Origin of the sequence: Streptomyces sp. NPDC059649 (assembly GCF_042734445.1) — a bacterium.
Classification (GTDB): Bacteria; Actinomycetota; Actinomycetes; order Streptomycetales; family Streptomycetaceae; genus Streptomyces.
The window spans coordinates 627,343-683,369 of the sequence record NZ_JBHWDV010000002.1 but is presented as its reverse complement, the minus strand read 5'-3'; the positions used below and the strand labels follow the sequence as shown (position 1 = coordinate 683,369).

General features: G+C 69.1%; 51 protein-coding genes (1 of these 51 running past the window's edge). 20 read left to right on the top strand and 31 right to left on the bottom strand.

The window, feature by feature from the left end:
* Positions 1-43 precede the first annotated feature (43 nt).
* Positions 44-1,357: a diaminopimelate decarboxylase gene (gene lysA, locus ACFV1J_RS05860; protein ID WP_385855977.1), complete on the bottom strand. Its 1,314-nt coding sequence runs from the start codon at positions 1,355-1,357 to the stop codon at positions 44-46.
* A gap of 126 nt (positions 1,358-1,483) precedes the next feature.
* Between lysA and ACFV1J_RS05855 the strand changes: the two genes are divergently transcribed.
* Positions 1,484-2,701, top strand: coding sequence for a PucR family transcriptional regulator (locus ACFV1J_RS05855; protein ID WP_385855976.1), 1,218 nt, complete (start codon positions 1,484-1,486; stop codon positions 2,699-2,701).
* A gap of 84 nt (positions 2,702-2,785) precedes the next feature.
* Here the strand turns inward: ACFV1J_RS05855 and ACFV1J_RS05850 are convergent, their stop codons facing one another.
* Positions 2,786-3,205, bottom strand: coding sequence for a MarR family winged helix-turn-helix transcriptional regulator (locus ACFV1J_RS05850; protein WP_385855975.1), 420 nt, complete (start codon positions 3,203-3,205; stop codon positions 2,786-2,788).
* A 118-nt stretch (positions 3,206-3,323) separates the two neighbouring features.
* Here ACFV1J_RS05850 and ACFV1J_RS05845 point away from each other — a divergent pair, with 118 nt between their 5' ends.
* Positions 3,324-4,145 (top strand): SDR family NAD(P)-dependent oxidoreductase, encoded by an 822-nt coding sequence (locus ACFV1J_RS05845; protein WP_385855974.1) that lies wholly within the window; start codon positions 3,324-3,326, stop codon positions 4,143-4,145.
* Positions 4,146-4,202: 57 nt separating this feature from the next.
* Here the strand turns inward: ACFV1J_RS05845 and ACFV1J_RS05840 are convergent, their stop codons facing one another.
* Positions 4,203-4,994, bottom strand: coding sequence for an SDR family NAD(P)-dependent oxidoreductase (locus tag ACFV1J_RS05840; RefSeq protein ID WP_385855973.1), 792 nt, complete (start codon positions 4,992-4,994; stop codon positions 4,203-4,205).
* A 310-nt stretch (positions 4,995-5,304) separates the two neighbouring features.
* Here ACFV1J_RS05840 and ACFV1J_RS05835 point away from each other — a divergent pair, with 310 nt between their 5' ends.
* Entirely contained in the window at positions 5,305-5,871 is a 567-nt protein-coding gene (locus ACFV1J_RS05835) for a TetR/AcrR family transcriptional regulator (protein WP_385855972.1), read from the top strand.
* Between the two features lie 155 nt (positions 5,872-6,026).
* On the opposite strand, the gene ACFV1J_RS05830 is transcribed toward ACFV1J_RS05835, so the two are convergent.
* Positions 6,027-6,836 (bottom strand): SDR family NAD(P)-dependent oxidoreductase, encoded by an 810-nt coding sequence (locus ACFV1J_RS05830; RefSeq protein ID WP_385855971.1) that lies wholly within the window; start codon positions 6,834-6,836, stop codon positions 6,027-6,029.
* A 4-nt stretch (positions 6,837-6,840) separates the two neighbouring features.
* Positions 6,841-7,494, bottom strand: a complete 654-nt coding sequence (locus ACFV1J_RS05825; protein WP_385855970.1) for a carboxymuconolactone decarboxylase family protein — start codon at positions 7,492-7,494, stop codon at positions 6,841-6,843.
* 688 nt (positions 7,495-8,182) lie between these two features.
* Here ACFV1J_RS05825 and ACFV1J_RS05820 point away from each other — a divergent pair.
* From ACFV1J_RS05820 to ACFV1J_RS05800, 5 genes are all read left to right on the top strand, one after another.
* Positions 8,183-10,693: an ATP-binding protein gene (locus ACFV1J_RS05820; RefSeq protein ID WP_385855969.1), complete on the top strand. Its 2,511-nt coding sequence runs from the start codon at positions 8,183-8,185 to the stop codon at positions 10,691-10,693.
* Positions 10,694-10,897: 204 nt separating this feature from the next.
* Entirely contained in the window at positions 10,898-11,668 is a 771-nt protein-coding gene (locus ACFV1J_RS05815; RefSeq protein WP_385855968.1) for a dioxygenase, read from the top strand.
* 162 nt (positions 11,669-11,830) lie between these two features.
* On the top strand, positions 11,831-13,000 hold the full coding sequence (locus ACFV1J_RS05810) for a hypothetical protein (RefSeq protein WP_385855967.1): 1,170 nt from the start codon (positions 11,831-11,833) through the stop codon (positions 12,998-13,000).
* Positions 13,001-13,137: 137 nt separating this feature from the next.
* Positions 13,138-13,539 (top strand): helix-turn-helix domain-containing protein, encoded by a 402-nt coding sequence (locus ACFV1J_RS05805; RefSeq protein WP_385855965.1) that lies wholly within the window; start codon positions 13,138-13,140, stop codon positions 13,537-13,539.
* Between the two features lie 96 nt (positions 13,540-13,635).
* Positions 13,636-14,046, top strand: coding sequence for a VOC family protein (locus ACFV1J_RS05800; protein WP_385855964.1), 411 nt, complete (start codon positions 13,636-13,638; stop codon positions 14,044-14,046).
* Between the two features lie 184 nt (positions 14,047-14,230).
* On the opposite strand, the gene ACFV1J_RS05795 is transcribed toward ACFV1J_RS05800, so the two are convergent.
* The 7 genes from ACFV1J_RS05795 to katG all read right to left on the bottom strand — a co-directional run bounded on the left by ACFV1J_RS05795 (position 14,231) and on the right by katG (position 22,855).
* On the bottom strand, positions 14,231-15,283 hold the full coding sequence (locus ACFV1J_RS05795; RefSeq protein ID WP_385855963.1) for an LCP family protein: 1,053 nt from the start codon (positions 15,281-15,283) through the stop codon (positions 14,231-14,233).
* A gap of 283 nt (positions 15,284-15,566) precedes the next feature.
* A complete protein-coding gene (locus ACFV1J_RS05790; protein ID WP_385855962.1) occupies positions 15,567-15,797 on the bottom strand; it encodes a hypothetical protein in 231 nt (76 codons plus the stop codon).
* Positions 15,798-15,961: 164 nt separating this feature from the next.
* Entirely contained in the window at positions 15,962-16,495 is a 534-nt protein-coding gene (locus tag ACFV1J_RS05785) for a hypothetical protein (protein WP_385855961.1), read from the bottom strand.
* Positions 16,496-16,852: 357 nt separating this feature from the next.
* Positions 16,853-18,892, bottom strand: coding sequence for a flavin monoamine oxidase family protein (locus ACFV1J_RS05780; protein WP_385855960.1), 2,040 nt, complete (start codon positions 18,890-18,892; stop codon positions 16,853-16,855).
* A 293-nt stretch (positions 18,893-19,185) separates the two neighbouring features.
* Entirely contained in the window at positions 19,186-19,602 is a 417-nt protein-coding gene (locus ACFV1J_RS05775) for an ASCH domain-containing protein (RefSeq protein WP_385855959.1), read from the bottom strand.
* Between the two features lie 137 nt (positions 19,603-19,739).
* The gene (locus ACFV1J_RS05770) at positions 19,740-20,255 is read right to left on the bottom strand and encodes a DinB family protein (protein ID WP_385855958.1); all 516 of its coding nucleotides are present in this window, start codon (positions 20,253-20,255) and stop codon (positions 19,740-19,742) included.
* Between the two features lie 410 nt (positions 20,256-20,665).
* On the bottom strand, positions 20,666-22,855 hold the full coding sequence (gene katG / locus ACFV1J_RS05765; protein ID WP_385855957.1) for a catalase/peroxidase HPI: 2,190 nt from the start codon (positions 22,853-22,855) through the stop codon (positions 20,666-20,668).
* Positions 22,856-24,901: 2,046 nt separating this feature from the next.
* On the opposite strand from katG, the gene ACFV1J_RS05760 reads away from it, so the two are divergent.
* Complete coding sequence (locus ACFV1J_RS05760; protein ID WP_385856014.1) at positions 24,902-25,222, top strand: hypothetical protein; 321 nt, start codon at positions 24,902-24,904, stop codon at positions 25,220-25,222.
* A 175-nt stretch (positions 25,223-25,397) separates the two neighbouring features.
* On the opposite strand, the gene ACFV1J_RS05755 is transcribed toward ACFV1J_RS05760, so the two are convergent.
* The 5 genes from ACFV1J_RS05755 to ACFV1J_RS05735 form a co-directional block, all read right to left on the bottom strand.
* Entirely contained in the window at positions 25,398-26,123 is a 726-nt protein-coding gene (locus tag ACFV1J_RS05755; RefSeq protein ID WP_385855956.1) for a nucleotidyltransferase domain-containing protein, read from the bottom strand.
* Positions 26,124-26,211: 88 nt separating this feature from the next.
* Positions 26,212-27,069 (bottom strand): patatin-like phospholipase family protein, encoded by an 858-nt coding sequence (locus ACFV1J_RS05750; RefSeq protein ID WP_385855955.1) that lies wholly within the window; start codon positions 27,067-27,069, stop codon positions 26,212-26,214.
* A 244-nt stretch (positions 27,070-27,313) separates the two neighbouring features.
* Complete coding sequence (locus tag ACFV1J_RS05745; RefSeq protein ID WP_385855954.1) at positions 27,314-27,844, bottom strand: hypothetical protein; 531 nt, start codon at positions 27,842-27,844, stop codon at positions 27,314-27,316.
* A gap of 693 nt (positions 27,845-28,537) precedes the next feature.
* Entirely contained in the window at positions 28,538-28,936 is a 399-nt protein-coding gene (locus tag ACFV1J_RS05740) for a VOC family protein (protein ID WP_385855953.1), read from the bottom strand.
* A 53-nt stretch (positions 28,937-28,989) separates the two neighbouring features.
* Complete coding sequence (locus tag ACFV1J_RS05735) at positions 28,990-29,574, bottom strand: dihydrofolate reductase family protein (protein WP_385855952.1); 585 nt, start codon at positions 29,572-29,574, stop codon at positions 28,990-28,992.
* Positions 29,575-29,675: 101 nt separating this feature from the next.
* Here ACFV1J_RS05735 and ACFV1J_RS05730 point away from each other — a divergent pair, with 101 nt between their 5' ends.
* Positions 29,676-30,347 carry a TetR/AcrR family transcriptional regulator gene (locus ACFV1J_RS05730; RefSeq protein WP_385855951.1) on the top strand — a complete coding sequence of 224 codons (672 nt, stop codon included), beginning with the start codon at positions 29,676-29,678 and terminating at the stop codon, positions 30,345-30,347.
* A gap of 67 nt (positions 30,348-30,414) precedes the next feature.
* Here the strand turns inward: ACFV1J_RS05730 and ACFV1J_RS05725 are convergent, their stop codons facing one another.
* The 3 genes from ACFV1J_RS05725 to ACFV1J_RS05715 form a co-directional block, all read right to left on the bottom strand.
* Positions 30,415-30,900, bottom strand: a complete 486-nt coding sequence (locus tag ACFV1J_RS05725) for a hypothetical protein (RefSeq protein WP_385855950.1) — start codon at positions 30,898-30,900, stop codon at positions 30,415-30,417.
* Positions 30,901-31,055: 155 nt separating this feature from the next.
* A complete protein-coding gene (locus ACFV1J_RS05720; protein WP_385855949.1) occupies positions 31,056-31,568 on the bottom strand; it encodes a hypothetical protein in 513 nt (170 codons plus the stop codon).
* A gap of 780 nt (positions 31,569-32,348) precedes the next feature.
* Complete coding sequence (locus tag ACFV1J_RS05715; protein WP_385855948.1) at positions 32,349-32,756, bottom strand: nuclear transport factor 2 family protein; 408 nt, start codon at positions 32,754-32,756, stop codon at positions 32,349-32,351.
* A 472-nt stretch (positions 32,757-33,228) separates the two neighbouring features.
* Here ACFV1J_RS05715 and ACFV1J_RS05710 point away from each other — a divergent pair, with 472 nt between their 5' ends.
* Together ACFV1J_RS05710 and ACFV1J_RS05705 are read left to right on the top strand one after the other, a co-directional pair.
* Positions 33,229-34,572, top strand: coding sequence for a S28 family serine protease (locus ACFV1J_RS05710; RefSeq protein ID WP_385855947.1), 1,344 nt, complete (start codon positions 33,229-33,231; stop codon positions 34,570-34,572).
* Between the two features lie 239 nt (positions 34,573-34,811).
* Positions 34,812-36,038: a sensor histidine kinase gene (locus ACFV1J_RS05705; protein ID WP_385855946.1), complete on the top strand. Its 1,227-nt coding sequence runs from the start codon at positions 34,812-34,814 to the stop codon at positions 36,036-36,038.
* A gap of 73 nt (positions 36,039-36,111) precedes the next feature.
* On the opposite strand, the gene ACFV1J_RS05700 is transcribed toward ACFV1J_RS05705, so the two are convergent.
* From ACFV1J_RS05700 to ACFV1J_RS05670, 7 genes are all read right to left on the bottom strand, one after another.
* Positions 36,112-36,807 carry an NAD(P)-dependent oxidoreductase gene (locus ACFV1J_RS05700; protein ID WP_385855945.1) on the bottom strand — a complete coding sequence of 232 codons (696 nt, stop codon included), beginning with the start codon at positions 36,805-36,807 and terminating at the stop codon, positions 36,112-36,114.
* 453 nt (positions 36,808-37,260) lie between these two features.
* Complete coding sequence (locus ACFV1J_RS05695; protein ID WP_385855944.1) at positions 37,261-38,109, bottom strand: SDR family oxidoreductase; 849 nt, start codon at positions 38,107-38,109, stop codon at positions 37,261-37,263.
* A 65-nt stretch (positions 38,110-38,174) separates the two neighbouring features.
* Positions 38,175-39,767 carry an MDR family MFS transporter gene (locus ACFV1J_RS05690; protein WP_385855943.1) on the bottom strand — a complete coding sequence of 531 codons (1,593 nt, stop codon included), beginning with the start codon at positions 39,765-39,767 and terminating at the stop codon, positions 38,175-38,177.
* A 587-nt stretch (positions 39,768-40,354) separates the two neighbouring features.
* Positions 40,355-42,298 (bottom strand): YhgE/Pip family protein, encoded by a 1,944-nt coding sequence (locus tag ACFV1J_RS05685; RefSeq protein ID WP_385855942.1) that lies wholly within the window; start codon positions 42,296-42,298, stop codon positions 40,355-40,357.
* On the bottom strand, positions 42,295-42,930 hold the full coding sequence (locus tag ACFV1J_RS05680) for an ATP-binding cassette domain-containing protein (protein ID WP_385855941.1): 636 nt from the start codon (positions 42,928-42,930) through the stop codon (positions 42,295-42,297). Before ACFV1J_RS05680 ends, ACFV1J_RS05685 begins: the two co-directional genes overlap by 4 nt.
* 440 nt (positions 42,931-43,370) lie before the next feature.
* A complete protein-coding gene (locus tag ACFV1J_RS05675; RefSeq protein ID WP_385856013.1) occupies positions 43,371-44,234 on the bottom strand; it encodes an alpha/beta hydrolase in 864 nt (287 codons plus the stop codon).
* A 353-nt stretch (positions 44,235-44,587) separates the two neighbouring features.
* Positions 44,588-44,995 (bottom strand): hypothetical protein, encoded by a 408-nt coding sequence (locus tag ACFV1J_RS05670; RefSeq protein WP_385855940.1) that lies wholly within the window; start codon positions 44,993-44,995, stop codon positions 44,588-44,590.
* Positions 44,996-45,219: 224 nt separating this feature from the next.
* On the opposite strand from ACFV1J_RS05670, the gene ACFV1J_RS05665 reads away from it, so the two are divergent.
* Both ACFV1J_RS05665 and ACFV1J_RS05660 read left to right on the top strand, forming a co-directional pair.
* The gene (locus tag ACFV1J_RS05665) at positions 45,220-45,714 is read left to right on the top strand and encodes a MarR family winged helix-turn-helix transcriptional regulator (protein WP_385855939.1); all 495 of its coding nucleotides are present in this window, start codon (positions 45,220-45,222) and stop codon (positions 45,712-45,714) included.
* Positions 45,711-46,157, top strand: coding sequence for a MarR family transcriptional regulator (locus tag ACFV1J_RS05660; protein ID WP_385855938.1), 447 nt, complete (start codon positions 45,711-45,713; stop codon positions 46,155-46,157). Before ACFV1J_RS05665 ends, ACFV1J_RS05660 begins: the two co-directional genes overlap by 4 nt.
* Positions 46,158-46,264: 107 nt before the next feature.
* Here ACFV1J_RS05660 and ACFV1J_RS05655 read toward each other — a convergent pair whose 3' ends face one another.
* Positions 46,265-46,762: an anthrone oxygenase family protein gene (locus tag ACFV1J_RS05655; RefSeq protein ID WP_385855937.1), complete on the bottom strand. Its 498-nt coding sequence runs from the start codon at positions 46,760-46,762 to the stop codon at positions 46,265-46,267.
* 412 nt (positions 46,763-47,174) lie between these two features.
* Positions 47,175-48,404: a hypothetical protein gene (locus ACFV1J_RS05650; protein WP_385855936.1), complete on the bottom strand. Its 1,230-nt coding sequence runs from the start codon at positions 48,402-48,404 to the stop codon at positions 47,175-47,177.
* A gap of 475 nt (positions 48,405-48,879) precedes the next feature.
* Here ACFV1J_RS05650 and ACFV1J_RS05645 point away from each other — a divergent pair, with 475 nt between their 5' ends.
* The 4 genes from ACFV1J_RS05645 to ACFV1J_RS05630 all read left to right on the top strand — a co-directional run bounded on the left by ACFV1J_RS05645 (position 48,880) and on the right by ACFV1J_RS05630 (position 53,245).
* On the top strand, positions 48,880-49,329 hold the full coding sequence (locus ACFV1J_RS05645; protein ID WP_385855935.1) for a hypothetical protein: 450 nt from the start codon (positions 48,880-48,882) through the stop codon (positions 49,327-49,329).
* 107 nt (positions 49,330-49,436) lie between these two features.
* Positions 49,437-49,670 carry a hypothetical protein gene (locus ACFV1J_RS05640; protein WP_385855934.1) on the top strand — a complete coding sequence of 78 codons (234 nt, stop codon included), beginning with the start codon at positions 49,437-49,439 and terminating at the stop codon, positions 49,668-49,670.
* A gap of 348 nt (positions 49,671-50,018) precedes the next feature.
* Positions 50,019-50,732 (top strand): DUF6333 family protein, encoded by a 714-nt coding sequence (locus ACFV1J_RS05635; RefSeq protein WP_385855933.1) that lies wholly within the window; start codon positions 50,019-50,021, stop codon positions 50,730-50,732.
* Between the two features lie 167 nt (positions 50,733-50,899).
* Positions 50,900-53,245: a hypothetical protein gene (locus tag ACFV1J_RS05630; protein WP_385855932.1), complete on the top strand. Its 2,346-nt coding sequence runs from the start codon at positions 50,900-50,902 to the stop codon at positions 53,243-53,245.
* A 78-nt stretch (positions 53,246-53,323) separates the two neighbouring features.
* Here ACFV1J_RS05630 and ACFV1J_RS05625 read toward each other — a convergent pair whose 3' ends face one another.
* Together ACFV1J_RS05625 and ACFV1J_RS05620 are read right to left on the bottom strand one after the other, a co-directional pair.
* A complete protein-coding gene (locus tag ACFV1J_RS05625) occupies positions 53,324-54,235 on the bottom strand; it encodes an SDR family oxidoreductase (protein ID WP_385855931.1) in 912 nt (303 codons plus the stop codon).
* Between the two features lie 21 nt (positions 54,236-54,256).
* On the bottom strand, positions 54,257-55,033 hold the full coding sequence (locus ACFV1J_RS05620) for an SDR family oxidoreductase (protein ID WP_385855930.1): 777 nt from the start codon (positions 55,031-55,033) through the stop codon (positions 54,257-54,259).
* A 78-nt stretch (positions 55,034-55,111) separates the two neighbouring features.
* Here ACFV1J_RS05620 and ACFV1J_RS05615 point away from each other — a divergent pair, with 78 nt between their 5' ends.
* Together ACFV1J_RS05615 and ACFV1J_RS05610 are read left to right on the top strand one after the other, a co-directional pair.
* Positions 55,112-55,876, top strand: a complete 765-nt coding sequence (locus ACFV1J_RS05615; protein ID WP_385855929.1) for an enoyl-CoA hydratase family protein — start codon at positions 55,112-55,114, stop codon at positions 55,874-55,876.
* Positions 55,873-56,027 carry the beginning of a CoA transferase subunit A gene (locus tag ACFV1J_RS05610; protein ID WP_385855928.1) on the top strand. Its footprint extends 712 nt past the window's final position, so 155 of the gene's 867 nt are visible here — the first part of the coding sequence; the start codon lies at positions 55,873-55,875; the stop codon falls past the right edge of the window. The genes ACFV1J_RS05615 and ACFV1J_RS05610 overlap by 4 nt, the downstream gene beginning before the upstream one ends.

The following is a 56,027-nucleotide window of genomic DNA, read 5'->3' as shown; positions in this document are numbered from 1 at the left end:
CAGGAAGGGAAGACAGAGAGGGGAGGGGACGGTCGGTAGCGGCTCAGGGACGGTCGCGCCGCATCAGGTCGCCGTAGGTCTCGCGGCGCACCACGGCCCGCGCCTCGCCGTCGCGGCAGAAGACGACCGGCGGCCGCAGCGTGCCGTTGTAGTTGTTGCTGAGCGAGAAGCAGTACGCACCGGTGACCGGCACGGCGATCAGGTCGCCGGGCCGGGGGTCACGCAGCGGCACGCCGGCGCTGAGCAGGTCGCCGGACTCGCAGTGCCGGCCCACCAGCTGGTACGGTTCGCCGCCGCCCACCCGGGTGGCGACCGTGGCCTCGAAACGCTGTCCGTACAGGGCGACTTCGAGGTTGTCGCCCATACCACCGTCGACGGCGACGAAGGTCGGCTCGCCACGTTTGACGGTGACCACCCGGTAGAGCGTCACTCCGGCCTCGGCCACCATGGACCGGCCGGGCTCGATGATGATCTGCGCGTCGGCGGGCAGGGTCCTGCGGGCCGCGGCCACCAGCGTGTCCAGATACTCCCCGATGCCGGGCGGGCGGTCCTCGTAGGTGTAGCGGTTGCCGAGGCCACCGCCGAGGTCGTAGACGGCGAAGCTGCCGAGGTCCGCCACGGCCTCCACTGCGCGGGCGAACGGCTCGGTGTCGAGGATCTGCGATCCGATGTGGACGTGCACCCCGTCCAGGCGCAGCCGGCTGCTGGCACGCAGCCGGGCGATCGCCTCCCGGGCCTGCGGCAGGGCCAGGCCGAACTTCGAGCCCTCCTGCCCGGTGGACACCGCGGCGTGGGTGTCCGGGCGGATGCCGGGCGTCACTCGTACCAGCACGGGCTGCTCGTCGGTGACGATCCGCTCCAGCCGGTCGATGTCGTCGAAGTTGTCGATGACGATCAGGCCGGCCCCGGCCTCCACGGCCAGCCGCAGCTCGTCCTCGGTCTTGGCGTTGCCGTGGACCACCAGCGAGGCCGGGTCGACTCCTGCTGCCAGGGCCAGGGTCAGTTCGCCGCCGCCCGCGACGTCGATGCTCAGCCCCTCCTCGGCCAGCAGCCGGTACACCGCCGTACAAGGAAATGCCTTGGAGGCGAACGCCACCCGAGAGTGCGGCCACCGGGCGGCGAGTCCGTCGGCGTAGCAGCGGGCGCGGGCGCGCAGTGCGGCCTCGTCGACGACGAGTGCCGGTGTGCCGAAGCGGTCCGCGAGGTCGGTCACCGGGCAGCCACCGATCACCAGGTCTCCGTCCTGGCCGAGCACGGTGCCCGGCGGGAACAGCCCGAGCAGTGCCTCCTGGGACGTACCGGCATCGGTCTGCGGGTCCTTCCCAGCGGTAGCTGGGGGAGCGACCGGAATGGCCATGGATCTTCCTCCGTGGTTGCCGTGCGGCCGGACCCACCCTCCGGGCCGGCCGCCTCATGCTCCCGTCCGCCCACGGGGCCGCACCTTGGCGCGATCGCCTAGGGTCAGGGCATGATTCCGTCGGAAATGACAAGCACGGGAAGCGGCGACGGAGCCGGTGAGGAACTCTTCGCCCTCGCCGACGCCATCGCCGCGGTCATCGGCGGATCGGTGGCCATCGAAGACCTGGAAACCCGGGTGGTCGCCTACTCGACGCGGCCGGGACAGGCCATCGACGAGCTGCGCCGCCAGGGCATCCTCGGCCGACGGGTCCCCGCACAGCCCGGCCCTCAGGCCGAGCGGCAGCTCCGCCAGTACCGGCAGGTGCTGACCGCACCCGGCGTCATACGGATGCCGGGGCTGGCCGAGGGCGAACTGCCGCGCGCCGCGGTCGCCGTACGCGCCGGAGACCTCCCGCTCGGCACCATCTGGGCGATCGAGGACCGGAGCCCACTCGACGAGGCCGGTGAGCGGGCGCTGCTGGACGGCGCCCGGACCGCCGCCCTGCACATGCTGCGCCGCCGCAGCGCCACCGCCCTGGAGCTGCACGCCCGGGAGCAGGCACTCCGTGCCGGTCTGGACGGCACGGCCCCGGCGACGGACACGGCCTACCGGCTCGGCCTGCCGGCGAACACGCCCCTGACCCTCCTCGGCTTCGCCCCTGTCGGCGTCTCCCCGGACGCCGGCACGCTGCTGACCCGCCTGGGAGCCGAGCTCGGTCGGCACTGGGCCGCGGTACGGCCCTCCGCCGCCGTCTGTACCGGCCCGCGCGCCGTGTACACCCTGCTGCCGGAGGCCGACCTCGACGCGTCCCGCCGACTGGCGGCACAGGCCCTCGCCGCGGCCTCCCGCCCCGGCACGGAGCCGCTGCGCGCCGCCGTCAGCCGGCCCGCAAGGCTCGTGAGCGACCTGCCCGAGCTGCGCTCGGAAGTGGATGACGTGCTACGGGTGACCACGAGCGACCCCAAGGCACCGGACGTCGCCGCGCTGACCGACGTCCATGCCCGGGTCCTCCTCGCTCACCTGGCGGACGAGCTCGCCCAGCGGCCCCGGCTGCGGCACCCGGGCGTCGAGGCGATGCTCGAACATGACCGCACCAAGGACACCCACTACGCCGCCTCGGTCGCCGCCTGGCTCGACGCGGTCGGCAATGTGGGCGAAGCGGCCCGGCGGCTCACGGTGCACCAGAACACTCTCAAGTACCGACTGCGCCGCGCCCGCGAGCTGTTCGGCCTCGACCTGGACCAGCCGGACGACCGCCTCTCCTGCTGGCTGCAGCTACGCATCGACGCCACCCGCCACTGAGCCGGGAGCCGGTGCCGGGGTCCCGTTTCGGTGGGACGCGGGTGCGGCCCCGGAGCCCGCGATCGGCGCGACGGCCGGCGGGCGTTACGCGTCCAGTACCAGTTGCAGCAACTCACGCAAGGACTCCCGCTGCTCCGTGGTGAGCTGGGCCAGCGGGGCGGCGGCGAACGGCATCCGGGTGCGCAGGTCGGTGGCGACGGTGCGGCCGGCCGCGGTGGCCGCGACGCGCTTGACGCGGCGGTCCGCCGGGTCGAGGCTGCGCTCGGTCAGGCCGCGGGACTCCAACCGGTCGATGATCGCGGTCACGTTGGAGGGCTCCGCGTGCAACCGGTCGGCGATGCGGCGCGTCGGGACCGGCTCTTCGGCGGCGAGCAGCGCCTTGGCCTGGAGCGGGGTCAGCCCGTGGGCGGTCGCCGCGGCCTCGGCCTCCTGGGTGTAGCGGCGGGTGATGGCCGCGAGGAGGCCGACGATTTCCTTGGTCAGCTCATCCGGTGCGTGGGACATGCCGTTCAGTCTATCGACTTGCTTGACAAAGTGAAATAACCGCTCCCATAGTTATGGCGGACCTTAGTTATGTTCCATAAGTAGTGGCCTAGTAGCCACAGAGAGAATGGGCCTCAAGATGATCACCAAGACCGTCCTGATCACCGGCACCTCCTCCGGTATCGGACTGGCCACCGCCGTCGCCGCCGCGCGGAGCGGCTGGCACGTGATCGCCACCATGCGCGACACCACCAAGGCGGGCGCGCTCCAGGCGGCAGCCGAGGAGGCCGGAGTCGCCGTCGACGTCCGGGCGCTGGATGTGACCGACCCGGCCTCCGTCGAGGCGTGCCTGGCCGGCCTCGACCGGCTGGACGCGCTGGTCAACAACGCCGGCGCGGGCCACCTCGGCACCCTTGAGCAGGAGAGCGTCGAGGACGTGCGTACCGTCATGGAGGTCAACTTCTTCGGCGTGCTGCATGTCACGAAGGCGGCCCTGCCCCTGCTGCGGGCGAGCAAGGGCCGGGTGGTGACCGTGACCAGTGTGGGCGGCGTGATCGGCCAGCCCTTCAACGAGGCGTACTGCGCCGCCAAGTTCGCGGTCGAGGGCTTCATGGAGTCCCTCGCGCCGGTCGCGGCGACGGCCGGCGTCTCCGTCAGCGTGATCGAGCCGGGGGCAGTGGCCAGCGAGTTCGTCAGCAATGTGGGCGTCCGCGACGACGTGCTGGAACAGGCCGGACCGTACGCCCCCGCGCTGGCCGCCTATCTGGAACGCACCCGCGGCGCCTTCGCCCACGCGCAGTCTCCGCAGGACGTGGCAGCGCAGCTGGTCGAACTGCTGGCGGCCGAGCGGCCCGCCTTCCGGGTGCTCACCTCGGACGCCGCGCGCGGCTTCGTCGGGGCGAAGCTCAAGGACCTCGATGGTGCGGCCGTGCAGACGCTGACCAACGGGTGGGTGGCCTAGGACCCATGGAGGAACTTCGCGCACCGCGGTCGCCGCCGGCGGCGCGCGAGGGGGCGGCTACCGCCTGTGCCGCTGGGCCGCCACGACCTCGCTGATGGTGCGCTCGGCACTGGAGCCGCGCTGCGCCTTCTCCGCGAAGCCGGGGAACTGACCGGCGAGGGCGCTGAGCACCTTCAACTCCACCGGCGCGACATTGACTTCGCACAGATCGCGCTCGACGGCCCGAGCCACGCCCGCCACCACCTGGGCCGGGGAGACCATGCGCACGCCGGTCGGCGGGGTGGCGCCCGTGGCGGCGAACATGCCTGCGTCGCGTACGGCGCCGGGTTGGACCAGGGAGACCCCCACCCCCGTGCCGTGCAGGTCCTGGCGGAACGAGAGCGCGAAGCCGCGCAGCCCGAACTTGGCCGCGCTGTAGAGCGAGGAGTACTTGGTGGCCGCCTTCCCGGAGATCGAGCCGACGAGGACGATATGGCCCCGACGCGCCTCGACCATCCGGGGCGCGAGCGCGCGGGCCAGCATGATCGGGGCGCGCAGGTTCACGGTCAGCGCGCGGTCGATCTGCTCCGGCGTGTAGTCGAGCAGATCGCCGGTGGAGGGCATGGCGGCGTTGGCGATCAGTATGTCCGTGTCGGGGCATGCCCGGGCGAGGTGGTCGACCTGGTCCGGGTCGGCGAGATCGGCGGCGACCACTCGGGCACCGAGCTCGTCGGCGAGCGTCTCCAGGGCGTCGGCACGGCGCCCGGAGAGGACCAGCTTGGCGCCCTTGGCTGCCAGGTCGCGGGCGATGGCCTGACCGAGGCCGCCGGCGGCTCCGGTCAGGAGAACGGTGGATCCTTCGATGCGCATGGGACGAGCCTCCTGAAAACTGTTCGTTCGAACGAACAGTATGGAGGGCGGACGACCCTGTCAACAGCAGGCTCCGCCGGGCCCGCCGACTTCTCCGACAACGAAGCGGGCGGCATCCACACGGCGTACGACATCGTGCCCGGACCCCGACGACCGCCGCCCCACCGTCGCGCACAGGCCCCACGCCGGGGTCAGAGAAGGGAGCAGTCGCTGATCCGTCCGCCACCCGGCTTGGGAAGGATCTGCGCTGGTCGGAGCGGCCCCGGCCCTTCTCCCATACCAGGAGGCCACCGCTGGCACAATGACTGCCATGACCAAGCCCCCCGGAACCCGGCAGAGCATCATCGACGCCGTCCTGCGCATCATCGGTGAGGACGGCATCGCCGCGGTCACCAACCGGCGGATCGCCAAGGAGGCCAAGGTCTCGCTCGGTTCGGTCACCTACCACTTCGCGACCCAGCACGAGATGCTGCGGGAAAGTCTGCTGCACTTCGTCGCGGAGGAGACCCGGCGCCTCACCGAGCTCGCCGCCCAGTGCCAGACCGACGGAATGGACGCCGATCGGGCTGCCACCACCGTCAGCCAGGTCGCCGGGGGCGCGCCGTTCGACAGCCGGCACATCGCACCCTTCGAGCTCTACATCCAGGCCGGCCGCGACGAGCGGTTGCGCACCGCGGCCGCGGAATCCTTCGCCGCCTACGACCGGTTGGTCGCCCGGATCTTCACCGGTCTCGGCGTACCTGACGCCGAGCGGCTGGCGAGCAGCGCCGTCGCGCTGGTCTTCGGACTGCAACTGCGCAGCCTGGCCACCGGTCTGCCCGCCGAGGAACTCGTCGACGCCCTGATGCTGCTGGCACGCGGGGCGCAGCACTCCTGACCCTTGGTGCCCCCTCCGGGCACGGCCGCCGATCCCATCAAGACGCGCCCTCACCCGCGTCCAACTACCCAACTGCCCAACTGCCCATGGCACGGTGGAGCGGTGGCGGCCGGGCGATCTCGTGGCCCAACGGCGGCCGCCCCGCTCCCCTCGGCTCAGACCGCGCTCAGCCCGCCGTCCACCACCAGGGCCTGCCCCGTGATGTAGGAGGCTCGGCCGGAGAGCAGGAAGGTGACGGCCTCGGCCACTTCCCAGGCTGTGCCCTGGCGGCCGAGCGGGATCCGTGCGAACGAGGCGGTCCGCGACGGCCGCCCTGCCGAGGCGCTGCGGCCCATCGGAGTGTCGATCAGACCGGGGACGACCAGATTGGCACGGACGGCGCGTGCTGCGCCTTCTTTGGCGACATGACGGACGAGACCGAACAGCGCCGCCTTGGAACTGTCGTACGCAGGGGAGCTGGTGGCCGCACGGAGTCCGGCGACCGAGCCGATCAGGACCATCGCGCCGCCGTCGGCGAGTTCGGGCAGGCCGTACTTGGCGGCCAGGAAGGGAGCACCCAGGTTGAGCGCTATGACGCGCTCCCAGTCCTGGGGCGAGGTGTTCGCCAGACCGGAGCCCAGCCCGACGCCGACGTTGACGACGAGGGCGTCCAGTCCGCCGAGGCGGCGGCGTGCCTCGGCGACCATCGCGGAGGACTGCAGCGGGTCGGTGGCATCACCCACCAGCGAGATGGCGTCGGCGCCCTCCGCACCGGCCAGCCCGGCGGTGGCCTCGGCGGCGTCGGCGGACAGGTCGGCGCAGGCGACGGCCGCGCCTTCGCGTGCGGCGAGCACGGCGATGGCCCGGCCGTTGCCCACGGGAGCTGCCGGGTCGTCGCTGGGCCGGGTGCCCGCGCCGATGACCAGCACCCTGCGGCCGGCCAAGCGGCGAGCGGCGGTGGTGGGTGGTTGCTGCACGTCGCTCATGCCCTCACAGCCCTTCGGTGGAGCGTGCCGGGCCCGAGGTCTCCGTGGCGCCCTCGGCGGATGCGGGGAAACCCGCCGGGTCGAAACCGGGATCGAGTTCCGTACCGGCCGAGTTCAACAAGAACGCCACCATGTGGTACTGGCCCACGAGCATGGTGATCTCCACCAGGTCGGCCTCGTCATAGTGGGCGGAGAGGGCCTGCCAGGTGGCGTCGGAGAGCCGGGCTTCACGATGGAGTTCGTCGGCGGCGCGCAGCAGGTGAGTGTCGGGCTCCGCCCATCCGTCGGCGTCCGGCCCCTGGGGAATGCGTGCGATCTCGGCCTCGGTGACACCGACCGCCTTCGCCAGCGGGACGTGCCGCCCCCATTCGTACGAGGCGCGGGTGAGACACGCGGTACGCAGGATCAGCAGTTCACGAACGCGGCCCGGCAGACGGCCGCTGCGCAGCAGATAGCTGCCGAAGGGCATGAACCGCTCGTAGAGATCGGGGTGGCGTACGAGGGTGGTGAAGACGTTGGGGACCCGGCCGTCGGCATCCCGTGAGATCAGGGAGAGCAGTTGGCGGGTCCGGGAGTCCCAGTCGTCCTCGGCCAACGGGGCGAGACGGGGTCCGGCCTCGGCGGAACTGCCGCGTGATGAGTCGTCGTTCGTGGTCATGGCAACCTCAACCTCCATACATTCAAGACAGTTGATCAGCGTTCACTTCGGCATGCTGTTCAGTACCAGGTTCGGGGACGCTCAACTCCTCGCATCTGTCCGGTGTCTTCCCCTGGTACGTCAGCGCCCTGTGCGCCGTCAGCCTGGTATCGGCGTTCACGTTCCGGGAGGGCAGCCACAAGGACCTGCGCGAGATGACGAGCGCCGAAGGCTCGTCGCGGGCGGCGGCCCCGGCAGGGAATTAGGGCGAGTTCGCCGAGACCTCACCGACCGGGGTACGGACGACGGCCGCCGTACCCCGGTCGCGGTCGGCGTACTACTCCGGTCGTCGGTTGTACTCCGGTCGCGGTCGGCGTACTCCGGTCGCGGTCGGCGTCGGCTCAGGTCAGTGGCCCTTCCGTCGTGGTGACCGGAGATCGACGTCCGGGTGGCCGGGTGGGCGGTGGTCCGGCGGGGGACTGTTAGGCAGGATGCTTGGGTGGCGGAGTCGTGGGCGTGTGAGGCATGTGGTGTGCGGCTTCCGGGGCGCTCGCGGTCCGGGCGACCGGGTGGCGGCGGGGCCGGGGGCCGGCCGGCGCGGTACTGCTCCGGCGCGTGCCGCCAGCGCGCGTTCCGGGAGCGTGCGAAGCAGGCCGACGCGGCATCCCGTACGGCCCGGCCCGCGGAGCTGGCGGGCCGGGGCCTGCCGGTGTCGCTCGATGCGTTCATCGGGCGGGAACGGGAAGTGCTGCGGTTACGTACGCTGCTGCGGTCGTCGCGGCTGCTGACGCTGACCGGCCCCGGCGGCGTGGGCAAGACGCGGCTGGCCGTCGAGCTTGCCGGCGGTGTGCGCGGCGGGCGAACGGGCCGGGCCCAGTTGGTGGAGCTGGCCGGGCTGCACGACGGTGAGCTGCTGCCACAGACCGTCGCCGCCGCACTCGGCGTGCGGGAGCGCGCCGGCCGGGCCGGGATCGAGGCCCTGATCCATGCGCTGGACGGGCGCAGCACACTGATCGTTTTCGACAACTGCGAGCATCTGACCGAGCCCTGCGCGCAGTTGGCCGCGGCGCTCCTGGCGCGCTGCCCGGGCCTGCGGATTCTCGCCACCAGCCGGGAGCCACTGCGGATACCCGGCGAGGTGGTCTTCCGCGTCGGCGTGTTGTCACTGCCGCCGGCCACCGAGCACCCGGACCCGTACCGTCAGCGACAGGATCCGTACCGTCAGGGGCCGGACCCGTACCGTCAGGAACCGGATTCGCGTCGCCAGGGTGGGCAGGACAGTGCCCGGCTCCTCCGGTCGGAGGCGGTCAGGCTCTTCCTGGAGCGTGCTCGTGCCTGCGACGCGTCGTTGGACGAGCCCACGCCGGGCGACCTCCGCACCGTGGCCGAGATCTGCCGACGGCTGGACGGACTGCCGCTCGCCATCGAACTCGCCGCAGGCCGGATGGGGTCGCTCCCGCCGGCCGTCATCCTGCAGGGGTTGGACGACCAACTCTCCCTCCTGACCGACGGCAGCAGGACCGGGCCGGGCCGGCATCGCGAGCTCGGGGCCACCATCGACTGGAGCCATCGCCTGCTGGACCCGCTGGAGAGGACGGTGTTCCGGCGGCTGTCGGTGCTCGGGGGCGGGTTCGACGCGGAGAGCGCCGCCGCAGTCTGTGCGGACGATGCGGAGCGTTCGGATGGCGTCGCCGACGCCGGCCCTGCTGAGGGAGTCGACGATGGCGGCGGCGACAGGCCGTGCCGCGTACGGCGGGAACAGGTGCTGCCCGTGCTGTGTGCCCTGGAAACGAAGTCGCTGATCGTACGGGTGCGCGGGGGTGCTCCGGGTACCGCGAGGTTCCGGCAGCTCGCGGCGATCCGGGCGTACGCCATGGACCGGCTCGCCGAGGCCGGGGAGCTTGACGACGTGTGGGAGCGGGCTCTCGACCGGCTGTCCCGGCAGGCGGCCCAGGATGCCGCCCTGGTGTTCCCCGACAGTGCCGAGCTTGCGCTGGCCCACGAGCAGGAGAATCTCGCGGCCGCCGTGACCCGTGCCGCCACCGAGCGGAACGACCCCCGGCACACCGGACTCGCGCTCGCCCTGGCCCGACTGCACTACCAGCAGGAGCAGTTGACGGCGGCCCGCAGTCTGCTGACGGGAGTGCTGGCGCGGTCGGCCGCGGTCGGCGGCCAGGAACACGGTGCGGCGCTCGCACTGGCTGCGCGTGCCGCCTGTCAGCAGGCCGACCGGTCGGCGGCCGTTGCCTTCGCCGAGGAAGCGGTCGCCGTCGAACGCGCCGGCCGACCACCGCACTCCGGTCCGCCGCACCCCGGCCGGCTGGCCAACGCCCTGGACGCCCTGGCGGCAGCCCACCTGTGCCGGGGCGCCTACCACGATGCCGTCGCCGTGTTCACCGAGTGCCTGGACGTGGTCAGCACGTTGGACCGCCCGCTGGACGTGGCCGTGTGCCGGCACCACCTCGCCTGGGCGCTGCTCTACACCGGCAGCACGGTACGGGCGGCCGAGCTGATGGAGGAGTGCCTGCCCGTCGTGGAAGCCGGTTCTCCCCCGGGACAAGCGGCGGCCGCTCTGCACACCGCGGGTGCGATCCATATGGCGCGGGGGGACTGGCACGCCGCCGAGCGGAGGTTCGCGGAGGTGCTGGTGAAGGTGCCGGACGGGGAGAGCCTGCACACGCTGTACCCGGTGGAAGGTCTCGCCATCATCGCCGCCGAACGCGGCGATCCCGAACGGGCCTCGCAGCTGTACGCGGCGGCCACGGCGGCGCGCCAGCGCCTCGACACCGAACCGGAGGCGAGCTGGCGGGGGAAGGTGGAGGCAGCGGTGACACGGGCCAGGAGGCGGCTGCCCCCTGCGCGGGTCGACGCGGCGATGGCGGCCGGACGCCGCCTGCGTGCGGAACGGCTGCTGTCGTACGCCGCACACGGCACCGCATCAGCCGGAGGAACGGTGGACGACGGTGCACACGACGCCATCGGTCCGGGTCCGACCACCCCGGCGCCTGAACTCCCGCTCACCCCGCGGGAGTCGGCTGTCGCCCGACTGGTCGCGGAAGGCATGACCAACCGTCAGATCGCCGCCCATCTCGGCCTGTCCACGAGCACGGTCGCCAGTCATCTGGACCGTGTCCGGGACAAGTGGGGCGTCCGGTCCCGCACTCAGATCGCCGTCCGGGTCGCCGGAGGGACGGGAGGTCCGCGCGGGGTGCGGTGGTAGCCCGAACCGGGAGCTTCGGACGGGCGCGGTGATAGCCCGCCCCCCTGCGCATGTCCCACCGCTCTCCGCAGGGGGTTTCGTCACGTCCGCACACGGACGGTCATTCGACGGATGTGCGCAGACGACCTGCCCACAGAGGCTGGGCAGCAGCCGGAGAGCGCTCCCCCGCTCTCTTCTCCCCCAACCTCCCGCAAAGGAGATGCGATGCGGTACGCCGACGAAACCTCCCCCGACGGCACTCTTCCCGATCGGCAGCACACTTCTCGCCGGACCTTCCTCAGGTCGACGTCCGTCGGGGTGACGTCGGTGGCACTCGGCGCGAGCGTGGCCGCCTCGGCCGGCAGCCCTCCTGCGCAAGCGGCCGATACGCAGGCGGCCGAGACGGAAGCGACCCAGACGCAAGCGTCGGTCCCGGTGGGCCGACGTGGCACCCGTCCGCTCGCCGTCACCCCCGCCTGCTCGGGCCAGGAAACGCCGGCATCCATCGAGGGCCCGCTGTTCAAGCCCCACTCCCCCGCGCGCAACGATCTGATCACCCCGGCCATCCGCGGCGTACAGCTCGACCTCAGCGGCGTCGTGTACGACACCGCCTGCAAGCCACTGCCCGAAACGCTCATCGAGTTCTGGCAGTGCGACCAGAACGGCGATTACGACACCTCGGGCTTCTCCCTGCGCGGCCACCAGTACACCGACAGCCGGGGCGCCTACCGTCTCCGCACCATCATCCCCCGGGACTACTGGGGCCGTTGGGGACAACGGGCTCCGCACATCCACACCCAGGTCCAGGCTTCGGGCGGCCCCGTGCTGGTCACCCAGCTGTACTTCCCGGACGACACCCAGGCCTACGGCAGGGACTTCGCCGCCCTCAACGCCGCCGACCGTCTCCTCAACCGCGCCTGCACGATCCACCTCACCGGCCCGGAGAACGGCCGCTACACGGGCACCTTCGACTTCGTCATCACCACCACGGTCTAGGTCTGGGCACCCCCGACGGCACATCCGAACGGCACATCCGACGTGGTGTTCCAGTGGGCCCCGACGCGACCCGGCGTCTCCTCATCCGCCCCCGCCCCCGGTCCACCGCCTCCGTCCCTCCCCCTCCCACCACCCACAGTCGCCACCAGACAAGGAATCCCCATGCCCTCGCGCATCTCCCTCTCCCCGCGACGATCGGTCCGGCTGTCCCTCCTGGCGGCCCTCGCCACCACCCTGGTCACCGGGAGCCTGGTCCTGGCCGGCCAGAACGGGGGCCCGAGTACGCCCACCACCAACACCGCAGCCACCGCTCCCGCGCCCGCCACCTCCCGGCACGCGGGGCAGTGGCAGGCAACGCCCGTGCCCGTCGAGAAGGGCGATCTGACCGCCGTGGCCGCGCTGAGCGACACACAGGCCTGGGCCGTGGGCTACCGGCTCAACAGCGCCACCTCGCTCAAGGCGATCGCCCTGCGCTGGGACGGTAAGACCTGGACCCAGGAATCCACCCTCCCCGACAACAGCTTCCCGCAGGCACTCGCCGTCCGCTCGGCCGGCGACATCTGGACGGTGGGCAGCGCATCGGCCCACTGGGACGGCACCAAGTGGACGGCCTACCAACTGGACAACGACCCCGCCGGCCACGTCGTCCCCGACGCCGTCACCACGACCTCCGACGGAAAAGCCTGGACCGTGGGCCGGGCCATGGGCCGATCGGTCAAGGACGGCGTCCCGGCCGTCCAGTCCTGGGACGGCAAGGCCTGGCACCGGCAGGCCCTGCCGGATGTCGGCAAGGGGGAACTCAGCGGCATCACGGCGGTCGCGCCCAACGACATCTGGGCCGTGGGAGCCGCCTACGCCCCCGACGAGAACACCAAGCAGTCGGCGCTGTTGCTGCACTTCGACGGCAAGAACTGGCGCCGCATCACGGCCCCGGGCCCGCGCACCACGCACAACTGGCTCGGCGCCGTCACCGCCCTCTCCGCCAACGACATCTGGGCCGTGGGCGGCAGCACCACCGGCAGCACGGAGCGGCCGTTCGCCGTGCACTGGAACGGCAACACCTGGACCACGGCCACGACACCGGACGTGGCCGACGGCCGCCTCCGCGCCGTCGGCACAACGGCCACCGGCGAGCTGTGGGCCCTCGGCGGCAAGGGCGCCGCCCCCGTCGCCCTGCGCTGGAACGGCCAGCGCAACCAGTGGGAGGAAACCACCGCCCCCGACCTCGTCGTCCGCAGCTTCACCACCATCCCCCACAGCGCCGACCTCTGGGCCACCGGCATCGCCCGTAACGGAGACCTCGTTCCCACGATCACCCGCCTCAAGGGCTGACTCGCGCCGGTCGTGGCATGCGGGCAGGTCGTGCGGATTACGGGCGAGGGCCGGACGCCGAGGCCAGTTCCGGGACCTGCGCACACCAGCGGGACCGCCCCGTCTCGTACGGTCGGAGACCGTGGTGTGATGGCGCCATGAGCCGCGCCGCAGAAGAGACCAACCGCCGGATGCTCCGGGCACGGGATGCGATGGACCGTGCCTACGCGCAGCCGCTGGACGTCCCGGCCCTGGCCCGGATCGCCCATGTGTCCCAGGCGCATTTCACGCGGACCTTCCGGGCCACGTTCGGTGAGACGCCGCACCGCTACCTACAGCGCCGCCGCGTCGAGCGGGCGATGTTCCTGCTGCGGGACACCGACCGCGGTGTGACGGACATCTGCTTCGAAGTGGGCTTCAGCAGCCCGGGAACCTTCAGCCGCACCTTCCGCGACATCGTCGGCCGCTCGCCGCGGACATACCGTAAGGAAGCCAGGCAAGCGGCAGCGGCGGGCGTACCGACGTGCTTCACGATGGCGTGGACGCGGCCGAGCGCCTGACCGCCTGCCCGCACTGGGCCCGGACTGTCCTCCGGCCTCGTCGACTGAGCAGTTTTGGATAAGTTTCCGTCCGGCGTGCCCAGTAGCGTGAGGCACATGTTCAACGCCATCACGCACTCGCAGATATACGTCCTCGACCAGGACGAGGCCCTCGACTTCTACGTCGGCAAGCTCGGCCTGGAGGTCAACACCGACATCGATCTGGGCTTCATGCGCTGGCTCACCGTCAACGTCCCCGGCCACCCGGAGCGCGAGGTCCTGCTGGAGAGGCCGGGTGCGCCGGCGATGTCCGAGGAGACCGCGCAGCAGGTCCGCGACCTGGTGACCAAGGGCGCGATGGGCGGCTGGCTGATCTTCACCACGGACGACTGCCGCAAGACGTACGAGACGCTGCTGGCCCGGGGCGTCGAGTTCACCGAGGAGCCCACCGACCGGCCCTACGGAACCGACTGCGGCCTCCGCGACCCCTTCGGCAACCGCCTCCGCTTCACCCAGCCGAAGGCGTAAGGCCTCACCCGGCCGAAGGCGTACGGGCGGTCCGGGGGTTACGGGAGGAACTGCCGCCAGCAATCCGGCGCGGGCAGTGCCTGGACGGCGGGAAGGACGCGTTACTCGGCCAGGCGTCCGCCCCGGCTCCCTGAGGAGCCGGGGCGTAGGCACAGTCCCGTCGGGTTGTCAGCAGCGCATCACTTCACCGGTTGCTGGTGACCGTGACCGGTTCGTCGTTCTTCAGCTCGTTGACGAGTTGCTTGACCTTGGGCATGTCCCAGGTGAGGTTGCCGCCGACGCTGCCGGAGATCGGCATGTTCATCGACTTGCCCTCGCCGCTGTTGACGTCCTTCATGGCGAAGAACATCCTGGCCAGCAGATAGGGGTTCATGTCCTTGTCGACGACCAGGGTGTCCAGGCCCGCGCCCATGACGGGGTAGAGCGCGAACGGGTTCAGGAACGTGCTGGGCGAGGCCGCCTGGTTCGCGAGCGCGGCCAGGAACTTCTGTTGGTTCTTGGTGCGGTCCAGGTCACTGCCGGCGAAGGCGTGCCGGGTACGGACGTACGCGAGCGCCTGGGCACCGTTCAGGGTCTGCGGGCCGGCCTTGAAGTCGGCGCCCGACCACTTGTCCTTGAACCCCTTGTCGAGGTTCATCTCGACACCGCCCATTGCCTCGACGATGTTCGCGAAGCCGGTGAAGCCGATCTCCGCGTAGTGGTCGATGTGCAGCCCGGTGTTGTACTCGACCGTGCGGACCAGCAACTGCGGGCCGTCGAAGGCGTACGCGGCATTGAGCTTGTTGGCGCCCATCGCGGGCCGCATCGTGCCGGACTCGGATCCCTGGAACTTCGGGATGGTGACGTTCGAGTCGCGCGGCAGGGAGATCATCGTCGGGCCGTTGGAACCGACGTGCAGGATCATCATCGAGTCGGTCCGCTGGCCCGCCTCGGCACTGCCACCGGTGTGCAGGGACTTGCGCTGGGCCGCCGACATGCCCTTGCGGCTGTCCGAGCCGACGATCAGGTAGTTGGTGCCCTCGCCCTCTCCGGGACGCTCGATGACCTTGCTGAGGTCGACGTCCTTGTGCAGCTGGGAGTCGGCCCACAAGTACGTGCCGCCCACCACCACGAGCAGGATCACCAGGACGGATATCAGAATCCGCTTGGCCTTACCGCCCCGGCGGGGCCGCCGCCCGGCGTCGTACGGACCGCTGCCCCTCGGCTGGGACGGCACCGCCGGCCGTTGGGGGTCCATGCCACGAGCCGTGTCCGGGCGAGGCGTCGCGTGCCCACCCTGATACCGGTCCTGAAAATCGACGTTCCTGACGTCGGGCCTCTGATTCATGCCGGGCAGTGTGCCTTCCTCAGTGCCCCCGAAAGCAAATCGAGGAACGGGCCGACGCGGGAGTGTTTCAGAATTGATGCATGCTCGCCCAACGGGCTACCGACAATGTCCTGCCAATGCCGCCAACGGCATGTCCAACCAGGCACTCTCGATCGATCGCAGGAATTCGGACAAGGCGGCACCATTGCCGCGTTCAATGAGCGACGATGGACCGCACTGATCCCCACCGAAGCAGACATGGCACCTTCAGCGAATTACGCCGCATGCGTGCCGACAGAAGGATCGACCACGCAGGGAGGATCACATTCCTGGCGTCACAAATTACACACCAGATCGGCATGTTGAGCATGTCGTTGACGTGAAGCCCGAAAGGGACCGCCGAAACAGCGATGGATTTTTCTTCTGCCTGGTAGGTGATCTCCATGATGCGGAGCCGGATCGGTGGTGCCGTAGCGGCGGGCCGCCACGACACACCACGCCTCTCTCAGCGCCGCGGGAGACGATCCCGTTACCGCGCAGGTGCACGTACACGCCCAACATGCACAGGACCGCCGCACGACCGGGCTGCTGAGCCGAAGGACAGCAACCTCAAAGACGCCGCACCCAGGCGGCAGCGCCATGCCCGACGGCGAGATAGACCGCCGCGGGAAGGGCGTAGTTGAAGAAGACGCGCAGCCCTTCGGTGTCCATGGTGAAGATGTCCTGCGACCAGCCGGCGAGCCACTGGGCCATGCCGTGCACGAAGTCGACGAAGACGTTCGCCTGATTCGCGTCGAGCAGATACAGCAGGATCCACAGCCCAAGGAAAACCGCGGCGATATCGCCCAGACTGTGAAGGATCAAGGCGAGCCGGTCCGCCCCCAGACCCTTCCGGTTACCTCTCCCGTCACGCGCCCGATTCCTGGGCACGTCGTACGGAGCATCAGGAACACCGGCGTACGGTGCACGCGGTTCGGAGTGGTAGGGAGGCGGAGGATTGCCGGTGCGCGGGGCGTACGCCTCGGCCGGAGGCAAAGGGGCCGTGTCGCCGCCCTGTGAGGCGTTTGAACCGCCACGGTAAGGAGAGTTTACATTGGGGTCGTATGCGGCATTTTGCGGCATGCCGTCGTTGCGGTAGTTCATGGTCCGGCGCATTTCCCGCCCAGCGTTTCCGAAACCGCCTTCACCCCCATTTCACATTCATGCGTCAAACAGCCACCCCGGCTTAAGCAGGTGTCCGCCCACCGCCGCACGAGCCGACCACCCTCCACCTGCCTTACCGGAAGCTTCCCCAGTCCGGAACCGCGGCGCTGAGCGCGAGACTCCACCACGTCAGAGCCGATGCCGGTACCGCTGCCGGTGCCGCTGCCGCTGCCGCTGCCGCTTACGTGCCGCATCGCCCCAATTCCGCACCGTCACCGGCAGTTTGGGCAGTCGAGAAGGACGTGCCCGGCGCCCCGATGCAGAGCAGGACGCCGGACCGGGCGATCGTGCCCTCCGTCAGCCCGTGTGGACCTTCAATGCCGTCCGGACGGCAGACTCCAGTGCGCCTTCGATCCAGGCGGGCTTGATGGACGTGTGGTCCCCCGCGAAGTGCAGTGGTCCCTCGGATGTGGGCACGTCGGGAAACAGTTCCGTGTGCTGACCAGGGAAGAGCACGGAGGCTTCCCCATAGGCGTAGTGGTCGCGCATCCACGACTGCGTCTTGCACTTGTTGGTGAAGAAGACCTCGCACCGGCGGCCGAAGACAGCCTGCACTCCGGCCAGCGCACGCAGATACCGTTCGTCGTCGGCGAAGGCGTCCCACTTGAGGGCGTCGTCGGACCAGCTGTAGGAGGCCAGCATGATGCCTCCGTCGCTGCCCTGCACGGGGTGCGCGTGCTCGAAGTACATGAAGCGGTTGGCGTTGTCACTCACGTTGCCGCCGCCACGGATATGGGCGGCATCCGGCTCGCTGCTCATGGCGGGCCGGAAGACGCCGAAGCACTTCTTGAGTTCGTCGGGGATCGTCACCCCCAGGTCCTTCACGGACCGGTGCGCGCCGAGGTACTTGCCGTGCTTGACCGCGCCCGCCTTGTACTTGTCGTAGAGACCGTCCTCGATGGAGTTCAGCGCCGACTTCCACTGCGCCTCGGTGAACTCCCACCAGCGCTGGGAGAACTCCAGCAGCACCTTGGTCGCGGCGTCATAGTGCAGTTCGGTGATGGCGCGGCGTTTGCCGTAGGTGAGCGGAGGATCGAAGGCCACGTGGCGCAGTCCGGAGAACGGGACGGTGATGATCGCCTGGTCGCCCTCGAAGACCTCCGTGACACCGCCCTTGCCGGTCTGGCAGTCCTCGGAAACGGTGTGGACCCTGACCTTGCCTGCGTGGTGTTCGATGCGTACGGCGCGCCGGTCGAGGCTCACCTTCCCCTTCACCGGCTTGTACAGCGCGTCCGCTAGCAGCGCGGTCCCGCCCTTGATCTCCCAGAACTTGGTCTTGGGGTCGATCAGCGCGCTGGACAGGAAGCTGTGGGTGAAGGACAGGTGCAGCCGGGAGGTCAAGTTCTGGATGGTGCCGATGAGGTCGATGGTCCTGGTGTCGAGCTGGGCGACTTCGGTGAGGTACCGGTACATGGACCAGTGGCCGTACTTCTTGAGGATCTTGGCCCAGCCGTTGACGAGGGCTGCCCCTTCCTTTCCTCGGATGAGCCGGAACGCGGGCTCGAGGGCGTGCGCGAGGATGGCGGCTGCGGTCTTCGTTCGGTTGGGGCCCGTGACGCCGAAGGTGTCGTTGATTCTTTGCGGGTTCTTCTCGTAGTCGGCCCGGCGCATGTGGATGCCATTGACGTGGATCCAGGCGCGGTTGGCCGGCTTCGTCGGGTCGTCGACGTCCACATCCACCAGGTAGAACTCCTGAAGCGGAAGGCCGTACTTCTTGAGCAGTGCCATGAGGAGGGGGTGACTGTCGGGCAGCCGCATGGCACCGGCTTCGGCGTACTGCTGGGGATCGGCGAAGGGCTGCTCCCCGTTTTCGTGGCCGCCCTTGCGGAACGTCTTGATGCGCCCGCCGACGCGATTGCCGTTGGCCTCGATCACGACGACGTCGTGGCCTGCACGGTGGAGCAGGTTGGCCGCGAGCAGGCCGGCCGGGCCGGCCCCGACGATCAGGACCCGCTTCGTTGCCTTCGCCCGGCTGGCGGGCAGGCCGTTTTCGATGGCCTTCAGGTAGGTGGGGACGAGCGATTTGTCGTGATCGTCGTAGACGGCGATGGCGCGGGCGACGGTGGTGTACGCCTTGGGATCGATGCCAGGCGGCACTGCGGCCGGCGCCGCGGACGGTGCGGTGGCGGGGCTCAGCGCGGTCGCGGGCGCGGCGGACGCGAGGGAGGCGGCGGTGAGTCCGGCCGCGAGCGCCGACGCACCGGTCGCCGTCACCACGGCGCGCCGTGAGGGCTGCGCCTCGTGCGACCGAGGCGCAGCGTGCGTGGCCGGTAAAGCATCCGAGGCGAGCTGCTTCTCACCCGATGCGTCTGGCCCGTTCGTGCTCGGAAGGGTCATGTGCGGAGTGCTCCCGTCGTGTGAATTCATCGCTCATCACACTTGACATACGAACCGCCCGGAGCCAGTCCCTTCACACGGACGGGAACGGTAAACCACTCGCGCGACTACATGACGGCGCTCCCTGTCGACGCCCATGACGGAAGCGGCCGTTCGCGCCGCTGCCCCTGGCACAGCACCAGGGCGCGACGCACAGCACGCACGGAACAGCACTGGCATCCACGAAGGCGGCGTCCACCTCGCCCGGCCGCCGGTCCGCGACCCGCTGCGCCAGAACCAGCCCTAGTCACCGGTCACACGGGTTCGACCACTCGGAACCGTTCGGCAACGACGAGAGTCTCATCGTCAATGACAGGGGTGTGCCCCAGGAACTCGCTCACGCCCTCGCTCCGAAAGAAGTCTTGGTGGGCTTTCCGCCACTGTGCGACGTCGGAGTAGCCGCGCCCCTCGGCTCGCACGTAGTCGTCGTCGATCTCCTTCATGGGAACGACCCGCACGTCAACGAGCTCGATCGTGACGGCCGGACGACCCTGGGAATCGAGCACCGAGAACCGCTGACCGGCCTGCGGCACCGCCTCGCCGGCGTGCTCATAGATCTCCAGGAGACCGGTGAGCGCGGTCTTCGAACCGCTCAGGATCGCTTCCACCCCACGGTCACGTTCCGGTCCGGGAAAGGCGAGTTCAAGAGTGGGAAGGTCTTCATGCCCCATCGGACCAGGGTAACAACGCCCTCAAGAACCTGTGGGCCGTGGCGCCGAGGTTCGACAAACGCCCCTACGTTTCCCACGGCACTGTCTCCGTTTGTCTCGATCCGACTCTGACTCCGGTCCCGATCCGCCGGATCGGCCTAGTAGTACCCCTTCGTCCCGTCGAGCAGTTCCCGCACGATGTCCGCGTGCCCCGCATGCCGTCCGGTCTCCTCGACGAGGTGGATGAGCATCCAGCGGAGGTTGGCGTTGCCGGAGCGGTAGTCGGAGTGGCGGCCGACGTCGTCCAGGGAGGCAGCGGCCACGATCTCGTCGCTTCGGGCACACTGGGCCTCGTACTCCGCGAGGAGCTGCTTCAGCGGGACCCCGTCAGTACGCCAGCTGGCGTCCTCGTCCGTCTCGTCAAAAGACGGATTCTGTGTCTTGTCGCCGCCGAGGAACAGCACCTCCAGCCAGGTGTGCTCGGCCCATCGCATATGGCTGATGAGACCGGCCATCGTCATCGCCGGCGAGGTCGGGATGACCGAGCGGTGCGCGTCCGCCTCGCTCAGGCTCTGGCATTTCCATCGCAGGATCTGCCGCTGGAGGTCCAGCCAGCCGATGAGCGCGGTGCGTTCGTCGGCCTGCAAGGGGGGACGTTCGAGTGATGGGGCCATGCATGCGGACGCTAGCGTGCCCGGACTCCGGCTGTCGCCTGGTTTTCGCGGCAGCTGTACGCCACCTCCGTCTCGTGCGGAGAGGACTACCTCGCCTTCCGCGGGCCAGACACCAGGCACCTGGTTCCGACCCGGCCCCGGTCAGGCGCTGGCCCGCAACTCCCAGCTGCGCCGGCGCCTGTCCGGACCGGTTTCCGGTTCCTCTCCCGGACGAGGTGCGGCCGGGGCAGGGGCAAGCAAGCAAGCAAGCGTCAGACTGCGGTGGGGCGTTGAGCTTGGCGCGCAGTGTTGAGCTTGGCGCGCAGTCTGGTGACCCTGACCCGTGAGGAGCTGCTCGTCACCGGCCCTGCGGATGCAGATGTCCCGGTCGGCCGATGAGCGGCCGACCGGGACGTGGGACTCAGGTGAGGTCAGGTGAGGTCGAAACGATCGAGGTTCATGACCTTGTCCCAGGCTGCCACGAAGTCGCGCACGAACTTCTCCGCCGCGTCCTGGGACGCGTACACCTCCGAGACGGCGCGCAGTTGGGAGTGCGAACCGAAGATGAGGTCGACGGCGGTGGCGGTCCACTTGAGCTCGCCCGTGGCGCGGTCCCGCCCTTCGAATACGTTCTCAGCAGAGTCTGATGCCTTCCACTCCGTTCCCATGTCGAGGAGGTTGACGAAGAAGTCATTGGTCAAGCTCTCCGGGCGGTGGGTGAAGACGCCGTGCGGGGAGCGCTTGAAACCGGTGTTCAGGGCCCGCATGCCGCCGACCAGAACCGTCATCTCCGGAGCGGTCAGCGTCAACAGACTGGCGCGGTCCAGAAGGAGAGTCTCCGGCGACAGCTTCTCTCCCGCCCGGAGGTAGTTGCGGAACCCATCCGCCCGGGGTTCGAGCACGGCGAACGACTCCACGTCGGTCTGCTCCTGCGAGGCGTCCGTACGCCCCGGAGCGAACGGGACGGTGATGTCGTGCCCGGCGTTCTTCGCGGCTTGCTCGACGGCCGCGCACCCGCCCAGGATGATCAGGTCAGCCAGCGAAACCTTCACTCCCCCGGTCTGGGAATGGTTGAAGTCCTGCTGGATCTGCTCCAGGGTCCGCACCACCTCTTTCACCTCGGGCAGGTCGTTGACCTCCCAGTCCTTTTGTGGCGCGAGTCGAATCCGTGCCCCGTTGGCCCCACCACGCTTGTCGGTGCCGCGGAAGCTCGCCGCTGACGCCCACGCGGTGGTGACCAGTTGGGAGATGGACAGTCCCGAGTCGAGGATCCTGCGCTTGAGGGCAGCGATGTCATCGCCGGCGATCAGTTCGTGATCGACCTCGGGAACGGGGTCCTGCCACAGCTGCGGCTCGGGAACCCACGGGCCGAGGTAACGCGAGGCTGGTCCCATGTCGCGATGCAGCAGCTTGTACCAGGCCTTGGCGAACGCCACCGCGAGCTTGTCCGGGTTCTCGTGGAAGCTCTTCGCGATCGGCCCGTAGACCGGATCCAGCTTCAGCGCGAGGTCCGTCGTCAGCATCATGGGAGCGTGCCTCTTCGACGGATCATGCGCATCGGGCACGGCGTCCTTCGCCGACGGATCCGTGGGAGTCCACTGCTTCGCACCGGCGGGGCTCGTCGTCTGCTCCCAGTCGTACCTGAACAGGTTGTCCAGGTAACCGTTGTCCCATTTCGTCGGCTCCGTCGTCCATGCGCCCTCAAGACCGCTGGTCAGCGCGTCGGCACCCTTGCCGGTGCCGTACGTGTTCCGCCAGCCGAGGCCCTGCTGCTCAAGGGGGCTGGCCTCGGGTTCCGGGCCGATGTACGACGGATCGACCGCGCCATGGCATTTGCCGAACGTGTGGCCGCCGACGATGAGCGCAACCGTCTCCTCGTCATTCATCGCCATACGCCCGAACGTCTCGCGGATGTCCCTGGCGGCCGCCAACGGATCCGGGTTGCCGTTGGGTCCCTCCGGATTGACGTAGATCAGTCCCATCTGCACGGCACCGAAGGGTCCGGCGAGTTCCCGGTCGCCGCTGTAGCGCTCGTCTCCGAGCCAGGTGTCCTCGGGCCCCCAGAAGATCTCCTCGGGTTCCCAGATGTCCTCTCGCCCGAAGCCGAACCCGAACGTCTTGAACCCCATCGACTCCATGGCACAGTTACCGGCGAAGACCAGCAGGTCCGCCCAGGAGATCTTCCGGCCGTACTTCTGCTTCACCGGCCAGAGCAAACGGCGCGCCTTGTCGAGGCTCGCGTTGTCCGGCCAACTGTTGAGGGGTGCGAAGCGCTGAGCGCCGGCGCCGCCACCACCCCGGCCATCGGCGATGCGGTACGTTCCCGCGGCATGCCAACTCATCCGGATGAACAGCGGCCCGTAGTGGCCGTAGTCGGCAGGCCACCAGTCCTGTGACGTCGTCATCACCTCGAAGATGTCCTGCTTCAGCGCATCGAGGTCGAGGGTCGCGAACTCTTCCGCGTAGTTGAAGTCCTCGCCCATCGGATTGGACTGGGGCGAGTGCTGGTGGAGAACCTGAAGGTCCAGCTGATTCGGCCACCAGTCCCGGTTCGTCCTGGGCCGGGTCGGCGTGGGGGCCGGGGAAGGGATTACTGGGTTCTCACTTTCGCTGCCGGACACGTCCGTCCTTCTTCCTGTATCGAGTTTCCTTCTGTTGACTGCTTGTCGTCTCCGACGTGGGTTTGCTTCTGGTCCTCGGCGTCGGATTGCTCGTTGTCTTCGACGTCCGTTTGCTTGTGGTCCTTGGCCTCGGTTTGCTGTGATCCTTGACGTCGGTTTGCTCGTCGTCCTTGACGTCGGTTGGTCTTGCTGGCGTCGAGCGCTGCGGCGTGTGCTCGTAGCGCGCCACGGCTCCCACTGACCCGAAACGCTGGGCCAGGCTCGCGGCGGTCAACGCCGGCCGGTGCCCCTCCGGGTCCGGCGATTCTTGGCAGATCCAGTGGCGCCCTCGGCCCACAGGCAGGCTGCGACCCGCTACCGCCGCTCGCTCCACGGATCGGCAGGGTCCGCACAGCTGAGAGTGGGCGGTCCGCACAGCCCTGAGCAGGCCGTCCACCCCCCGGCCGGCGACCGAGCAGGCGTGCTCATGGCAATCCGCTCCCTGACCTCCACGGCAGGGAACTCAGTGAGGGCAGGGAGGGAGGGGAGGGAGAGCGACGGCTAGCTAGCGGCAGCTAGCTATCGTCGTCGGGCCGCTTGGCTTCCCTGCTCCGCGCCCGTTCCATGCCTGCCCGTGCTTCCTGCTGCGCTTCCCGCTCTGTACCCGTCCCCAGGCGCTCGCCCCGCCGGGGGTCGTCAGCCATCCGGTCCATAGCGCGGTCCATGCGTTGGCCTTGATCTGTCATGCCTGGTCTGGCCCGGCCCGACTGGGCGCTCATGACATGCTCCTTCCGGGAGGATGCCGGCATCCGGCCCATTCAGCCTCGCACGCGCGCAGACACTACGCCTCTCAGCAGCCGCTTCATGGCTCATGAGGACAGAAAAGAGTCGAGGAGAGCGATTCGACGAGCCCCGGTTCGGCTCGGGAACACGTGACGGGCGAGGTTCTGGCTGGCGGGTCATGCGTGAAGCCGGAGAGGTTGCCCCTTGGGCTGATCGGGCTGGTCGGGCTGGTCGGGCTGGTCGGGCTGGTCGGGCTGGTCGGGCTGGTCGGGGCGAGCCTGCCAGGCCGGGGGGGCGGGTCAGGCCCGGCGCGGGGGCGGTGAGCCGGCCAGGCTGGTCGGCCAGCGACGCGACCGAAGATGCCGGGCCCACGCGCACCAGACGGAGCTCCCGGAGGGCCATGGCATCAGCAGGGCGAAATGGATCATGAAGGAAGAACCGGTCCAGCGCCTGCCGCCGCCCGGGGCCGGCATTGATCATTACGCCGATGCAGCAGCGGCTGCGAGCGGCGTGACCAGTCCAGTGGCCAGGCAGCCAAGATCGCCGAGAAACGCGGACAGCTCACCGATCAGGGCGCAGAACCTTCCGGCACGGCAGCCGCGGCCACGAACCCTTCCCGGTCTCCGTCAGGCCGTGCCCACCGAACAGCTCGAACAGCCCGACCAGCCACCCTGTCCGCGAGCCATCGCGATCGGCAGGCGCCATCGTGATCGTGATCGACAGGCGCCATCACGATAGACGGGCGCGGGAGGCAGCCGGCCGTGGGCCTGACGGACGTCAGCCGTACGGAGCGGAGCCGACGACAGCAGCCACGACCAGGTCGAGTGCCCCGACACAGCGCGCGGCGGCTCAGGCCGGCCGAGCCCGAGGACCGCCGCGGCCACCCGGCCGGCTAGAGGGATGCGAGCACAAGCACGGCCGCAGTACGGGCACGTTCCCCGTGAACCGCGGGTCGCGCTCGGCGGTGGCGCAGCAATATGCGGCCTTCGAGTGGCAGCCTCCCGTCCGCCCTCGTTCCACTCCACTCGCGGACTGACGACCGACAGCGACCTCAACTTGCCGACGTGGCGAGGGACTTGATCCCGCGAGCGGACCTATCCACGACGGCGGCGGGTAGGGGTGGCTCGGTTGCGCGGCGCCAAGGCATGCACCCTGACGGGGCATCTGTGCTGGGCGGATATCCCGTGGGCTGGGCGCATATCCCGTTGTGGGCCCAGAGGGGACGCCCGTAAGGTCTCGTGCATGTCCATACGTCTTCGGATGCGTCAGGCCCTGCCGGAAGCGATGCGTGCCCGCGACAAGGCCGCGGTGAGCGCACTGCGCGCCACGCTTGCCGCGCTGGACAACGCCGAGGCGATGCCCTTGGACGAATCCGCTCTCCGTGGTGTGGCCCTGGAGCAGTCGCCGGTTGGCGTCGGCGTTACCGAGGCAGCGCGCTGTGAGCTGACTGAGGACGACGTGACGGCGATCGTGCGCGCCGAGGCCACCGAACGACTGGAGTTGGCAGACCAGTTGACTGCGCCCGCACATGCTGACCGGGTCGCACAGCTCCGTGCGGAAGCCGCCGTACTCCTTCGGTTCCTCAACGGCACCAGCACCACCTAGGACAACCCACCTCACCCCACTCCACCACTGCACCCCACCACTGAACCGCACCGCGCCGGATTGAGGTGGGAACCGGGCTGCAAACGAGGGGACATGTCTGTTGAACGGTGGGGGTGTGGACTCCTGAGGATCGTGCGGTGGCTGCGGCAGCGCTACGCCGTACGAAGAGTCACGCTCAAAGGCGCCAGCGTTGTGTGTATCCCTCCCTCAGCGGTCCGCCGAGAATGTCGAGTACCTGCTCTGCGGCCACCGCCAAGGGGCTGCAATCCGCGTGTTCGGCCACGGCCCGATGGCCCTCCAGCAGGGCCTTGCCTCGTACCGGGTCTGCACTCAGCAGCCTGCGGGGCAGCCACTTACCGATGCCCGTCCAGGCGCCGTGGTGGGCGATGAGCAGGTGCGCCGCCTCCCGAAGAGTGAAGTCGGCGAGGGAGAGCTGCTCGTACCGCTCGGTCGGAGAGGTATCCGTCAGGTCGTCCATGAAGCATGTAAGGACGTACCGTCCTCGTTCCCACTCCGCTGGAGTGAGCGGTGGTGGGCCGGCCGCCAGTACCGCGCGGGCTTGTTCGCGTGTACGGGCCAGATGGCCGTGGGGGTCAACCAGGGGCACGCCCTGGTCGTAGAGGAAGAGAACGGTGCCCCGGCGGAGCACTCTGTCTCGCTCGAAGTGTTCCGGAACGTCGGCGAGGGTGTGCAGGAAGAGTTCGGACAGGCGGCCGTCGTGGCGTACCACCTCGCGACGGCTGGTGTCCCCGTCCGGGAGGAGGACGGCCACATCCAGATCACTGGTGGGGGTAGCACGGCCCTGGGCGGCCGAGCCGCCCAGTATGGCGCCCAGAGCGTGCGGGAAACGGTCCTTGACCAGGCCCAGAGCTTGGGTGGCCAGAGGGACTTGATCATTCATAGCTCACCAATCCGGGGCCAACTCCCCGACCTCTGCTACGCGGTCGACCCGCGCGCCACCAAGTCACCGACTCCACTCCATACGGCGATCAGCCCGCGTCAGCGGCAGCCTCAGCACTCCACCCGGACCGCAGCCGCGCACCGACGTCATCCGCCTGGCGAAGGCCCGCCTGATAGGCCGGTTCCCAGGCAGCCCGGTCATTGAGGTCCGAGCCGAAAGCACGTACCGAGGCCGTATCGGGACCAACGGTCATCACGGTGTGCGCCCCCACAACCGCAAGCTCCTGGTCGAGCGATGCGCGGGGAAACAGGTGCGCCATCGGCTCCAGCACGACCAACGTACGGGCCCCGACCGCGAGATCGGCGTTGGTTCCCGACCGCAGCGCGCCGTCCATGTACTGCCGACCGTTGATGGAAACCGGCGGCTCCGCCCCGGGGAAGGCGCTGCTCGCCGCCACAGCGTGCACCAACGGCACCCCGCTGTCGCGGTCCCACACCACGGGCTCACCGGTGGCGGCGTCCACCGCGGTGATCAGCATCCGCCGGTCCGGCCAGGCGTGCGCACCGATCAGGGCGCCCCGCCCCGCGATCAACGCCTCCTCAGCTTCCTGGTCGGCACTGTCGAGCGCGAGCCGTCCGACCCGGCGCCTGGCCTCCCCGGGCTCCAGGCTACGGTCACCGAGCACGGCGAACACCGCCCCCATCCGCCCCGGGTCGACCGCGGGCCGGTGACCGCCTGGGCGAGCCGTAGCAACCGCGAGCCGCTCGAGGTCCTGCCCGGTGGCAAGCAGCGCGGCGACGATCGCGCCGGCCGACGTGCCAACGATCAGGTCGGCCTCACCCAGATCCACGCCCTCGCGGCGCAACCCGCAAGCCAGCCCAGCCATCCAGGCCGTGCCTACCGGACCTCCGCTGCCCAGGACCAGTCCCCGGTCGAATGAGTGCATTGCCGATTCCCCCTCGTTATACGAACAGCCGTGATGTTGATCAGCCGTATCTCATCACAATGAACGCAACAACGCGTCGCAACTCCGTTGTCCGCTGGGACCAGTGGCCACTTCCCATTCCCCATGTAAGGCCAGTCATGGAGATTCATTGTTAGTCATGGCGTCATCGTGCATCACGGCGGCGGGCGAATGATCGCTCAGCTTGCGACCTCTGACAGCGCTGAGGTGGAGGGGGCACCTGCCCTCAATCCTTGACCTCCAACGCTCCCCGCGCCAGGCCGATGAACGTGACGTAGGCTTCCCGGAAAACCTTGTAGGCATCGTCGTAGTCGCGCCGCCGCTCGGGACCGTCGTCATCGATGAGCGCCTTGAGAGGCGGCTGCAGGCGTCGCGCCATCTGGCGTACGTGCTCCGCCGCAGTGGCGACCTCGGCGGGACCATCGAGCCGGACCTCATTGGTTGCTTTGTTCATGTCCGCGATGGTCGGGCCGCTGCGCTCGTACATCTGCGTCAGCAGTCGGCTCTTGCTCTCGCGGTCAGGCGTCGCGTCGACATCGAGGATCTGCCAAGTGACCTCATTCAACGCGTGCACGCAATTCATCATCTCCCGATAGGTGGATCGACGCCGGTCGCGCTGTTCACGTAAGGCCTCCGCCGTTGTGGTTGCTCGGGCTTGGGCCAGCGCTGCGCGCGAGGTCGCCCGCGCGGTGATGTAACTGGATCCGAGGGCGGTCAGCGCGGTGAGGACGCCGACCCACAGTCCGCTATTCGTCATGGTCGAAGAGTCTGGCAACGGGACGGGCCATGCAGACAGCCCGTCGGGCAATCACTGGCCGTGATCCTTCGCCGGACGTGATCCGTGGACCAACTGCCGTGGTCCTCAAGGGCCGGGTGCTCGATCGACTCCCCTCCCTGAGCGACGAGATCGTACGCGAGGGCGCAAGAGAGCAAGGCGAATGCTGGCCGCCGCACTGGAGGTAGAAGTCAACGGGTGGAAATCAACGGTAGAAGTCACCGCCTGCGTACCCGAGTTGGCCGATCAGCGCGACAAGGCCGGGCGCCGTCTCGGGGGTGATGCGTAACGGCTACCACCAGCCCAGGAAGGCCACGACCGCGGGAGGGGTGGTTGAGGCAAGACGCTCCTGGTGGTCCGCGAGACCGGCGACGGCGGTGACGCCATCACCCGCCTCGCCGGCTGGAAACTCGGCGGCTGGCCGAGCTGGCAGCTGACGCACCCCACAGTCTTTCCTTCTTTCCTTGCGGTGACTGTGGCACGGCCATGACGCTCCTGTTGACCGTGGGCAGCGACGACGAGACAGGGGTCGCCGTCGGCCGGTGGGGAGACCTGCGCATCTTCACCTGCCCCACCGGCCACCGTCACGCCTTAACAGGCAGGTAGACCTGCACTGGACTTCGGCTATCTCTGCTGCCTGCACCACGACCCATCAGGCAGGCTCTACGGGCACCCTTACGCCGCGTTCTCGGTCTCCGGTGTGGCCCACTCGACGAGCTGGAAGACGATGCCGTTCGGGTCGGTCAGCTGGAACAGCTTTTCACCCCAGGGCTCCTCGCGCAGCGGCATGGTGATGGGCGCGCCGGCCTCGCGCAGGCGCCGCTCCTCCGTCTCGATGCCGGTGACGGTGAGGGCGAAGATCAGGCCGGTGGCGAGCCGGTCGCGCTGCTCGGGCGGAAGCGTCTCCATGCCCCGGCGGAGCAGCACGACGTCGGCGGCGGCGTCCCCGCGGGTCAGGGACGCGAAACCGTCGGCGGCCATGGCCACCTGGTAGCCGAGGTAGGTGCAGAGGAAGTCACGGGAGGCGTCCACGTCCGTGACGGTGAGGGACAGGGTGGAGGTGGTGACGTTCAAGCTGGGCTCCTGATGGGACGGGCGCTAAATGGATCGGTGGCGCAAGTGCCGTGCTAGGCGGGCGACTTGGTGTAGGTGAGGACGAGGTTGCCGCCCTCGAACACCCGGTGGTCGGCGAGCGTGAGGTGGTGCGGGGCGAACTCGGTGCGAAAGAGCGGCATGCCGCTGCCGGCCAGAACCGGGTACTGCTTGACGACCAACTCATCGATCTCCGACAGGAGTTGGCCGGCGATATCGGCTCCACCGCAGAGCCAGATGTCCAGACCCTCCTCCTGCTTCAGACCGCGGACCAGGGTGAGCGGGTCCTCGGCGACGACCTCGACCGCCGAGTCCGGGGTCTCGGCCATGCTGCGGGAGAGCACGATCTGGCGCAGGTGGGGGTACGGGCTGGTCAAGCCGTCCGGGAGGCCGACGTCGTAAGTGCCGCGCCCCATCAGGACGGTGTCGAAGCGGGCGTTGGGGGCATCACCGATACCGAGGGCGGTCCGGCCGGGGGCGGGGAGAGTCTCGGGCCACTCGCTGACCAGGTACGACAGGAAGTCCTTGGTGACGTATCGGAGGAAGAAGCCGAAGTCCCCATCCGGGGCGGCGATAAAACCGTCGATCGTGGTGGCGACGAAGTAGGTGAGCTTGCGCATCCAGCTCCATTCCCTGGGGAGAATTTTGCTACGGACGTAACATTAGGCCCGGCCATGATCGAAGGTCAAGGGTATTTTTACGTCGAGGGTAAGATTGCCTCATGGTCAACGAACTGGGGCTCCGCGAGTCCAAGAAGCAGCAAACCAGGCAGCTGATCTCCGACTGCGCCACCAGGCTCTTCATCGAGCGGGGCTTCGAGCAGACCACCATCGCTGACATCGCCACCGCGGCCGGTGTCGCCAAGAAGACGGTCACCAACTACTTCCCGCGCAAGGAAGACCTGGCCCTCGACCACCACGAGGCGTTCACCCAGGGCCTCGCCCGCACCATCGCCGACCGCGCGCCCGGCGAAATGCCGCTCGCGGCACTCGCGCGGGCCCGCCGGGCCGCCCTCCTGGAGCACAGCCCAGTCATCGGCTTCACCGGTCCCGCCTTCGCACGCATGGTCGCCGACAGCCCCACCCTCATCGCCCGACTACGCGAACTGCACGACCAACGAGAGGAAGCACTCGCCGAAGCACTGGCGACCGCCGACCCCGCCCAAGCCTCAACCCCCGCCCAAACCTCAACCACCGCTCAGGCCTCGACCCCCGCCCAAGCCATCGCGCCCCGGGCCGCCGCCGCCCTGATCGCCGGGGCCGACCGCCTCCTGTTCCGACGTATCCAGGAACTGACCCTGGCCGGCCGCACGCACGAGGAGATCGAGGCCGCCCTGATCCCGGAAGCCGACCACGTCGACGCCCTCCTGACCGCCGCACTCGATGCGGCCTAGGTTCGGCCCCAGGCTGGGACCCCGATCCGGGCCTCGATCCGGGCCTCGAGTCGGCCGCGATTCAGGTCTAGGTGCGGTCTCCTTGGCCATCTGGCGACCGGAGCGCTTGTGGTTGGTCCACGGTGGTGCCGTCGGGCCTCCGCCCGAAGGCCGCCTCTAGAACGGCCGGGAGGTCTGCCTCGGGGACTGCGGCGCGCACCTCGGCCAGGACACGACGAAAGGCGTCATCGTCGATGACCCCCAAGTACTCCTGGCGCAATGAGTAAATGAGCTCGACAAGCTCCGGCCGCAGCCGCATCCAGGCACGGGAGGTCCGAATCTCCTCCTCCACCTGTTCCATGAACCAGCGCATGACCTCGTACGGGACGTCCAGGTGTCGCCCGTGGGGGTTGAAGCACACCGTCGGCTCCCGTGCGGGGTCCTCGTCGGGGACGATGGCGGTCACAAGATTTCGTTGCTCGGCCACGAGGTCCAGTTCCAGGTACCAGGCGTCGTCGGGTACGGAGTACATCGCGGTGATCGCGTAATCGCCGTTGGGGTGCGGGAAGGGCATGGCCGCATGGTGTCACGCCCGTATGCCCGCATATCCCATCAAGCCACTCCGGCCCGGCACCTCCACAGCTTCGGGCCAGGGGATTGCAGCAGCTGGCTGGGAACATTCCTCGCCCACGGCGCAGTGAGTGCCCTCCGCAGGCCCCTCTGGGTGGCTCAGTCGCCCGAGAAGCCGAAGATTCCCAGGTGGGTGGGCTGCTGGGTGGGCTCGGGGGTGGGCTGGTGGGTGGGCTCGTCACCGGCGTACAGGACGACGTATAGGCCGGTCCACCGCATACGACACTCGTCACGGAGCGTCTCCGCGCGGCCGGACGGAAATCCGATGGCCGCGTGGCCCTGGGCGAGCGCCTCCTCGAACTGGTCGGGCGTCGGGCGATCGGTGCCGAAGTGGTGCACGATGCGCTCGTGCGCCAGCGGGCGCAGCGTCCCGTAGTCCGCGACGTGGTGGCCCGATGGGGCGGCGGTTGTGTGGACGACGCGATCGATGTCGAGGATCGAGTGGGTCCCCTCCTCGCCCATGAACTCCTCGTCCTCCCACAGCTCCTCAAGATCCTGGTACGTCTCGTCGTGGCCGTAGAGTCCTTGGAAGACCTGCGCGTGCAAAGCCTCCAGGGACTGCTCGACAGTGCCTTTGTACGGAGTGACGTACTGCCAATGACTGGCACCCATCGCGCTGCTCCTCCCGGTACGACATCGGCAAGATCGCTGTCACCTTAGAGCAGGGCACTGACACCAGAAGCCGGACCCGTACGCGGCCTTCCTCAACCTGCTGCGATCCGGGCGACGGGAAGTGGTGTGCACGGCGCTGGGGTACTCCCCGCCGGGGTACTCCCACTACAAGGACGGCCAAGCCCGGTGGGGCCTTGCAACACCTGGGACGAGCACGCCGCCGAGGTGCTGGACCGTGCCCGGTGGGTGCTGCGCGGAACGCCACTGCCGGAAGCGCGCGGGCATGACTGGGGCCGGTTCCGAGGTCCTGCGCGAGGTGCAGAGAGCCCCGGTCGGCCAGTGCGCCCTCGCCGTACCGTACGCGGTGCACGGGGTGATCGGTCCGTAGACCCTGATGAGCAGGCGGAGCACTCATCAGCACCCGTTTCCAGGCCACCGCCGAGTTTCTGGGCGACCTCTCGATCAGCACGGCGCTCGTCGAAGGACGCGCTGGCCCGCGTCCGCACGCGCGGTACCGCGCCAGCCTGTACCGTCCCAGCCGGTGCAGCGCCAGCCGAACAGGGCACCGAGCACACCGGTCTCCTGGACCTCGCCCGCGGCGCAGGCTGGCCGGCAGCGAAGTACACCGCCCGCCGCCCGCCGGCCCGGTAATCGCCGCCCGTACGCTCAGCCACTCCTACCTCGTATTTCGGCTATCTCGGCTATCTCGACCGATGGCGTTGCCGGGAAGCCGAGCTGGCCGGCGACTCCAGGCAAAACGCCTTCGGGTGTGGACCGTCCTCAGTGCGCCTCCGCCCCGGCTGCCTCGGGGGATGCGAGAGCGGCCTGCATGGCCACCCCGTCCACGTAGGAGTGCTTCTCCTTCACCGCGCCGTTCTCGACCAGAACGAAATCCGCCAGATCGACGTCGACCACAGCACCGGACACCGACGTCCCGGTCAGCTTCCACTGAACGACCCAGAAGTCCTCACCGGTGCGGAGCGAGACGAATTCGAAGGCCAGGTCCGGCACGAGCGCGAACATTCCGGCCGCCGCCTCACGGATAGCAGCTCGCCCTCGCACCGGAGCCTGGCCCGAGTGCAGATGGAACACCGAGTCGAGCGTGTGGAGTTCGGCAATGCGGTCAGGGTCGCGCGCCTCCCAACAGGCGTGGTAGCGCTCGAACACAGCACGAGTGGCAGCGGTCACGGGTGGGCCTCCATGTCAGTAAGGAACAGGCACAGGCAACAAGCACAAGCAACCACAAGCAACCACACCGCATACGACTTTCCGAACAACCGCACGTCAAGGTCGACTGGAGGCACGCAACTCTTCGAGGCCTAACTGGTCGTTGGCCGTGGGTGGTTGACCGTTCGCACACCCCTCCTCCGTGCCCCGGTGGGAAACGCCCGGCGTCCAGGAGTCACGTTCGCTGTGTGGGAGGGGACCGACGGCGCGTGGAACCGAACCGACGGCACCAGGGAGACGCGTGAAGGCGCCGTGCAAGGCGCCGCGTCGCGTCTCCCTCGCCCGGGGGAGACGCTCCCCCGCGCGCGGGATCCTTCCGCGTCGCCCGGCCGATGTACTGGAGCGGTCAGCTACTCACACAGCACGGCACCGGCCCCCACTGCGGCGCACCGGAATCGGGGCACTGGTGAGGCCGTGGCACGAAAGGATCACGATGCGTACGTGGACGAGGCGATGTCTGCTGGGGTCGGCAGCGTTGGCGGGGGGCCTTGCTGCCGCAGCTGCGGTCCCCACGGCGGCCGCGGCAGTCACCGGCAAGGCTCGTCCCGAGAGAGACCGCATCGGGGAAGCCCTGCGAGCCCTGCCGGGACTGAGGGTGATCGAGGAACGGTCGGGCGCCGAGCCGGGGTACCGGTTCTTCATCCTCGGGCTGCGCCAGCCGATCGACCACACGAACCGCGCGGCCGGCAGCTTCGAGCAGCGCCTCACCCTGCTCCACACCTCGGCCGAACGGCCCACCGTCCTGTTCACCACCGGATATGAAGCGGTGCTTACGCCACGGCGCGCCGAGCCCACCGTGCTGCTGGGCGCCAACCAGCTCCAGGTCGAGCACCGCTTCTTCGGCACCTCACGCCCGGCGACGCTCGACTACTCCTACCTGACCATTCGTCAGGCCGCCGCCGACCACCACCGAGTCGTCCGCCTCTTCCGCACGCTGTACCCCGGCGCGTGGATCTCCACCGGCAGCAGCAAGGGCGGCATGGCCAGCGTCTACCACCGCCGCTTCCACCCCCACGACGTGGACGGCACCGTGGCCTACTCCGCCCCGAACAACGTCGACGACCGTGACGACCGTGCCTACATCCGCTTCCTGGACAGCGTGGGCAACGCTGCCTGCCGTGACGCCCTCAGGACGGCACAGCGGCAGATCCTGCTCCGCCGCACGGACATGGTGGCCCGCTACGAAGCCTGGGCCCGCGCCCACAACGCCACCTTCCGCATCATCGGCAGCGCCGACAAAGCGCTTGAAATCGCCGCCCTGCGGGCTCCGTTCATGTTCTGGCAGCACGGCACCACCGCGGACTGCGCCACCATCCCCGGGGCGGACGCGGGCACCGACGAGCTGTACGCCTGGCTTGACGACGTTGCCGGACTGGCGCTTTACGCCGACCCGGTCGCGCAGCGCTTCATCCCATACTTCTACCAACTCGGCACGCAGCTGGGGTACTTCGAGGTTCCCACCCGCCATCTGACTGGCCTTCTGCACTACCCGGACGCCATGGAGCCCCGTACATTCGTGCCGCGCGACATCCCCATGCGCTTCGACCCCGACGCCATGCCTGACATCGACCGCTGGGTCCGCCGCCACGGGCAGCGCATGCTCTTCATCAACGGCACCCACGACGCCGCTGTCGCCGAACCCTTCCGTCCGAGCGACCGCGATTCCCACCTGCTGTGGGCTCCCGGAGCCAACCACGGCGTCACCATCGCCGACCTCTCCCCCACCGACCGTGCTCAAGCCGTCGGTCTGCTCACCCGCTGGACCAGCACCGGCTGACAATCTGCACGTCAGACGGACGACTGACGACGGGTGACTGGCAACGGGTGACTGGCGACCCAGGACGCGCGAAAGGCGACGGGCGCACCACCTCACCATGCCACCACCCGGCCACCTCACCACCCCACCACCCCAGCGTGATCGCCTGCGAGGGCGGGAGTCCCAGTCCCCCCGGCAGGAAGATCGTCTCCCCCGCGCGGGGGAGACACCGGCTGTGCTCGCTCTGCCAGCATGACGGCATGCTGAGCCTCCTGCTGCCGCTGACACATGCGGTGACGTACACCCGTTGGCTTCACCTCCTGGTGGGGGCGATCGTGCCGATCGTCTGCGCCATGGTCTTCCCGGGTCTGAGCAGCCCGTCGCCAGGCGACTGGGCGCTGATCGCGGCCCTTCCGGTGCCCGTCGTCCTGGCCGTCGCCATGGTGCCCTCGGTACGTCGCGCGGAGGGGCTGCAGGCGCGGCTGATGCTGTTTCCCGGCCCGCATGCACGGGTGAAGGGCGACGAGCAGCCGGGGGTCTCCGCCGTTCCGTCCGCCTCGTGGAGCGACCGGGCAAGAACCGGTGTCTGGCTGGTGCTGCGTGTGGAAACGGGGCTCGCGGTCGCGCTGGTGACGGAGCGGTTGATGGCGCTTGCGCTGTCGCTTACCGGGGCGGCCGCCGGGGATCCTGGCGTCGCCGACCCATGGGTGCGCGCTTCCGGTGGGAGCTGGGTGTACGTCCTGTTGATACCGGTGCTGCTGTTGGTGCTGGTCACGACGGCCGCCGGGGCAGGCGCGGTCATGGCTCAGGTTGCCCGCCGACTGCTGGGGCCATCGGTCCGGGAGCGCCTGTCCGAGCTGGAGGAACGCACCGAGCAGTTGCTGGAACGCAACCGGATCGCACGGGAGTTGCACGATTCCCTCGGCCACGCGCTCACCCTGGCCGTGGTACAGGCGGCTGCCGCCCGGACAGCGGCTGACCCGCAGTTCACTGATCGGGCGCTGGAGGCCATCGAGGAGCGGAGCCGGGCCGCGTTGGACGACCTGGAACGCGTCCTGTTCGCGCTGCGCGAGACCAGGCAGCCGGCCAGCACCCGTCCCGATCTTGGCGAGGCAGGCCGTCTGCTGGATTCCGCGCGGTCCTCGGGTGCGCAGGTCGACGCCGAGGTGACGGGGACGTTGGAACACCTGCCGGGACCAGTCTCCCGTGAGGCCTATCGGATACTCCAGGAGGCTCTCACCAACGTGCTACGGCACGCGGGCCCCGTCCACGTCGGCCTCCGCATCGTCGTGGAACAGGCGCGGCTGCGGCTTGAGGTACGCAATCCGCTGGCCGCGGCAGCACCGTTGGCAGGCACGGGCAGTGGCAGCGGCAGCGGCAGTGGGCTGCGCGGTATCCGCGAGCGTGCCACGCTCCTCGGAGGTGAGGCCCGAGCGGAACAGGACGGCAACCACTGGCTGCTCCACGTCGACCTGCCGCTGCGCTGATCCAGACTGTGCGGTGATCCAGGCTCCGCGCTGATCCAAGTTGGCCGGTGATCGAGGCTGCCCTCGGCTCGGCTCAGCTCTTGGCGAGTGCTTCGCGCCGGATCCACTGGAGCATGGTGGGATTCTCGGCGGTGGTGATGACGTTGATGGTCGTACGGAGGTAGCGGTCGTTGTCCAGCAGGGCCAGCATGCTCGCGGCCAGGTCCACACGGGCGGTGAACCTGCCGTCGGCGTGGCCCTCAACCACGGTGTAGTCGGTGACCGACGGTAGGTGGTAGAGCCCACTCGGGCGCACGATCGTCCAGTCCAGATCGCTGGCCCGGACCAGCGCTTCCATCCGCCGCATGTCGTCGTACAGGGTCTTGCCCAGCACTCGCGTCACGTAGGGCGGAAGTAGCCGGTTGAACCGGATGCCGCCCTCGGAGTACGGGTGCGGATCGACCCCGCTCGAGCTGACCACGGCGAGCCGGCGCAGCCGATGCCGGTTCATCGCGGCGACGATGTTGGCCACTCCACGCGAATAGGTGCTGATCGGCTCCTTGCCGGCGGGCACCCCGAGCGCCGACAGCACCGCCTCCCCCTCCCCCACGGCTGCGTCAACGGCCACCGGATCGAGCACGTCGGCACCGACTACCTTTAGTCGATCATGGTGCAGGGGGAACGAGTCCGGCTGTCGGGTGACCGCGGCGACCTCATTCCCGGCGGCGAGTGCCTGGCCGGTGAGCAGGCGACCGGTGGGACCATTGGCTCCGAAGACGGTGATACGCATGACGACTCCCCTTCTCTGGTCCTTCTCTGGTCCTTCTCTCGGTCTTCTCTCAGCCTTCTCTCGGCCTTCACTGGTGACGAACGCTGCTGGTAAGCGCTCCGTGAGGCTGCGCGCAACGGGCCGAACGCGTACGCCTACGCGTGCACCTGTACCTGCATCTGCCCCTGCCTTGGCCGAGGCAGGCGGTCTTCGCTACCCAAGACAAGACAGCCCGGCCGCTTGTGACATGGACGGGAAAGATCGTCGACCGTCGTCGCCAGTGCCGCGCCAGTGCCGCCGGCAGCCCCCCCCCGCCCCCGCCTCGGTGAGGAAGCCGATCGGCTGCCTGCCCCAGTCATGGATCGTGATGACGCTCGACCGGCCCACCGAGCTGCGGATACGGCGCCGTGCGGGCGCGCCCGGAAGATCCCGGGCGCGCCCGCGCCTGCACTGTGACGCGTGTCTGGGGCCGGTTCAGCCGAAGATGTGGAGGTTCTCGTCCACCCAAGTGCGCAGGGTCAGCGGCGGTGTGCCGGTGATCTTCTCGACGGAGTCGGAGACTTTCCAGTCCCAGGCGGCTGATTGGCGCTTCAGCTCCAGCAGGGCCTCAAGGCGCGGGCCGCCCCAGCCGAGGCGGTCGAACTCTGCCTGGGTTTCGGCGGTGGTGCGCTCGACGACCTTGACCTGCTGGCCGAGGGCCTCACCAATGATCTCGCCCTGTCGCTGTGGGCTGAGGGCTTCGCCGCCGGTGAGGGTGTACGCCTGGCCTTCGTGGCCGGAGGTGGTGAGGACCTTGGCGGCGACGGAGGCGATGTCCCGTGGGTGGATCATGGCGGAGACCGGGTCGCCCTCGGTGACGTACATGGTCCGTTCCTTGCCGATGGTGTGGGCGTAGCCGTAGAGGTAGACCATGAAGGTGCCGGGGCGCAGTACGGTCCATGCCAGACCGGAGTCCTGGATGACCTGCTCGCCGGCGCGGTGGCCGGAGGTGAGTGGGTCGGTGGCGCCGAAGCCGACGCCGCTGGTGGAGAGCTTGACCAGGTGTGTGACACCGGCCTCGCGGGCGGCGGTGACGAGGGTGGTTTCCTGGACCGGGCCGTCGGGGCCGTAGCCGGGCGGGACGACGAAGACGCGGTCGACGCCGTCGAGGGCGGCGGGCAGGGTCTCCGGCTTGTCGAAGTCGCCGGCGACGACGTCGACGCCGGTGGGAAGGTTCGCCTTCTCGGGCGAACGGGTCATGGCCCGCACGGGCACGCCTGCGGCGGCGAGCTGTGCGACGAGTTCGCTGCCGACGTTGCCGGTGGCGCCAGTAACCAGGATCATGTCTGTCTCCATTGGGTGTGGGCACGGCGGATGCCGTGCGGGAAGGCCACTTGTCGAGTGGTGGGTCAGGAGTCGCCGTGGGCGACGGAGCCGGCCGGGTTGGCGGCGGCGGACGTTTCCGGCTCGGTCGGCGCGGGTCCGCCGGCGAGTTTGATGTCCTTGAGGAAGAGCGAGGCGATGAGTCCGATGAGGACGATGGGGATGACCGCGTAGTAGATGACGCGGAGCGAGTCCGCGTAGAGCTCGGCGAGTTCCAGGCGCAGCGGGGCGGACAGCTTGGCGATGACCTCGGGTGAGAGGGAGCCGTCCTTGTCGATGTGGACACCGGCCTTGCCGAGGCGGTCGTGGAGTCCGGTGCCGAGCCGACTGCTCATGAGGGCGGCGAAGAAGGAGACACCGAGCGTGGTGCCGAGCTGGCGTATGAGGGTCGCGGTGCCCTGGACGGCACCGATGTCCTGCGTGCTCGCGGTGTTGCGGGCGGCGAGGCTGAGGGCCTGCGAGTTGAGGCCGCCGGCGATACCGAACAGCAGCAGGTAGACGACGGTGAGCAGGATGCCGGTCGAGGGACCGGCGGTGGAGAACAGCACCGCGGCGACGGCGAAGACCACCATGCTGAGCGCCGGGAACCAGCGGTAGGAGCCGGTGCGGCCAATGACCTTGACGCTGAGGTAGGAGGTCAGCACGACGGCGAGCATCATCGTGGTGAGGGCGAAGCCGGATTCCCGGACGTCGAGGGTGAGGACGGTCTGCAGCCACAGCACCAGGTAGTTGATGAGGCCGAGGCCGACGAATCCCGAGAGGAAGCCGAGGATGACGACGATGGTGAAGGTCCGGTTGGTGAACAGTCGCAGCGGGATCACCGGGTCGACCGCGCGGCGCTGCGACAGGACGAAGAGCAGGATGGCGATGAGGGATCCGGCGGCGAGGCCGACGATGACCGGGGAGCTCCAGGCGTAGGTGACGCCGGCCCAGCCGGTGAGCAGGTTGAGGCCGACGATCGCCAGGACGAGCAGGACCACACCTGCGTAGTCGATGTGGGCCTTCTTGCGGCGGGCGGGCAGGTGCAGCAGCGAGGACAGGAGCAGCAGGACCACCGCGCCGATGGGCAGGTTGACGAAGAACACCCAACGCCAGTCGGCGAGTTCGGTCAGGATGCCGCCGAGTGTGGGGCCGGCCAGGGAGGCGGTGCCGAAGGTGAGGGAGAGCCAGCCGTAGTACCGGACGCCTTCGCGTGGGGAGAACATCTCGCCGATGATCGCGAGCACGCAGATGAACAGTCCGCCACTGCCGATGCCCTGGATGACACGGAAGGCGATGAGCTGACCCATCGTCTGTGCGAGGCCGCACAGGGCGGATCCGAGCAGGAAGAGGATGATGGAGGCGATGAGGACGCGCTTGCGTCCGAAGAGGTCGCCGAGCTTGCCGTACACGGGGACGGCGGCGCTGCCGCCGATGAGGTAGCCGGTGGTGACCCAGCCGAACTCGTCGAGTCCGCCCAGGTCACTGACCACGCGGGGCAGCGCGGTGGCGACGATCTGGGAGTCCAGCAGGGAGAGGAAGACCGTCACCATCAGGGTGAGGACGACCGCGTGGGTCTTGGCCGGCGTGGCCGGTTCCGCGGGGGCGTCAACGGCAGGCTCGGGTGAGCGGGAAACCATGGGGTTCCTTGTAATCGAGGAGCGATGCCGCAAGTGGGGTGCATCGCCCGGAGTGGGAGTGCGCATAAACGAACTCGGTGAAGAACGCTGCTCGCTTCAGCAGCGGAGATGGGGTGGTCGGATCCTGTGTCCGACTCCGGCCTTCTTCGGCCCTCTCAACCGTCGATCAGTCCTCAACGGACGTATCGATCGCGGTCCTTCGCAAGTCGCTTAGCTTCTCGCCACTCCCTCTGTGTCGATTACGGATGTCAGATGCCGAACACGTTAGCGGGTGTTTCGGGAGCCGTGCAACCTTGATCGTGCCGACGCCGACGCATCGGATGACGGAGCACCCGGCCCTCCTTCCACCGGACAACCGCGCTCCCCCCGCGCGACGTTGGGGCCTCAGCGGGCGACATAGCCGCCGTCGACGGGGAGCGCGACGCCGATGACGAAACCGACCAGCCCACCAGCCCACCAGCGATCCTGTTTCCCACTCACAGGATCGGTGAGCGCCGAACGCGGTGCCAGGACCGATGGGCAGCCGGTGCCGGTGACCGGTGGGCAGCCCGGGGGGTCTGCGCCGCACGTGGGTCGGTGCGCGATCCCTACAAGGAGACGTCGGGATGGAGCCGTCCGACCGTCCACACCCGTTGCCGCCGTACGGCGAGTGCGGTCACGGCCAGGAAGCCGGCGGTGCAGGCGAGAAGGACGGCGAAGTCCCGCAGGAGGTTGCCGGTGAGGCCGCCCGAGATGGTGACTCGCAGGCCGTCGACGAGGTAGGTCATCGGCAGCAGCGGGTTGATGACCTGGAAGAAGGACGGTTCGGTGGGCAGCGGGTAGAGGCCGCCCGAGGCGGTGAGCTGCAGGATGAGCAGGACCAGTGACAGCACGTCGCCGGGCACCCCGAACACGGTGCGCAGACAGTGGTCGACGGCGACGAACGCCGCCGCCGCGGTGACCAGGAGCGCGAGCGTCCAGAAACCGTGGACAGGGTTCAATCCGAGGGCCAGGTCGACGACTCCGTAGAGCACCAGTGCCCCCACGGCGCCGAGCAGTGCGGCCGGCAGCCATCCTGCGACGGCGGTGGTGAAGGCGCTGACCCGGCCGGTCAGGGCACGGGTGTTGAGGGGGCGCAGCAGGAGGTAGGCGAAGAGGCCGAAGACCCATAGGGCGATGCCGAAGAAGAACGGTGCGAGGCCGCGTCCGTAGACGCCGGCCGGGTGCAGGTTGGTCCGGTCGATGTGTACGGGCTTCCCGAGCACCTCGGCGGCGTGGGCGACCTGGTCGGGGCTGGTGCGGGGGATCTTGTGCAGTCCGTCGTCGATGGTGCGGGAGACTTGCGAGGCGCCGCCGTGTGCCTGTTCGGCGGCGGTGTGCAGGGCGCCGGAGCCCTTTTCCAGGGTGGCGAGCCCTTCGGCGAGGCCGTGCGCGCCGTCGGCCGCGCTGTGCGAGCCGGTGTCGACGAGGCGGAGCGGGGTGTGCAGGGCGAGCACATCGCGTCGGAGTGAGCCGACGTTGTCTTGGAGGCGTTCGGCGTCGTGGAGGGCGCGGCGGGCGTTGTTCTCCGCGGCGGCGGCCCGGCCGTCGAGGGCAGTGGCGGTGGAGTCCAGGCTGCGGGCGTGGCTCAGGGTCCTGCGGTAGACGGGGTCGTCGCGTAGTTCGGGGTGGTTCTCGGCGAGATCGGTGAGGTCGGCGACCGCCCGGCCGGTGCCTTTGCGGGTGGCGGTGGTGGCGGTGTGCACGGCGTCCAGGCCGTCGGTGGTCAGCCGGGCGGTGCTCACCAGGGCGGAGGCGGCGCCGGGTAACCGGTCGGCGGCGGCCTGGTCCAGGCGGCCCGCGAGGTCGTCGATCTGTCCTGTGGCTCGGGCGATCTGCTTCGCGCCGGCTGCGACGTCGGTGGCCCCGCCGTGCAGGGTGGAGGTGGCCGAGGAGATCGTGGAAGTGCCCTGCTGGGCCACGCGGGTGGCCCCCACCAGCCGGTGCGCGCCGTCGGAGGCGGTGGTCAACTTGCCGCGTACATCGGAGAGTTCACCGTAGATGCTGCGCACATAGGCGGCGTGGGTGGCGGAGTTGATCTGGTCCTGCAGCTTGGTCTGTACGACTTCGGTCATGATGCCGGCGATGTAGTTGTTGGCATCGTTGAGTTGGATCCGGATGCCGGCCTGTTGGGGGCGGGTGTCGGCGCCGGTGGCGATCTTGCGGCTGAAGTCGGGCGGGATGTCGATGGTGAAGAAGTAGCGGCCGTGCTCCAGCCCGTCCCGCGCCTCGTCCCGGCCGACGAAGTGCCAGTCGAAGGTGCCGGACGCCTTGAGCTGTTGCACCAACTGATCGCCGGCGTCCACCCGCCGGCCCTGCTTGGCATGGGCCAGGTGATCCTGGTTGACGACGGCGACCGGCATGCGGTCGGTCTTGCCGTACGGGTCCCAGTTCGCCCAGAGGTACATGGCGCCGTACAGCAACGGCACCAGGCAGAGGAGTACGGGAACCAGGCGGCGCACCGGGCCGCGGAAGCGCCGGAGTTCCAGCAGCGCCAGCTTGACGGCTTTCATGTGGCGGTGTCCTCTCGGGCGGCGGCCGTCTCGGCCGGGAGGCGGTCCAGGCTGCGCCGCGGCAGTGACAGCGCGACGAGGCCTGAAGCGGGCGGCGGCGTGCGGACGCACCCGGCCAGTACGGTGGGGCCGGGGCCGCTGTTCCTGACCCGGTCCAGCGCCTGCCACACGCTGCCGTGCGCATCGGGCGGCAGGCCTTCGTCGACGTCGTCGACGACGAGGGCGCCGGGACGCTCGGCCAGGGCGAGGGCAGTCGCCAGCAGCAGCGCCTGGAGCGGGCCGAGGTCCTCGACCAGGTCCGACCCGCGTGGCGCGATGCCCACGGTCTCGAACGCCTCACGGATTCGACGTTCCGTCACCCCGGCTCCGGTGAGGCGCCGTTCCGCCATCACCTCCTTCACCCGCAGCCGGCCTTCGAGAGCGACGGCGGGTGCCGCCCGGGCAACAGCCACCGTCGCGCGCACGCGCCGGCCCGCTGCGGGCAGGACGTACCCGCCGACCCGGATGGCGCCGCCGGATAACCGCATGCGCCCGGCGAGCGCGAGCAGCAGGGACGTACGCCCACAACCTGCCGGCCCGTGCGCGACCAGCAGTCCGCCCGCCGGCACCTCCAGGTCCACTCCCTCGAACACCGGCCCTCGCGGACCATGCACACTCGCCCCACGGGCGATCACCTCAACTCCAGCCCCTGTCATGCAGCAAGTCCTAGCCCGCACTGGACTACGCACCCCTGTGGCAGGGCAGTTGTGACGATGCTCACGCGGCAAGGCCTTACGCGACCGCCGGGGCCGTCGACTTCGGGGCCGTCGACTTCGTGCGCGCCCTTGCTGTCTGCCGAGGCCTGCCGCGTCCCTGCGCACCGTTCCACGGAGGGCGCATTCCCACAGGTCAGCAGGGGTGTGAGCATTCCAGCGCCCCAGGTTCGGCGGTGACCGTGGCGGCCGGGACAGAGAGCGTCGCAAGCTCAGGGCGGTACGCGGCACCCAGAAAGCGGACAGGGGGTGGGGTGAGGTGGGCTGGGCTGGGCTGGCTTCGCTCGTGGTCAGGCGGAGTGGGCGGTGAGCACTCGCCGTCAGGCGGACTGGGTGGTGAGTACGGCGAGTTCGCCCAGAACTCGGGCCGCCGGTGCCGGGTCGATCAGCCACTTCAGGTGGCTGCCTTCGAGAATGCGGACGTCGTACGGGTTGTCCGGCGTCAGCGCGTTGCCCTCGCGGATCAGCCGGTCCTGCATGGCGAGCGGCAGACTCGCGTCGTCGGCCAGACGCACGAAGGTCTTCGGGATGCGACCCCAGGTCGCCGCCTGCGCCCGGTCGGCGGAGGTGCCGACGTCCAGGTTCTCGTCGGGCTGGAAGGTGTTCAGGAAGGTGAAGAACTCATCGTCGGTGCCGTCGGCGAGGAAGGCTGCCTTGAACGCCGCGAGGGCGTCCGGATTCGACGTCCGGAAGTTGACGCGAAGCAGGCCGAGTTCGGCCGGGTTACCGGCCATCGCCAGGCCCAGCGAAGCGGCGTCGACCGTGGCCATCTCCGGCTCGGCGTAGTAGTCGTTGACGTCCAGGTCGACCGGGCACCATGCCGCGACGTAGACGATGCGGTCGATCAGGTCCGGCCGTGCGTTGGCCGCAGCGGTGGCCGTGATACCGCCGCGGCTGTGCGAGACGAGGATGACCGGGCCGTTCTCCTTCGCCCGCTCCAAGGTCCTGATGAGGTGCGCGGTGTTGTCGGCGAGCGTGACTCCCTTGATCGCACCGGGCGCGGTGGCCAGGCCTTCGAGATCCTGCGGTGCCTGATAGGCACGCGGGTAACTCGCCCCGAAACCGTGGCCGGGGAGGTCGACAGCGACCGAACGGTGCCCGAGGAGGCCGAGTTCGGCCTGGAGCGGCGCGAAGGAAAAGGAGTTCGCGAAGGCTCCGTGAACGAGTACGAACGTCGGCTGCATCTGTCTACTCACTCTCTGACCTCCGCTCCAGCGGCAAGGCCCGCGGCCGAGGAACGGTCCGTTGCCCTGCACCGTCCGCCGGAGGATGTCTGTGTGGTCAGACATCGCCCGGCGAAATACGGAGTTCGATCAAGGGGCAACACGGCCGTCGCCCGATATCCCGTGGGAACACTACGCAGAGCAAGATCATCAAGGCAACCGGTACAAACCATTCCGCCTGCGCCCTGCTTCTCGCCCAACGTCCAACGCCCATCGCCCGGACCTACTGGCGGGGCGCCACCCACGGCCGCGCACGTCCCACGCACAGACCTCAGCCCCTCCCACACACGGGCCCTCGCGACCTCACGGAAGGACTATTCGCCGTCCTGCTCCTTCTCCTGCCCCTTGCCCTCCCCCTGCCCCTTCTCCCGTTCTTTCTCCTGTTCCTTCTCCTCGCGGGCGGCGGACTCCCGGAAGCCGGCAAGGGCGGCTGCATGCTTACTCATCCGGATGCTGAGGCTGCCGTACGTGAGGAGCGCGCTGCCCGCCACGGAGAGGGGAATGGACAGGCCCAGGACGGCGAGCACTTCGGGCCAGTCCCGCTCGTCCGCACAGGGCGCCTGCACCCGTCCCACGTTGGCGGTGCCCTCGTCGGTAAAGAGGCGAGCCTCGCACTTCTGGGTGGAGCCCGAGAGCTCGTGGCCCACCTCGTAGGGCACGGCGAGCAGCACACCACACCAGACCCACAAAAGGGTCGCGATGATGAGGAGCCCGAACCCCATGTCCCTTGTGCGTACGCTTCGTTCGCGGAATTTTTCTACGTCGGGATGCACAAGATCGAACGTAGCAGTGGTGCCGGGCTCGCACGGACGCGACCTCGCGTCAGGCGTATCAGGGGCGTCGGGCATGTCAGGTGTGTCAGGGATGCCAGGGGCGTCAGGCATGTCAGGGATGCCGGAGCGAGAAATAGTAGCCATGTACTTAGTAGCCATGTACCGTATTTCCCGTGAGTTCAGCAACTAAGAGCGCCACGGCGGGGTTCCTCGTCTGGCGCTTGTCGATGAAGTGGCGGGTGGCCGTCGACAGGGCGGTCGCACCGCTGGGCCTGACCCATGCGCAGTACGCGTTGATGGCGTCGCTACACGGCATGGGGCGTTCCGGACTGCGGCCCAGCCAGCGTCAGCTCGCCGACACCACAGGCCTCGAACCGCTCTACGTTTCCAAGCTCGCCCGCGCCCTGGAGGCCGCCGGGCTCGTCGCCCGCACCCGGGACCCGAACGACCCGCGCGCCATGCAGCTGTCGCTCACCGAGCAAGGGCGCGACGTCACCCAACGCGCGATCAAGGTGGTCCAGGGCCTACTGGACCAGCTGCTGGAGCCGCTCGGCGGCCAGAACAGCCCGCGTACACGGCAGTTCACCCGCGAGCTGGCGGCCCTGCTCGACGCACCCCTTGATCCCCACTCCCACCCCCACACCGAGAACGACAAGGAGCAGTCATGACCACCACCGCACCCACCGTCAACGGCCGGGTCATAGCCCTGGCGCACTATGCCGGACGTGCCCTCGTGGAAGGCGTGATGACCCACCACGGCGCCACATTCCACCAGAGTGTGACGCTCCGGGCCGTCGTGACCGCAGGCGAGTCCATCGGCCGGGATGAGCTCATCGGCGACGTCACCGGCTCGCTGAAGACCGATGAGTCGGTCGTGCGCGGCGCCATCGAGGAGCTGACGGCCGCGAAGCTGTTGGAAGAGGACCCGGCGCAGGCGTCCCGGTTGCGACTCACGGCCGCGGGACGGGAGTTGTGCGAGAGCACCGCCGCTGAGACCGCCGAGATCTCGGCCCGGCTGTACGCCGGCATTCCGGCCGAGGACCTGGCGACCGCGGGCCACGTGTTGGCCCTGGTCACGGAGCGCGCGAACGCCGAGCTGGCTGGCGCCTGAGGTCCCGTCTCGCCCCTCACGGTCGGAGCCGGAACATAAGTGCGGCGGCGGTGACCGTATCGGTCACGGTATCGGCGACGGTGACGATGCCCAGCAAGACGTATCCGCTAGGGCTTGTCCGCCCGATCGTCTTCGGAGCGGGTGACCGCACGCAGCCCGCGGACGGCAAGGACGATCAGCAGGCCAAAGGCTGCGAGGGCGGTGAGCGTGCGCATGTTGTTGAACAGCTCCCAGCGCCCCAGGATCTCCGCGTGCTCGGCCGGGGCCGAGGTAACCGCCCATCGCTTGATCTGTCCGTTGATCGGCACATTGCCGAACCGGGTTATCAGGAAGGAGGCGAGGGTCAGCAGACTGGCCGCGCTCGCCATCACCCGGGCGCGGCCGCCAGTCAGGACGGCGAGGGTCAGGGAACTCAGGAATGCCGTGCCCATCGCCGCCTGCATGGTGATGCCGTTCATCTTCATCAGTTCGGCGTGGAACGACAGCCGCATAGGGAGCGGTACGGCGTTGAAGGTGGGGACCAGATTGACGGCCCCGTAGCCGAACGCACCGGCGAGGAGGCCGGTGGAGAGCAGGGCGAGTCCGTGGACGAGTCTGATGCGCATATGCGTCGGCTCCGGGGTGTCGGCTCTTGGGAGTGGCGGTTCTGCCAGGTGACGAGGAGCGCGCGCCGGCACTGTCACCAACGCGCGGAGCTCCATGGCTCCAAGGGTTGCGGGGTATTCGCCATAAGTCCAAGATCTTGATCTTCTGGCATCCAGAAGCATCTGTTATGGATCCTCGGCACCTGCGGCAACTCGACGGTCGGCCCGGTCGCCTGGTACTCCCTGGCCCGCAGGGGTCGCCGTGGACGCGCATGCTGCGGACCCGACCGGCAGCTCCGGCTCCGTGTGGCGGCAGCAACGCCCGCCCGGGGCCGCGCCAGTGCCTCGGCGTGATCGTTCGACACGTCACCCCGTCCCACGCGGACCGGAGGGATCACCACCCTCAGAAGCCCCGCGACCCGTCGGACGGGTCCTAGCCGCTGATGTAGATGAAGGCGGTGCGTTGTGCCCCGACCAGGAGGAGGCAGGAATTCCCCTTACCTTCCAGCACCGATTGGAGTGGGAAGTTCTTGGCGTAGGCGAGAACAGGTGAGATTCCGGACGCCCCGGCGATCTCGGGGATCTCGCTGATCTCGGGGATCTCGCTGATCTCGGGGATCTCGCTGATCTCGGGGATCTCGGTGGTCTCGGTGGTCTCGGTGGTCTCGGTGGTCTCGGTGATCTCGGTGGCGATCGTTTCGAGAAGGTCGCGGGCGAGCCAGGAGACGAGCTCATCGCCGGGGATCTCGGGCGTCGAGGAGTCGAACTCCCAGACCAGGGACTGGGCCCGAGCCACCGCGACCATGTTCCGCTCGGACTCTGTCAGCGCGACTTTCAGGTGGGCGGGGTCCAGCGCCCAGAGGACGTCGTCGGTTTCGTCGTCGCCCTCCTCCGCGATCAGCCAGTGTCCGTCTCCGGCCCAGCCCGCACGAAAGGCCTCGTCCGGGTCGGCGACATTCAGGTCGATGTCATGGGTTCCGATGGTCACCTCGAAGGTCACCGCGTCGGTGTTGTTGATCCGGAGGAATTCGCTGAGCAGTGTCGTGGCGCAGGCGATCCGGCACTCGGACGCCTCGTTGGCTGCGGGGGCGGCCGGAGCGGGGGCCAGTGACAGGCGCGTTGTCCCCTCGTCGGAGCGCACCAACAAGTGCAGCTCATCGTCCAGCGCGGGGCCGCCCGGCTCGGCGGCCACCGTTATCTGCAGCAAGTCCGTACCGCCTGCCGTCAGGTAACCGGCCAGGTACCCGGCGAGCGCCCGGCCTCGGCGGTCCAGGCCGTCGGGCCCCGCTTCCATTGTCTCGATGAGCAACGCGAAAGCCTGCTCCGCGCCCGCGTCCGGCAGGCCCCAAGAGGCGTGCAGGGGGCCGTCAGAAGTCTCGTCCGGGTCCTCGATGTCGAACCGCTCGACGGACACCGGATAGCGCCGCCCGTCGTCGCCGGCGAACGTCAACGGGAACGCCCCGTAGTCCGACACCTTGGCCAGGAAGGACGCGGTGGCCCCCTCTTCCTCCGTGGCCCCCTCTTCCTCCGTGGCCCACTCTTCCTCGTCGGACGGCGGAGCTTCGCCGCTGACGACCGCCAGGCGCCATCGCGGCAGCCACCGCGCGAACAGATGCTCAACGGCTTCGAACGGGCCTATGTGGTGAAGCTTCGCCTTCGTCAACGTCCATCCCCCGAGGTCCGCGCTGTGATCACAGCAGCCTATCGGGAGTGGATCGCGGCGACCGCGAATCCACCGCACAGACCGCAGACCGCCTCTCGCGAAGGGCGCTGCCCCAGACAACCTAGGCCGGCCAGAGCACACGGCGCGTGGTCGTGAGCGACCGACCGTGGCCCACCGCCGCGCAGCAGACCCGGCCTTGCCCTGACGGCCTCGCCACCCTCGCTACGACGGACACGCCCGCGAATTACCCATGCCCTGTCCACCGGGAACGGCCGTCTGGGCGAGGTCCGCGCCGCATGTCACAGTGGGGCGCTATGACGGCGGCGGACGAAACGAACGCGGCGGTGGGCGAGGTCGAAGCGTTGGCAGTGGATGCCGTGCGCTGGTTGCTGGGGACCGCCCGGGAGACCGGAGGCCACGGCCTCGCCTGGGCTGCCGTGCCGTCCGAGGACAAGACCTCCGGCTGCTACGGCACTTGCTCGACGATCCCACGTGGCAGACCTTCGCCGACCGCTGCTGGTACACCGTGCGCCACTCCGGCTTGCCACGCCGTCTGCGGCCCGGATTCTGGGACAACAACGGACGGTGCTGCGGCACAGCCGGCGTCCTGGCGCTGGCCTGTGACCGGATCGTCGAGCAGGACGACCGCCCCGACTTCGCACGACTTCTCGTCGCGGACCTCGTCTCCCGCGCCACCCGCGACTCCGACGGCGTGCGATGGTCCGACCTCGAACCCCGAACCACCCCAAGCATCCTCGCACCCCGCACCGGCTGGGCATCGGGCAGTGCCGGCATCGTCCGTGAGCTGCTGCGCTACGTACGGATATGCCGGTCAACTGACCCTACCTATGTGGTCACTTGGCCGGACCAGCCAGAGGTGTCATCTCTGCATGGCCAGCCAGGCCGGCAGTCGGGTTGGCGATGAGCCGGTCTTCGGGACGTGATCGGCTGCCTGCGTGTTCCCGTAGTCGCGGGAAGCCCGTACTGGCTGGCCGCTGTTTGTCAGAGGCGGGGATCTTAAGCTGTCGAGCCATGACCGTGACGAACATGCGACAAGGAGCATGCACCACGTGCGGCTCGCAGGAGATCTACTGTCTGGAGAGGATCACCAGGCAGTTCATGGTGAAGCTCGGCTTCTCGCAGGTGGAGAACATTACGGCAAAGGTGCTGGTCTGCCTGGAGTGCGGCCGCTGTGAGCAGTACCTCCAGCTCACGGACAAGCAAAAGAAGAAGATCAGGAACGAGGCTCCGCGCGCAGAGGGATGACCACCGGCGCACCGCCGTGCTTCTGATGGGTTTCGATCACAACGGCAGATGCACAACAGGCACAACGTGCACAACGTGCACAACCAACCGTGGCGCCTGGTGTCGGTGGTGGCTCGTGCCGTCGAGGAGTTGCGTGGCAAGGGCTGCGGGCTCTGCGAGCCGGGAGGCCGCCGTGCGCCAGGCGACCGTCGCGGTGGTCCGCGCCGTGGCCGGGCCGGTGACCTGCTTGGCCCGACACTGTCAAGGCCAGTCAGGGGGTGACCGGCCTGCCAGATACCCAACTTCACGTCGCGCAGGCGCCCGTGATCCTCGCCCTGCCGTCAGTGCCTGCCACTACCGTGGGCTGCTATGACCGACGACAGCATCTGGGATTTTCCGTCCGACGCCCCCACCGCTCGGACCGGCACGTTTCGTCTGACGATGATCGAGCGGCCCTTTCCCGTCCCGTACGGTTCTCTGCCTTCCCACGACCACGCCCGGGCGCGTGACATCGCCGCAAGCCTCACCTCCGTCGAGGAGATCACGGCCGAGCTGGGATCCCGCCGTGCCGGTGAGGAGTTGCCTCATGAGACGCGGGCCGATCTGGAACAGATCGGGGTCGGTTGCTGGGGGCCGGTGACCGCGATCACGGATGCCGCCTTCGCGCACCGCGGCGAGTTCACCCCCTTGGCCGACCACGCCGAAGCCCTGGCCAAGCTGCATCCGAACGCGGCCCTGATCGGATCAGCGACCGTCGACTTCTCCATCCGCTACCGGTGCTTCTTCTTCCTTCACCCCGACGGAACCAGTCTGTGGGCCGATGGATGGGCCGGTGAGGACCCGTGGACCGTCGTCGGAAGCGTCCGCGACACCATTGACGCCTTCGCCGCCCACAACGCCCTGGAAGAGGCCGACTTCGACGCCGACGCCGAACCCCCCGTCATGGCCTGGAGCGAGCTGGAGGACGCCGTCCTGCGTACCGTCATGCCCGCCGGGTGGCACCACGAGATGGTGTCCGTCTTCCGTGTGAGGCGCCCCCGCGAAGTGGCCGTGCATCTGGAGGAGACCTGGATCGAGGAGTAACGATCCGACCACGAAGGCCAGTTGGCCGAAACCGTCGCGCGCTTCGGGCACCTCTCGGACCCCGGCGACTCTAAGGTTGACGGGTCTCCGACGCCGCACTCTTTCCAGACGATCTCGGAAGCCCACGCGGCGCGGCCGGCACGGGCTTCTCAGGGGGGAGAAAGTACGTGACCATCTCAAGATTACGGCTGCCCGGCCACCGGGCGCGCCTGTGGGGGCGCCTCACGCTCGCCGTCGGTGCGGCAGCCGCCGTCACCTTCGCCGGGCTTCCCGGACTCCACATCAACCAGGCCGAGGCAGCACCGAAACCGAAACGCTGTGACGAGAAGTACCTCGGGCACCGCTACGACACCACTCCGCCCAATTCCGGTCCGCCGCTCAACGGCGACTACGACCCGTATCCGACCGACGAGAACTACACCTACGTCAACCCCGCCAGGGACTTCGACGGCGTCCTCGCACCCACCGAAGCGCAGCTCAAGAAGGCCGGAACCGACTACCGGTCCTGGCAGAAGCAGTTCGAGAAGACGGGCAATCCCGAATTCCGGGTCATGGAGATGTACGCCCGCTACCAGAGGCAGTACAACGCGTCCACGGGATACAAGGACTGGAACCGGTGGATGGACATCCGCTGGCTGGCCCCGCACGGCAGCCCGCCCCGTGGCGATGCGTTCATGGCCCGGATGGTCAGGAAGTACAACATGATCGGCCCGGACTGGTGGTGTGAGGACACCCTCCAGTACACCGACGAGGACGGCAAACCGCAGAACAGGCGGGTGGATGCCCGTAATCGCGCGGAAGGCCGCAACGTCGAGATCAAGTCGAACGGCCATGTCGAAGACGACCAGATGAAGGCCGATCGGCAACTCGCCAAACAGCGCCCCAAGGACAAGTTCCAGTACCTGACGGGCGCGGCCACGGACCAGCCCAGCAAGGACAAGATCAAGGCCTTCAACGACGACCTGAAGCAGGCACGGAACACCCGCGAGCCGCAGGCCGGCATCGTCGAGCGCCGTTCCAACGCCATCGAGCGCCCGCAGAAGCCGAACGTCTACACCAAGTACGATCCGCGCTTCAACGCCGACCCGCTCAAGGGCGGACGTTCACCGATCATGGACCAGGCGCTGCGCTCGGGGAAGACGCCCGAAGAAGCCTTCCGCATCCAAAAGCAGTACCAGGCCAGCAACCGCGGCGGCTACTTCATGCGCGGACCCGGCGGCATCGACTTCTCCACCATGCAGCTCAACTACGTCTCCACGCCCGTCAAGGGCACGGGGATGAAGTACTCGATGAAGGCCGACTACGCCAAGGATCCGGACGCCAAGCCCGGGTACGGCGGGGAGGCCCGCCTCAACCTGGCCAACGACGCGTTCTTCACCTGGCTCGCGCTGACCCCCGACAAGTTCTGGGTCAACCTCAACCCGATCCGGCCGGACGTCATCCTGGACAAGGAGTTCGCCAAGACCGACGCCGGCCGCATCCTGCTGGAAGCAGATCTGACCCTCAAGCACGACTACGCCGATGCGATGAACCCCGACAAGTACGAGCGCGGGGAACGCTTCTGGCAGGCCGCTCCGCGCACCGCGGAGGGCCAGCCCTGCCTGCCCATCATCCGGCAGTGGATCACTCCCAAGCCCGCCACCGTGCGCGAGCAGGACGGCGGCATCTACATCCTCGACGCGCCCCTCAAGGTCAACATGGAGGTGCCGACAGGTCCGGACGTCCCGGCGAACACCTGCAAGATCAACGAGTCGCAGACCCGGCAGGCCGAAACGCTCATCAAGACGATGATCCGGCCCGAGCTGGAACGGCGGGTCAACAACGACCCGTCCTACGCCGACCTGCGCTACGTCTACCGCTCCCGCGTCGCGGCCGAGCACGTACGCCGTGCGGATGCCGCCCACCCCACGGACTTCCACAAGGTCATCGACAGCAACGACATCTCCAAGTGGAAGCTGCGCGCCCCGAACCAGCACTGGGACAAGAAGACCGTCTACGACAAGTACGTCCACTCGTTCAGGAACGGCGACTACAAGTTCAAGCGGACCTACGGCGGCAAGGTGTGGATCCTGTCGATGGGCGGGGTCGATTTCTCCAAGGCGCCCAAGCGCAACATCACGCGCACCCAGTTCAACCGTCAACACCCCGACCTGGACCGGACCACCAAGACCTCCACCCAGGCGGAGACCACCTACCGCGGCACCGAGCAGGTCTTCCTGGGATCCTCTGGTGAACGTGGTGGCGGCGGTGACGAGCCCACCCCGACGCCCTCGCCGACGGACAGCAACAAGCCCACGCCGACGCACAACCCGTCGACTCCCACGCCGGGCGCGTCCACACCCGGCGGAGGCCACAGTCAGCCGCCGGCGACGAAGAACCCCGGCGGCGACCTCGCCGACACCGGAAACCACACTCCGGTGGGCCTGATCGTGGGCATCGCCGCGGCGCTCGCCGCGGCCGGGGCAGCACTCACCTGGTGGATGCGCCGCCGCAACCAGGGCCCCACCGGCTGATCCGAGCAGGTGGTGTGTGCATCGTGAGAGGGTCCCGCTCCCGCGCCCGGGGGTGGGGCCCTCGTCCAGTAGGCGGCGCTACCTCGCGCCGTACACCGGCTGCAAAGGCGCCGCGTCGGCGAGGAGCTTGCGGGCGGTCTCGCCGGCCTCGGCCGGGGTCCAGCGGGCGCTCTGGTCGGCGGTGGGGCCGGGCCGCCAGCCCTCCATGACGGTGATCCGCCCGCCCTCCGCTTCGAAGACCCGCCCGGTTACCCCGGCACTGGCGCCGGACCCCAGCCAGACGACGAGCGGTGAGACGTTCTCGGGGGCCATCGCGTCGAAGCCGTCGCCCTCGGGGGTGGCCATGGTGTCGGCGAAGGTCTGCTCGGTCATCCGGGTGCGGGCGGCCGGGGCGATCGCGTTGACCTGGATGCCGTAGCGGCCCATCTCGGCGGCTGCGACGAGGGTGAGTCCGACGATGCCGGCCTTGGCTGCGGAGTAGTTGCCCTGGCCGACGCTGCCGAGCAGACCGGCCCCGGAGCTGGTGTTGACCACCCGGGCCTCGGGCCTGCGGCCGGCCTTCGCCTCGGCGCGCCAGTGCCCGGCGGCGTGCCGGAGCGGCAGGAAGTGTCCCTTGAGGTGGACCCGCATGACGGCGTCCCAGTCGTCCTCGTCGAGGTTGACGAGCATACGGTCGCGCAGGAACCCCGCGTTGTTGACCAGGGTGTCGAGACGGCCGAAGGTGTCCAGGGCGGTGGCGATGAGGGAGGCCGCTCCGTCGGCGGTGGCGATGTCGCCTCCGTGGGCCACGGCCTCGCCGCCGAGTGCGCGGATCTCGTCGGCGACCTGCTGGGCGGGGCCGGCGGCGCCTCCGGTGCCGTCGAGGCCGACGCCGAGGTCGTTGACGACGACCTTCGCTCCCTCGGCGGCGAAGGCGAGGGCGTGCGCGCGGCCGAGTCCGCGGCCCGCGCCGGTGACGACGGCGACGCGTCCGGTGCAGATTCCGGTCATGCTGCGGTCCTTTCCGTGAAGTCAGTGGTTGACGGTCGCGGCGTCGAGGAACGCCGGCCGCTCGCCGCCGCCGTGGACGTGGAGGCTCGCGCCGCTGATGTACGCGGCGCGATCCGAGGCGAGGAAGACGCAGGCGTCGCCGATCTCCGTCGGCTCGGCGAGCCGGCCGAGCGGGACGGTGCGCCCGACGGCGGCGATGCCGTCCTCGTCGCCGTAGTGCAGGGCGGACAGTTCGGTGCGGACCATGCCGAGGACGAGGGTGTTGACGCGCACGTGGGGTGCCCATTCCACGGCCATGGAGCGGGCCAGGTTGTCCAGACCCGCTTTGGCGGCGCCGTAGACCGCCGTGCCCGGTGAGGGCCGGGTGCCGCTGACGCTGCCGATCATGATGATCGAGCCGCCGCGTTCCTGATCGCGCATCAGCCCGTACGCGGCGAGCGAGGATGTCAGCGGGGCGACCAGGTTGAGTGCGACGAGCCGGGCGGCGTGGTGGGTGTCGCTGTCGGCGAGCAGCCGGAACGGGGTGCCGCCGGCGTTGTTGACCAGGGTGTCCAGCCGTCCGTGGTCGTCGCGGACCCGGTCGAAGAACGCGTCGACCGCGTCCGGTTCGCGCAGGTCGAGCGGGTGGAAACGGGCGGTGCGGCCGGCTGCTTCGAGGGGGCGGTCCGGGGGGCGTCGGGCGCAGGTCACCACTTCGGCGCCGGCGGCGAGCAGGGCTCGGGTGATTCCCGCGCCGACGCCGCGGGTTCCTCCGGTGACGACGGCGACGTGACCGGACAGGTCGGTGATGGCTGCCAATGCACACCTCCCGCAGCGCGCGGGCCGCTGCTATCTTCCGCCTAACAAATGTTTGGTGGAAAGGTAGCTGATCTGCCCATGGGTGTCTCCACCTCCGCCCCCGAAGCGGGCATCGCCGTCGTCACCGTGGACTTCCCGCCGGTCAACGCCCTTCCCGTGCGGGGCTGGTACGACCTGGCCGGCGCCATGCGCGCCGCCGGGAGCGACCCGAAGGTGCGCTGTGTGGTGCTCACCGCCGCCGGCCGCGGCTTCAACGCCGGCGTCGACATCAAGGAAATGCAGCGCACGGAAGGCCACGACGCCCTGATCGGCGCCAACCGTGGCTGCTACGACGCGTTCGCCGCCGTCTACGACTGCGAGGTGCCGGTGGTCGCCGCCGTGCACGGCTTCTGCCTGGGCGGTGGGATCGGGCTGGTCGGCAACGCGGACGCGATCGTGGCGAGCGACGATGCGACCTTCGGACTGCCCGAGCTGGACCGGGGCGCGCTCGGCGCGGCCACCCACCTGGCCCGCCTGGTCCCCCAGCACCTGATGCGGGCGCTGTACTACACCTCCCGCACCGCCACCGCCCAGGAACTCCATCAGCACGGCTCGGTGTGGCGAGTGGTCCCGCGGGACCAACTCCACGACACAGCGATGGAGTTGGCCCGCGAAATCGCCGCCAAGGACGGCTGGCTGATCCGTCTCGCCAAGGCCGCGATCAACGGCATCGACCCGGTGGACGTCCGCCGCAGCTACCGCTTCGAGCAGGGCTTCACCTTCGAGGCCAACCTCAGCGGTGTCGCCGACCGGGTCCGCGACACCTTCGGCACGGGCAGCACCGGAAGGGAGCAGAAGGCATGAGCCGGGACAAGACCATGACCGCCGAGGAGGTGGTCGGCCGACTGGAGAGCGGCATGACGATCGGCATCGGCGGCTGGGGCTCGCGCCGCAAGCCGATGGCGCTGGTCCGCGCGCTGCTGCGGTCCGACCTCATTGATCTGACGGTGGTGAG

Bases quoted from the DNA above. Each gene is read 5' to 3' on its own strand.
- lysA (WP_385855977.1), bottom strand. From the start codon at position 1,357: ATGGCCATTCCGGTCGCTCCCCCAGCTACCGCTGGGAAGGACCCGCAG.
- ACFV1J_RS05855 (WP_385855976.1), top strand. From the start codon at position 1,484: ATGACAAGCACGGGAAGCGGCGACGGAGCCGGTGAGGAACTCTTCGCC.
- ACFV1J_RS05850 (WP_385855975.1), bottom strand. From the start codon at position 3,205: ATGTCCCACGCACCGGATGAGCTGACCAAGGAAATCGTCGGCCTCCTC.
- ACFV1J_RS05845 (WP_385855974.1), top strand. From the start codon at position 3,324: ATGATCACCAAGACCGTCCTGATCACCGGCACCTCCTCCGGTATCGGA.
- ACFV1J_RS05840 (WP_385855973.1), bottom strand. From the start codon at position 4,994: ATGCGCATCGAAGGATCCACCGTTCTCCTGACCGGAGCCGCCGGCGGC.
- ACFV1J_RS05835 (WP_385855972.1), top strand. From the start codon at position 5,305: ATGACCAAGCCCCCCGGAACCCGGCAGAGCATCATCGACGCCGTCCTG.
- ACFV1J_RS05830 (WP_385855971.1), bottom strand. From the start codon at position 6,836: ATGAGCGACGTGCAGCAACCACCCACCACCGCCGCTCGCCGCTTGGCC.
- ACFV1J_RS05825 (WP_385855970.1), bottom strand. From the start codon at position 7,494: ATGACCACGAACGACGACTCATCACGCGGCAGTTCCGCCGAGGCCGGA.
- ACFV1J_RS05815 (WP_385855968.1), top strand. From the start codon at position 10,898: ATGCGGTACGCCGACGAAACCTCCCCCGACGGCACTCTTCCCGATCGG.
- ACFV1J_RS05810 (WP_385855967.1), top strand. From the start codon at position 11,831: ATGCCCTCGCGCATCTCCCTCTCCCCGCGACGATCGGTCCGGCTGTCC.
- ACFV1J_RS05805 (WP_385855965.1), top strand. From the start codon at position 13,138: ATGAGCCGCGCCGCAGAAGAGACCAACCGCCGGATGCTCCGGGCACGG.
- ACFV1J_RS05800 (WP_385855964.1), top strand. From the start codon at position 13,636: ATGTTCAACGCCATCACGCACTCGCAGATATACGTCCTCGACCAGGAC.
- ACFV1J_RS05795 (WP_385855963.1), bottom strand. From the start codon at position 15,283: ATGGACCCCCAACGGCCGGCGGTGCCGTCCCAGCCGAGGGGCAGCGGT.
- ACFV1J_RS05790 (WP_385855962.1), bottom strand. From the start codon at position 15,797: ATGGAGATCACCTACCAGGCAGAAGAAAAATCCATCGCTGTTTCGGCG.
- ACFV1J_RS05785 (WP_385855961.1), bottom strand. From the start codon at position 16,495: ATGAACTACCGCAACGACGGCATGCCGCAAAATGCCGCATACGACCCC.
- ACFV1J_RS05780 (WP_385855960.1), bottom strand. From the start codon at position 18,892: ATGACCCTTCCGAGCACGAACGGGCCAGACGCATCGGGTGAGAAGCAG.
- ACFV1J_RS05775 (WP_385855959.1), bottom strand. From the start codon at position 19,602: ATGGGGCATGAAGACCTTCCCACTCTTGAACTCGCCTTTCCCGGACCG.
- ACFV1J_RS05770 (WP_385855958.1), bottom strand. From the start codon at position 20,255: ATGGCCCCATCACTCGAACGTCCCCCCTTGCAGGCCGACGAACGCACC.
- ACFV1J_RS05760 (WP_385856014.1), top strand. From the start codon at position 24,902: ATGCGTGCCCGCGACAAGGCCGCGGTGAGCGCACTGCGCGCCACGCTT.
- ACFV1J_RS05755 (WP_385855956.1), bottom strand. From the start codon at position 26,123: ATGAATGATCAAGTCCCTCTGGCCACCCAAGCTCTGGGCCTGGTCAAG.
- ACFV1J_RS05750 (WP_385855955.1), bottom strand. From the start codon at position 27,069: ATGCACTCATTCGACCGGGGACTGGTCCTGGGCAGCGGAGGTCCGGTA.
- ACFV1J_RS05745 (WP_385855954.1), bottom strand. From the start codon at position 27,844: ATGACGAATAGCGGACTGTGGGTCGGCGTCCTCACCGCGCTGACCGCC.
- ACFV1J_RS05735 (WP_385855952.1), bottom strand. From the start codon at position 29,574: ATGCGCAAGCTCACCTACTTCGTCGCCACCACGATCGACGGTTTTATC.
- ACFV1J_RS05730 (WP_385855951.1), top strand. From the start codon at position 29,676: ATGGTCAACGAACTGGGGCTCCGCGAGTCCAAGAAGCAGCAAACCAGG.
- ACFV1J_RS05725 (WP_385855950.1), bottom strand. From the start codon at position 30,900: ATGCCCTTCCCGCACCCCAACGGCGATTACGCGATCACCGCGATGTAC.
- ACFV1J_RS05720 (WP_385855949.1), bottom strand. From the start codon at position 31,568: ATGGGTGCCAGTCATTGGCAGTACGTCACTCCGTACAAAGGCACTGTC.
- ACFV1J_RS05710 (WP_385855947.1), top strand. From the start codon at position 33,229: ATGCGTACGTGGACGAGGCGATGTCTGCTGGGGTCGGCAGCGTTGGCG.
- ACFV1J_RS05705 (WP_385855946.1), top strand. From the start codon at position 34,812: ATGCTGAGCCTCCTGCTGCCGCTGACACATGCGGTGACGTACACCCGT.
- ACFV1J_RS05700 (WP_385855945.1), bottom strand. From the start codon at position 36,807: ATGCGTATCACCGTCTTCGGAGCCAATGGTCCCACCGGTCGCCTGCTC.
- ACFV1J_RS05695 (WP_385855944.1), bottom strand. From the start codon at position 38,109: ATGATCCTGGTTACTGGCGCCACCGGCAACGTCGGCAGCGAACTCGTC.
- ACFV1J_RS05690 (WP_385855943.1), bottom strand. From the start codon at position 39,767: ATGGTTTCCCGCTCACCCGAGCCTGCCGTTGACGCCCCCGCGGAACCG.
- ACFV1J_RS05685 (WP_385855942.1), bottom strand. From the start codon at position 42,298: ATGAAAGCCGTCAAGCTGGCGCTGCTGGAACTCCGGCGCTTCCGCGGC.
- ACFV1J_RS05675 (WP_385856013.1), bottom strand. From the start codon at position 44,234: ATGCAGCCGACGTTCGTACTCGTTCACGGAGCCTTCGCGAACTCCTTT.
- ACFV1J_RS05670 (WP_385855940.1), bottom strand. From the start codon at position 44,995: ATGGGGTTCGGGCTCCTCATCATCGCGACCCTTTTGTGGGTCTGGTGT.
- ACFV1J_RS05660 (WP_385855938.1), top strand. From the start codon at position 45,711: ATGACCACCACCGCACCCACCGTCAACGGCCGGGTCATAGCCCTGGCG.
- ACFV1J_RS05655 (WP_385855937.1), bottom strand. From the start codon at position 46,762: ATGCGCATCAGACTCGTCCACGGACTCGCCCTGCTCTCCACCGGCCTC.
- ACFV1J_RS05640 (WP_385855934.1), top strand. From the start codon at position 49,437: ATGACCGTGACGAACATGCGACAAGGAGCATGCACCACGTGCGGCTCG.
- ACFV1J_RS05635 (WP_385855933.1), top strand. From the start codon at position 50,019: ATGACCGACGACAGCATCTGGGATTTTCCGTCCGACGCCCCCACCGCT.
- ACFV1J_RS05625 (WP_385855931.1), bottom strand. From the start codon at position 54,235: ATGACCGGAATCTGCACCGGACGCGTCGCCGTCGTCACCGGCGCGGGC.
- ACFV1J_RS05615 (WP_385855929.1), top strand. From the start codon at position 55,112: ATGGGTGTCTCCACCTCCGCCCCCGAAGCGGGCATCGCCGTCGTCACC.